Annotated in this window: 29 protein-coding genes (2 of these 29 cut by a window edge); 23 read left to right on the top strand and 6 right to left on the bottom strand. The window is 39.2% G+C overall.

Annotated features, from left to right (window positions below; all coding sequences use genetic code 11):
• Positions 1-885 carry the 5' portion of an MFS transporter gene (locus tag XEN7305_RS25540; RefSeq protein ID WP_006512449.1) on the bottom strand. 438 nt of this gene lie to the left of the window's left edge, so the window shows 885 of its 1,323 coding nt (coding positions 1-885); the start codon lies at positions 883-885; its stop codon lies off the left edge, out of view.
• A gap of 748 nt (positions 886-1,633) precedes the next feature.
• Here XEN7305_RS25540 and XEN7305_RS25535 point away from each other — a divergent pair.
• The 12 genes from XEN7305_RS25535 to XEN7305_RS25480 all read left to right on the top strand — a co-directional run bounded on the left by XEN7305_RS25535 (position 1,634) and on the right by XEN7305_RS25480 (position 42,661).
• Positions 1,634-8,335, top strand: a complete 6,702-nt coding sequence (locus tag XEN7305_RS25535) for a non-ribosomal peptide synthetase (protein ID WP_006512448.1) — start codon at positions 1,634-1,636, stop codon at positions 8,333-8,335.
• A 14-nt stretch (positions 8,336-8,349) separates the two neighbouring features.
• Complete coding sequence (locus XEN7305_RS25530) at positions 8,350-13,038, top strand: type I polyketide synthase (protein ID WP_006512447.1); 4,689 nt, start codon at positions 8,350-8,352, stop codon at positions 13,036-13,038.
• 180 nt (positions 13,039-13,218) lie between these two features.
• Positions 13,219-18,186, top strand: coding sequence for a non-ribosomal peptide synthetase (locus XEN7305_RS29905; RefSeq protein ID WP_006512446.1), 4,968 nt, complete (start codon positions 13,219-13,221; stop codon positions 18,184-18,186).
• Between the two features lie 13 nt (positions 18,187-18,199).
• Positions 18,200-22,783, top strand: a complete 4,584-nt coding sequence (locus XEN7305_RS25520) for a non-ribosomal peptide synthetase (RefSeq protein ID WP_006512445.1) — start codon at positions 18,200-18,202, stop codon at positions 22,781-22,783.
• Between the two features lie 61 nt (positions 22,784-22,844).
• The gene (ectB, locus tag XEN7305_RS25515; RefSeq protein WP_006512444.1) at positions 22,845-24,137 is read left to right on the top strand and encodes a diaminobutyrate--2-oxoglutarate transaminase; all 1,293 of its coding nucleotides are present in this window, start codon (positions 22,845-22,847) and stop codon (positions 24,135-24,137) included.
• A 112-nt stretch (positions 24,138-24,249) separates the two neighbouring features.
• On the top strand, positions 24,250-26,991 hold the full coding sequence (locus XEN7305_RS25510) for a non-ribosomal peptide synthetase (protein ID WP_006512443.1): 2,742 nt from the start codon (positions 24,250-24,252) through the stop codon (positions 26,989-26,991).
• Positions 26,988-32,864: a non-ribosomal peptide synthetase gene (locus XEN7305_RS25505; RefSeq protein ID WP_006512442.1), complete on the top strand. Its 5,877-nt coding sequence runs from the start codon at positions 26,988-26,990 to the stop codon at positions 32,862-32,864. The genes XEN7305_RS25510 and XEN7305_RS25505 overlap by 4 nt, the downstream gene beginning before the upstream one ends.
• Positions 32,865-32,944: 80 nt before the next feature.
• The gene (locus XEN7305_RS25500) at positions 32,945-37,393 is read left to right on the top strand and encodes a non-ribosomal peptide synthetase (protein ID WP_006512441.1); all 4,449 of its coding nucleotides are present in this window, start codon (positions 32,945-32,947) and stop codon (positions 37,391-37,393) included.
• A 17-nt stretch (positions 37,394-37,410) separates the two neighbouring features.
• Positions 37,411-38,859: an aspartate aminotransferase family protein gene (locus XEN7305_RS25495; protein WP_006512440.1), complete on the top strand. Its 1,449-nt coding sequence runs from the start codon at positions 37,411-37,413 to the stop codon at positions 38,857-38,859.
• 236 nt (positions 38,860-39,095) lie between these two features.
• The gene (locus XEN7305_RS25490) at positions 39,096-39,854 is read left to right on the top strand and encodes a thioesterase II family protein (RefSeq protein ID WP_006512439.1); all 759 of its coding nucleotides are present in this window, start codon (positions 39,096-39,098) and stop codon (positions 39,852-39,854) included.
• Positions 39,841-41,982: an acylase gene (locus XEN7305_RS25485; protein WP_006512438.1), complete on the top strand. Its 2,142-nt coding sequence runs from the start codon at positions 39,841-39,843 to the stop codon at positions 41,980-41,982. The genes XEN7305_RS25490 and XEN7305_RS25485 overlap by 14 nt, the downstream gene beginning before the upstream one ends.
• Positions 41,983-42,097: 115 nt before the next feature.
• Positions 42,098-42,661: a transposase gene (locus XEN7305_RS25480; protein ID WP_006512437.1), complete on the top strand. Its 564-nt coding sequence runs from the start codon at positions 42,098-42,100 to the stop codon at positions 42,659-42,661.
• Between the two features lie 232 nt (positions 42,662-42,893).
• On the opposite strand, the gene XEN7305_RS25475 is transcribed toward XEN7305_RS25480, so the two are convergent.
• Both XEN7305_RS25475 and XEN7305_RS25470 read right to left on the bottom strand, forming a co-directional pair.
• Positions 42,894-43,976 (bottom strand): MORN repeat-containing protein, encoded by a 1,083-nt coding sequence (locus XEN7305_RS25475; RefSeq protein WP_006512436.1) that lies wholly within the window; start codon positions 43,974-43,976, stop codon positions 42,894-42,896.
• Positions 43,977-44,011: 35 nt separating this feature from the next.
• Positions 44,012-45,154 carry an energy transducer TonB gene (locus tag XEN7305_RS25470; protein ID WP_006512435.1) on the bottom strand — a complete coding sequence of 381 codons (1,143 nt, stop codon included), beginning with the start codon at positions 45,152-45,154 and terminating at the stop codon, positions 44,012-44,014.
• 314 nt (positions 45,155-45,468) lie between these two features.
• On the opposite strand from XEN7305_RS25470, the gene XEN7305_RS25465 reads away from it, so the two are divergent.
• The 5 genes from XEN7305_RS25465 to XEN7305_RS25445 are packed head-to-tail and all read left to right on the top strand — an operon-like array spanning position 45,469 to position 49,418.
• Positions 45,469-46,134: a MotA/TolQ/ExbB proton channel family protein gene (locus XEN7305_RS25465; protein WP_006512434.1), complete on the top strand. Its 666-nt coding sequence runs from the start codon at positions 45,469-45,471 to the stop codon at positions 46,132-46,134.
• On the top strand, positions 46,118-46,519 hold the full coding sequence (locus XEN7305_RS25460) for a biopolymer transporter ExbD (protein WP_006512433.1): 402 nt from the start codon (positions 46,118-46,120) through the stop codon (positions 46,517-46,519). Before XEN7305_RS25465 ends, XEN7305_RS25460 begins: the two co-directional genes overlap by 17 nt.
• Positions 46,520-46,531: 12 nt before the next feature.
• Positions 46,532-47,551 carry an iron ABC transporter permease gene (locus XEN7305_RS25455; RefSeq protein ID WP_006512432.1) on the top strand — a complete coding sequence of 340 codons (1,020 nt, stop codon included), beginning with the start codon at positions 46,532-46,534 and terminating at the stop codon, positions 47,549-47,551.
• Entirely contained in the window at positions 47,551-48,597 is a 1,047-nt protein-coding gene (locus XEN7305_RS25450) for an iron ABC transporter permease (RefSeq protein ID WP_006512431.1), read from the top strand. Before XEN7305_RS25455 ends, XEN7305_RS25450 begins: the two co-directional genes overlap by 1 nt.
• Positions 48,594-49,418: an ABC transporter ATP-binding protein gene (locus XEN7305_RS25445; protein ID WP_006512430.1), complete on the top strand. Its 825-nt coding sequence runs from the start codon at positions 48,594-48,596 to the stop codon at positions 49,416-49,418. Before XEN7305_RS25450 ends, XEN7305_RS25445 begins: the two co-directional genes overlap by 4 nt.
• Before the next feature lie 77 nt (positions 49,419-49,495).
• Here XEN7305_RS25445 and XEN7305_RS25440 read toward each other — a convergent pair whose 3' ends face one another.
• On the bottom strand, positions 49,496-50,431 hold the full coding sequence (locus tag XEN7305_RS25440; protein WP_006512429.1) for a hypothetical protein: 936 nt from the start codon (positions 50,429-50,431) through the stop codon (positions 49,496-49,498).
• A 285-nt stretch (positions 50,432-50,716) separates the two neighbouring features.
• On the opposite strand from XEN7305_RS25440, the gene XEN7305_RS25435 reads away from it, so the two are divergent.
• The 3 genes from XEN7305_RS25435 to XEN7305_RS25425 all read left to right on the top strand — a co-directional run bounded on the left by XEN7305_RS25435 (position 50,717) and on the right by XEN7305_RS25425 (position 52,032).
• Complete coding sequence (locus tag XEN7305_RS25435) at positions 50,717-51,355, top strand: phosphoribosylanthranilate isomerase (RefSeq protein ID WP_006512428.1); 639 nt, start codon at positions 50,717-50,719, stop codon at positions 51,353-51,355.
• Between the two features lie 125 nt (positions 51,356-51,480).
• Positions 51,481-51,699, top strand: a complete 219-nt coding sequence (locus XEN7305_RS25430) for a hypothetical protein (RefSeq protein WP_006512427.1) — start codon at positions 51,481-51,483, stop codon at positions 51,697-51,699.
• Between the two features lie 12 nt (positions 51,700-51,711).
• Positions 51,712-52,032 (top strand): DUF6544 family protein, encoded by a 321-nt coding sequence (locus XEN7305_RS25425; protein ID WP_006512426.1) that lies wholly within the window; start codon positions 51,712-51,714, stop codon positions 52,030-52,032.
• A 25-nt stretch (positions 52,033-52,057) separates the two neighbouring features.
• Here XEN7305_RS25425 and XEN7305_RS25420 read toward each other — a convergent pair whose 3' ends face one another.
• Positions 52,058-53,008 (bottom strand): outer membrane protein, encoded by a 951-nt coding sequence (locus tag XEN7305_RS25420; protein WP_006512425.1) that lies wholly within the window; start codon positions 53,006-53,008, stop codon positions 52,058-52,060.
• 340 nt (positions 53,009-53,348) lie between these two features.
• On the opposite strand from XEN7305_RS25420, the gene XEN7305_RS25415 reads away from it, so the two are divergent.
• The 3 genes from XEN7305_RS25415 to XEN7305_RS25405 all read left to right on the top strand — a co-directional run bounded on the left by XEN7305_RS25415 (position 53,349) and on the right by XEN7305_RS25405 (position 57,097).
• On the top strand, positions 53,349-55,199 hold the full coding sequence (locus XEN7305_RS25415; protein WP_006512424.1) for a mechanosensitive ion channel family protein: 1,851 nt from the start codon (positions 53,349-53,351) through the stop codon (positions 55,197-55,199).
• Positions 55,200-55,323: 124 nt separating this feature from the next.
• The gene (locus tag XEN7305_RS25410; protein WP_006512423.1) at positions 55,324-56,145 is read left to right on the top strand and encodes a DUF6544 family protein; all 822 of its coding nucleotides are present in this window, start codon (positions 55,324-55,326) and stop codon (positions 56,143-56,145) included.
• Between the two features lie 76 nt (positions 56,146-56,221).
• Positions 56,222-57,097, top strand: coding sequence for an MBL fold metallo-hydrolase (locus XEN7305_RS25405; protein ID WP_006512422.1), 876 nt, complete (start codon positions 56,222-56,224; stop codon positions 57,095-57,097).
• A 20-nt stretch (positions 57,098-57,117) separates the two neighbouring features.
• Here the strand turns inward: XEN7305_RS25405 and amt are convergent, their stop codons facing one another.
• A protein-coding gene (gene amt / locus XEN7305_RS25400; RefSeq protein WP_083889464.1) for an ammonium transporter crosses the window boundary here: on the bottom strand, positions 57,118-57,671 show its 3' portion. The gene runs 1,156 nt beyond the window's last position; only the last 554 of its 1,710 coding nucleotides appear in the window; its start codon lies off the right edge, out of view; its stop codon occupies positions 57,118-57,120.

Below are 57,671 nucleotides of genomic sequence, written 5' to 3'. Positions count from 1 at the left end.
TCCCTTGATTCTTCGTTGGAAACCACCCCATTTAGTGAGCAATAAAGCACTAGCAATACCCCCAATTCCAGCGGCGGAAGCTAAACTACCTAAAATTCTGGGGTCATTATTGGTACGAGTTAAAATCATTGCTGAATATAGAGAATCTCCAATGTCATGAACGAACCAAAATAAAGAAACCCAAATAAGCATGATAAATAAACTTGAATGTTGCAGTAAATAGCGGAAGCCAAAGGTAATTTCTTGACTAATATTGCTTAAGTTTTTCCTGGAGATGGTTTCTGATTTTGTCGATTTTGGCTGGGGGATTTTAACAAAGAGAACTGTAGTAACAGCAATGACGAAAGTGAAAATATCAATCGCCATAATCCCGCCTAGACCAATAGTTATAAAGAGGATGCTTGCTAATGCTGGGCCGATAATATCTGAGCCGTAACTAGCGATAAAACCCATACTACTAGCACGGCCATAATGTTCTTTGGGGACAAGGGTGGCAATGGAAGCCCCGAAGGCTAAGGTTTGTAGCTGCTCAAAAATTCCAGCGATCGCAATTGCAAGATACAAATGCCACAATTGTAAATCGTTAGTTGCATAAAGAATTAAGAGCATAATGGTCAAACAGCCAGTTACTGTATCGCCTAAGACCATGAGGAATTTGCGATTAGCGCGATCGACAATTACCCCAGATACGAGAGAAATAAATATTTGTGGCAATTGGGAAAAAAAACCAAATAAAGCCAAATCGGTCACATGACCAGTAAGCTTCCATACCCAAATAGATAAGGCAAACTGAGTCATCCCAGAACCTATAATAGAAAGTGTTTGTCCCAACCAGATAATCGTAAACTTACGAAGAGTTTGGGGGGTTTGAAATTTGTCTGTCATCTTGAAGCAGCTCTTGCTTTATTGATTCGCATCGAATTAGTTGCTGGTTACGAATATAAAGATTAGTATTTGTTTTACCTAAAATACTAATTGATTTAAATTTTCAATAAGTTTAAATTTATTGTCAACGCCAAATGGAATCCTTGACTAATCTTATAGTAGATTAGATTGTCAATCCAAAGAAAAAAACTTGATAAATACCAGCTAAAACGTATATCCATCAAAGATTTTGTCTAACTACATCTTCATTAATCAAGATTTTCTTCGTCATCTATCCTAGATTTTTATCAAAATCAGCGATCGCAAATAGAAATAATTTGCATTAAAAAGGAAAAACATGTACAGTGAAATTGCGGAATATCTAAGGAAAGTCATTAAGCAGTAAAAACGGATATACTGATTGGTGGTCGCTGTTTTCGGAGCAAATCTACATTCAAGGCAATCCTCTGTCTAAGCATTGTCTAACAAGACTTGGCAATCTATCATCTCTAGTCCCATTTTCATAGTATTACCTTAATTCTTACAAGTCTGATGTCTAACTTTTTTGAGGCGATAAAGTTAAAGCATCTTGCTTAAGTATTTTATTAAAATTTTGATCGGCAAATGGCTTGAGACATTGCGATCGCAGTTACATCATTTAAATTAGTAGTGCAATAATTCCCACTAGATTTTTATATTTCACTATTTATCTTTCACCGAGATTTGAGATTGTTACCTATATTTTTGCCAACATCATAAATCGAGAATTATGAATCACTTTGTCAATAGCCTACAAAAAAATCTGCAAAATTGCGGTACAGTTGTTGAACTTTTAAATTATCAAGCTCGTCAACAACCGAATGCTAATGCTTTTACTTTTCTCGAAGATGGTGAAAGTTTAGAGATAACAATTACGTATCAAGAGTTGACAAGGCGTAGTCAGCAAATTGCGATCGCGCTAAAACATTTAGGATTGCAAGATGAAAGAGCACTCTTACTTTATCCTGCTGGCTTAGATTATTTAGTGGCTTTCTTTGGCTGTTTGTCGGCTGGGGTAATTGCAGTGCCGGCTTATCCACCGCAAAATGCCCGCAAGACTCCTCGGATACAAGCGATTGCTACAGACTCTTCAGCGGAGATCGCATTAACAACTGAGAAACTATTACCCAAAATGCAGTCTTTGTTAGGTAAGAATAAAGATTTAAAGTGGCTAGCGACAGACAATCTAGGCTTAGAGATTGAAGAGAATTGGCAACCAGAAAATTTAAATAAAAATACCATTGCCTTCTTACAATATACATCTGGTTCTACCGGAACCCCGAAAGGCGTAATGGTCAGTCATGGTAATTTACTGCATAATGCGGAGATGACTTATCGTTGGATGGGGCATTCACCCGAGAGTAAGTTTATTTCTTGGCTGCCGATTTATCATGATATGGGATTAATTGGCGGTATTTTACAACCTCTTTATGGTGGGTTTCCCTGCATTTTGATGTCGCCGACTTCTTTTTTACAAAATCCCTATCGTTGGCTAAAAGCTATTTCGAGCTATGGTGGAACTACTAGCGGCGCGCCGAATTTTGCCTATGAACTATGTGCGAAAAAGATTACCGCCAAACAAAAAGAAACTCTAGATCTTAGTAGTTGGCAAGTGGCTTTTAATGGAGCCGAACCAATTCGTCACGAGACTTTAGAATTATTTGCTGCTACTTTTGCTGACTGTGGTTTTCGTCAGGAAGCTTTTTATCCTTGCTATGGAATGGCCGAAGCGACTTTATTGGTTTCTGGCGGCGAGAGGGAGACAAAATATCAAAGTAAATCTGTGGATAAATTGGCTTTGGCCGAAGATCGGATTGTAGAAGTTTCTGGGAAGGAGAATAGTAAAGTTTTAGTCAGCTGTGGCAGAAGTATTCCTGGGCAAGAAATTGTGATAGTCAATCCTGAAACTGAGACAGTTTGTGAGTCTAATTCTGTTGGTGAGATTTGGGTTAGTGGAGATAGTATTGCCAATGGTTATTGGAATCGAGTGGAAGAGACTAAGAAAATATTTCACGCAAAGACGCAAAGGCGCAAAGAAGAGAGAGAAGGGAGAGAAGAGGATTTACAGAAGGAATCTTTTTTGCGCACTGGAGATTTAGGTTTTCTCGATCGCAATGGTGAGCTGTTTATTACTGGGAGACTCAAGGATTTAATTATTATTAGAGGACGTAATCTTTATCCACAAGATATTGAACTAACAGCAGAACAATCTCATGCAGATTTACGTTTGGCGAGTAATGCTGCTTTTACTGTGGAGATTAACCAAGAAGAAAGATTAGTAGTTGTCCAAGAATTGGAATTTCGGGCTAAACCAAATTTGGAATTAGTCATTAATAATATTTGTCAAGCGATTACAGAAGCCCATGAAATAGAAGTTTATGGCGTAGTTTTAATTAAGCCAGGGACTATTCTGAAAACTTCTAGTGGGAAAATTCAACGTCGAGCAACTCGGGATCAGCTTTTAGAGCATAAATTAAATATAATTGCTAGTGATTTTGTTGAAACTAAAGAATCTGTCGAAGTAGCAATACATTTAACTAGAGAAGAACTTTTACAAAAACTGCCTCAAGAATCGCAGTTACTTTTAGAAGAATATGTACAAACCAGTATTGCTCGGATAGTAAAAAGATTACCGCAAGCAATTGCTCTGGATAGTCCTTTGACTAGTTTGGGCTTAGATTCTTTAAAAGTTTTTGAATTAAAAAATCAGATCGAAAATGATTTAGGAGTTAGTGTTGAGATCGCAGATTTATTTTCCGGATTAACTACGCGATCGCTCTGCACAAAAATATTAGCGGCCCTAGAAATATCGAATCCAACTGAATCTATCCCTCTCAAAAAAATCACGACAAATCAGCATAGCTATCCCGTTTCTTTTGCTCAGGCGAGACTTTGGTTTCTCGATCAATTAGAACCAGGAAACCCAGCTTACAATATTTCCTTAGCCCTAGAGCTCAAGGGCGAGCTTAACATTGCCGTATTAGAACAAAGTTTAAACGAAATTGTCAGAAGACATGAAACGCTAAGAACTATTTTCGCGATCGCTGATGGACAACCAGGACAAATTATTGCGCCCAGCCTCAAATTATCTCTATCAGTCGTAGATTATCAAAATAATCTTGCTTCCCAGAGCGATCGCGCAATCCAGGAATTCTTAACCGAACAAGCTCAACAACCTTTTAACCTATCTCAGGGTCCCTTATTCCGAGCTAAACTTTTGCGCCTCGCAGAACAAGAACATGTTTTTGTCCTGGAAATGCACCATATAATTTCCGATGGTTGGTCAACCGAAATTTTATTACAAGAACTTGAAGCGTTATACAAAGCATTCTTAACGGGAGAAACCTCGCCCCTACCAGAAATTACAATTCAGTACAAAGACTTTTCCCAATGGCAAAAACAATGGTTACAAGGAGAAATCCTGGAAAAACAACTTGATTATTGGCAGCAACAACTAAACGGCATCCCCAGAGCATTACATTTACCAACTGATCGCACCAGACCTGCGGTGCAGACTTCCCGAGGCGCTCATCAAGCTTTCGAATTATCAGCAACAATAGTTCAAAGACTAAATGAACTAGCCCATCAAGAGAATGTAACTTTATTCATGTTGCTACTGGCAATATTTCAGACATTTCTTCATCGCTATACAGGACAAGATGATATAGCTGTCGGTTCACCCATCGCCAACCGAAATCAAGATCAAGTCAAAGGCTTAATTGGCTTTTTTGTTAATACCCTAGTACTTCGCACAGACTTAAGTAGTAACCCAACTTTTAGTAACTTACTCCAACGAGTCAAAAACATAGCTTTAGGCGCTTATGCACATCAGGACTTACCATTTGATCAACTAGTAGAAGCCGTCCAACCAGAGCGAGATACCAGTCGGACACCGCTATTTCAAGCTATGTTTGATTTTCGCCATACGCCAACTCCTTTGGAAATACCCAATTTAGCGATTAGCAAATTACAGATAGAAACAAACACAGCGCAGTTTGATTTGAGTTTATCGGTAGAAGTGAATCAAGGTTTGAGATTATCTTTTGAATACAATAGCGATCTCTTTGACGATGCCACGATTACTCGAATGATTGGGCATTTAGAGAACCTACTGCTAAATGTATTAGCTAATCCTGATGCGAAGCTATCGGAATTATCATTATTAACCGCCAAAGAACAACAGCAACTACTGGTTAAATTCAATTCAGAGGAACTATCGAACCAAAACCTCAAATCCCAAATGGGGCAATCTATTCATCAACTGTTTGAAGCCCAGGTAGAGCAAACACCCGATGAAGTTGCTGTCGTATTTGCCCAAAACCAACTGACATACCAAGAATTGAATCAACGTGCCAATCAGTTAGCACATTATTTACAAACAGTTGGAGTCGAACCAGAAACCATGGTGGGGATCTACATGGATCGCTCCGTAGAAATGATAATCGCCGTATTAGGAGTTCTCAAAGCTGGAGGAGCTTATGTCCCACTAGATCCGATCTACTCCTCCGAGCGGCTCGAATTCATCTTGAACAATATGCAACTACCAGTTTTGCTCACACAGCCATGGTTACAAAAAAATCTTCCAGAACATCAAGCGAAGGTTATTTGTCTCGATTCTAGTTGGAAGAATATTGTTCAAGAAAGTCAGTCAAATTTACCTAATAAAGCAACCTCTCAAAACCTAGCCTACGTCATCTACACTTCGGGTTCTACTGGTACTCCCAAAGGCGTGATGGTTAATCATAGTAGTTTAGTCAATGCCTATCTCGGTTGGGAAGATAGATATTTACTGCGTTCTGTTGCTACAAGTCATTTGCAAATGGCAAGTTTTTCCTTTGATGTGTTTACGGGAGACTTAGTTCGAGCATTATGCTCTGGAGGGAAATTAGTACTTTGTCCCAGGGACTATCTATTACAGCCAGATCGACTGTATGGCCTACTTTGTTCTGAACAAATAGACTGTGCAGAATTTGTTCCCGCTGTGCTGATGAACTTAATTCAATATTTAGAGGAAACTCAACAATCTCTCGACTTTATGCGCTTGTTAATCGTCGGTTCTGATAGTTGGTATATGAGTGGATATCAACGAGTCAAAGGTTTTTGTGGTGAGGCAACCAGATTAATCAACTCCTATGGTGTCAGCGAGGCCACGATTGATAGTTCCTATTTTGAGACTACTACTGCCAATTTACAACTTGAGCTACAACTTGAGCGGCCAGTCCCTATTGGTCGTCCTTTCCCCAATACTCAACTATATATACTGGATTCCGAGCTACGACCTGTCCCGCTAGGAGTTGCCGGAGAACTTTATATTGGAGGAATTGGATTAGCTAGAGGTTACTATAATCGTCCAGGATTAACCAAAGAGAAATTTATTCGCGATCCCTTTAGCGATCGCCCAGGAGCACGTTTATACAAGACTGGAGACTTAGCAAGATATCTAGTAGCCCTAAAGGATACCGCTTTATCCGAAGGTGTATCCTTTAGGGCGCATAATAGAAATATTGAATTTCTGGGTCGGATGGACTATCAAGTAAAAATTCGCGGATTTCGGATTGAATTAGGAGAAATTGAAGCAGTATTGAGCCAGCATTCAGAGGTGAAAGAAGCCGTAGTTATTGCTCAAGAAGATGAGCTTGATAACAAACGCTTAGTTGCTTATGTCGTCCAAAATCCTCAACCAGAATTAAGCTCAGAAGAAGAATTAAGCAGTGAACAGTTATCTCAATGGGAAGGAGTATTTGACGATCTTTACCAGAATACTGTTGAGGAACAAGCCTTAAAATCGGATTTCACAGGATGGAACAGTAGTTATACAGGACAAGCAATGCCCGAGGCAGAAGTTGCTCAATGGGTAGAATCGACAGTCGAGCGGATTTTGTCCTTAAAGCCCAGCAAAGTATTAGATCTCGGTTCAGGTAGCGGACTAATGCTATTTCGGATCGCTCCTTATTGTGAGCAATATTGTGCCACCGATGCCTCAGAAAAAGCCTTACTTAATCTCCAGCATCAACTGGAAATGCTAGAAGAATCAATATCTGGAGTTAGCTTGAACCATAGAGATGCCAATAACTTTGAGAATGTCGCAGCCAATAGTTTTGATGCGGTTGTGGTAGTTTCTGTAGCTCAGTATTTTCCCAATGTTGACTATTTAATGCAAGTTTTGACCAAGGCAGTTGCGGCAGTGGAACCAGGAGGTTTTATTTTCCTCGGGGATATTCGTAGTTTGCCTTTACTCGGAACATTTCATAGCTCTGTACAATTTCATCGTGCTCCCGATTCTCTTTCTAAAGAAGAATTAAAACAACGGGCTAACAAACAATTGTTTGAGGAAAAACAACTAGTTATTGATCCAGAATTTTTCACCAATTTACAACAACATTTACCAGAAATTAGCCATGTAGAAATTATTTTGGAGCGAGGCTATCACCAAAATGAACTCAATAAATTCCGCTACGATGTGATTATTCATATTGGAGAAGCAGCGGATATTTCTGGGTTAGATTTACCTTGGTTGGATTGGAAAAAATCAGAATTAAGCATAAATTCAGTCCGTCAAATTCTCAGAGAGAAGATGCCTGATATTGTAGGTATTACTCAGGTTCCCAATGCGAGAGTGACTAAAGATTATCAGATTTGGCAATGGTTGAATTCAACCGAAGGTGCGTCAACTGTGGGAGAAATGAGGCAATTTCTGGATAATAACTTCGAGCAATCAGGAATTGAGCCTGAAAGTTTTTGGAAGTTCAGCCAAGATTTGCCTTATTCGATTGACATTACTTGGTCTGGCAGTGGAGCCAATGAATATTACGATGTGATATTTAAACGGAAGCCGATAAATCAAAAGATGCGATTTGTCACTAATCAAAACAATAATAAAAATACTAAACATCGTCCTTGGCGGGACTATACAAATAATCCTTTACAGGCAAAATTTGCAGTAGAATTAGTGCCTAAGCTGCGAGAGTTTTTAGGCAAAAAGTTACCAGAATATATGGTGCCTACAAATTTTATGCTCCTAGATAGTTTACCTCTATTGCCTAATGGAAAGATTAACCGTCGAGCTTTGCCTAAACCAAATATTGACTCTGTTAGTGATAGTATTTATACACCACCAGATACGGAAGCAGAGAAAATTATTGCTACTATTTGGCAAGATGTTTTGGGTGTTGATCAAGTCGGAATTAATGATAATTTCTTTGACTTAGGAGGACATTCCCTGTTAATTGGTCAAGTACATAGCCAGTTACGAGCTAAGTTAAATCAAGATTTATCAATAGTAGAGTTTTTTCAATATCCAACGATTAGCTTGTTAGCTAAAAAACTCAGTCAAACACCAATAGAAAATCAGCAATTTACCGCGATCGCAGATAGAACCCAAAAGCGTAAATTGGCACTTAAAAAACATAAAAAATCACTTAAATCAAAATAAATAAATTTATAAGTATGTTAGAAAACACAAATTCTTTAGAAGGAATAGCCATTATTGGCATGTCAGGTCGTTTTCCCGGCGCTAAAAATATTAACCAATTTTGGGAAAATTTAAGCTTAGGCAAAGAATCAATTACCACTTTTAGTGATGAAGAACTAATTGCTGCGGGTATCGACACTGAACTAGTTAATAATCCTGAATATGTTAAACGTCTCGGTGTCTTGGAAAATGCCGATTTATTCGCTGCGACCTTCTTTGGTTTTAATCCGAAAGAAGCCGAGTTGACCGACCCACAGCATCGTCTATTTTTAGAATCTGCCTGGTCAGCCTTAGAAAATTCCGGTTATGACCCTCAACGTTGTGAAAGTCGCATTGGAGTTTATGCTGGGGCTAGTTCTAATCATTATTTATCTTTAGACTTAAATCAAAGCGGCGCTGGACTGGCTAGTTTTTTCCAAAAGGGCATTGGCAATGACAACGATTTTTTAGCAACTCGGGTTTCTTATAAATTAAATCTTACTGGCCCCAGTTTATCGGTCCAAACCGCTTGTTCTACTTCTTTAGTCGCGACAACATTAGCTTGTCAAAGTTTGTTGAATTATCAATGCGATATGGCTTTAGCAGGAGGCGTATCGGTTAATATTCTAGAAAAAACGGGATATTTATACCAGGAAGGAGGAATTTTATCTCCTGATGGTCATTGTCGCGCTTTTGATGCTCAGGCCAAGGGCACAATTATCGGCAATGGTGTAGGTATTCTAGTTTTAAAGCGGCTAGAAGAGGCCATCAGCGATCGCGACCATATTTATGCTGTGATTAAAGGAGCAGCAATTAACAATGATGGCGCGGGGAAAGTTGGCTATACGGCTCCTAGTATCAATGGTCAAGCCGAAGTTATTGCCGAAGCCATGATGCTTGCAGATATTGAGCCCGAAACAATTAGTTATATTCAAGCCCATGGTACGGGAACATCTTTAGGTGATCCGATTGAAATTGCTGCACTTGACCAGGTTTTTCGCTCAAGCACTGCTGAAAAGGGTTTTTGTGCTATTGGCTCGGTTAAAACTAATATTGGTCACTTGGATGCAGCAGCAGGAGTTGCTGGGGTTATTCAAACAGCTTTGGCTCTGAAGCATCAGCAAATTCCCCCTAGCTTAAATTTTGAGCAACCTAATCCGGCAATTGATTTTGAGAATAGTCCTTTTTACGTTAATACTCAACTACAGCCATGGGAGACTACAGGTACTCCACGAAGAGCTGGGGTCAGTTCTTTAGGTATTGGCGGGACGAATGCTCATGTGATTTTGGAAGAGAAACCATTAGAAAGTCAAAAGTCAAAAGTCTTAAATAATAACCCTATTCGAGGGCAAGCAGTGAACAGTGAACAGTTATCAGTTATCAGTAAGAGTAGAAAGCATCAGATTTTGGTTATTTCGGCGAAAACTGAATCTGCGTTGGAGACAATGACGGATAATTTGGTTGCACATTTAAACAATCATCCCGAATTAGATTTGGCTGATGTAGCTTACACTCTGCAAATGGGTCGCCAGGAATTTAATTATCGTCGGATGGTAGTCGGTCAAGACCTGCAAGATGTGGCGATCGCACTTCAGTCAAGAGAACCGCAAAGGGTTTTAACGAATGTTATCGAACAAAAAAATAAATCGATTGTCTTTATGTTCCCTGGTCAGGGTTCTCAATATATCAACATGGGCAAAGATCTGTATCAGACTGAACCTGTATTTCGGGAATGGATTGATCGCTGTTCAGAATTATTAGAACCAGAATTGGGGTTAGATTTGCGATCACGCAGTGGCTCAACTTTGTTGAGATCGCTAATTTATCCCGTCGCGGTAGAGACGTTGCATGCAACGTCTCTACAACAAACACGAATAGCCCAACCTGCGATCTTTGCCCTAGAATATGCCTTGGCTCAACTATGGATGTCTTGGGGGATTCAACCACAAGCGGCGATCGGTCACAGTATAGGAGAATATGTGGCTGCCACCATTGCGGGTGTGTTTTCTCTAGAAGATGCACTGCGTTTTGTTGCGATGCGGGGAAAACTAATGCAGCAGATGCCGACTGGTTCGATGCTGGCTGTTTCCTTACCAGTCGCAGAAGTTAAGAAATTACTCAACGAAGAATTATCTCTAGCGGTAATTAATGCTCCTGATTTATCTGTGATTTCCGGTAGTGATCAAGCCATAGCCAAAATAGCTCAAGAACTTCAAGAGAAAAATATTGAATGTCGCCATTTGCACACATCCCATGCCTTTCATTCGACCATGATGGATAACGCGATCGCACCATTACAACAAGCATTATCTAAAATTACTTTAAATTCACCCCAAATTCCTTTTATTTCCAACGTCACAGGAACTTGGATTACCACAGGACAAGCCACTAATCCCAATTATTGGGCTAAACATATGAGGGAAACAGTTTGTTTTGCAGCGGGAATTTCCGAACTATTAAAAGAAGAAAAATATATTTTATTAGAAGTAGGAGCAGGCAGAACTTTATCAACTCTTGTGAAACGAAATTTACCTCCAACATCAGAGCAAAGAGTATTCTCTTCCTTGCCTCATCCTAAAGAAAAAGTTTCTGATTATGCTTTCATACTCAATATGTTAGGCAAAATCTGGCTTGCTGGAGTAGAAATTGATTGGAATAACTTTTCTGCCCACAGACAACCTTATCGAGTTCCACTGCCTACTTATCCCTTTGAACGCCAACGTTATTGGATTGATGCTCCGAAAACGCCCAGAAAAGTTCAACAAGGCAAAAGAAGTAAGATTAGTGATTGGTTTTATGTTCCTTCTTGGAAAAGCTTACCTCTGATTAAAACCAGTAAGTTAGATAAGGGTAGTCGCTATTTAGTGTTTGTTGATGAATTGGGAATTGGCGATCGCATAATTGAAAAATTAAGAGATAATGGGCAAACCGCGATCGCAGTATCTCAGGGAGAAAACTTTAGCCAAAATAAAGATACTTATACTATCAATCCCAATAATCCAGAAGATTATCAAAAGCTAATTCAAGATTTAGTTACATCGGGTAAAATTCCCCAAAAAATAATCCACCTCTGGAATATCCCCCCCCAAATCCCCAACCCCCCAAATCCCCAACTCCCCAATTCTCTAGACTTCTGGAGCTTAATCTACCTCGCTCAAGCAATCGAACAAAATAAATTACCAGACCAGCAAAAAACTCAAATCTTAGTCGGAACCAATAATCTTTACGACATCATTGGCGATGAAACCTTAGCCTATGAACAAGCAGATATCTTAGGTGCGATTAAAGTTATTCCCCAAGAATATTCTGAGATTGATGCTCGTCAAATCGATCTAGCAATTTCGGAGACTGATCATGATTACAACATCGAACAATTAATTACCGAATTTACGACCGATACCAAAGATAAAATTGTGGCTTATCGTCAAAATCGGCGTTGGGTACAAACCTTTGAATCCATTTCCCTCACTAAAAATTCCCCAGAGCAATCAAAATTAAAACCCCAAGGAATTTACCTGATTACAGGAGGCATGGGTGGTATTGGTTTAGCCTTAGCCGAACATCTAGCTCGGACAGTTCAAGCCAAACTTATTTTACTCGGTCGTTCTGAATTCCCTAATCGAGAACATTGGGAACAATGGTTAGCGAGTCATGATGCCCAAGATTTAACTAGCCAAAAGATTTGTCAGCTTAAAAACCTAGAAACATTAGGTGCTGAAGTTTTACCTGTGACAGCGGATGTTTGCGAGCGCGATGCTATGGAACAGGCGATCGCTTTAGCTTGCAACCGCTTTGGCACCATTAACGGAGTCATTCATGGGGCTGGAGTCGCCGGAGGTGGCATTATTCAACTCAAAACTCCTGCGATCGCAGAAACTGTCTTTGCCCCGAAAGTCACTGGGACATTAGTTCTAAATCAAGTTTTACAAACCATAGATCTCGATTTTCTCGTCCTTTGTTCGTCTTTAACCTCTATTGTTGGCGGCTTTGGGCAAGCTGATTATTGTAGCGCAAATGCCTTTCTCGATATCTTGGCCCATCACAACAGAAACAATTGTCCGACAGTAGCAATTAATTGGGATGCCTGGCAAGAAGTCGGAATGGCAAAAAATACCACTGTGCCAGCTCAAGTTAAACAATGGCAAGCTGATAATCTCCAACAGGGAATGCTTTCTGGTGAGGCGATCGAGGTATTTGAGCGTGCTCTAGCAAGTGACTTGTCCCAAGTAATTGTCTCGACTCAGGATCTACCGACAGTGATTGAGCAAAACAATAATTTCTTGACTCAATATATGGCTCAAAAGCCAGAGAATTCTGCCAGTTCTGATTCGAGATCTCTTGAGCGCAAAAACTATGTGGCGCCAAGTAATGAAATCGAAAAAACAATTGCGAAAATATTGCAAGAAGTGATAGGCTTGAAAGGGATTGGAATTCACGATAATTTCTTTGAATTAGGTGGACATTCCCTCCTCGCGGTTCAGGTTACTGCTCAATTGCGAGAAATCTTTCAAGTAGATTTATCCTTACAAACTTTTCTCTTTGAAGCTCCGACTATTGCTCAATTAGCGAATATCATTATCAATCAAAGTCTAGGAATAAGTGAGATGGAAAAAATATTAGCAGAAATAGAAAATCTTTCTCCTGAAGCTCTTCAACAAGAACTAGTGAACAAGTCCTCATACTAAGTCGCATTCTAAAGTGTAATTGTGCATTTCGCGCAAAGACGCAAAGACGCAAAGGGAATTAAAAATGATCTTTAAGTCTATGAACGCAGGTTAGTATCAGGAGCTTAGACAAGACAATCTTTTTAAATTTATTATTAAGACTAATTATCAATAAAATCAACAAGATTATTAATTGAGTAGATGAAAGATTTTTCCCAGAGAATGGCTGCCCTTTCCCCCGCCCAACGGACGTTGCTAGAATATCGTCTCAAGAAGAAAGGTGCTAATAATGTAAAACCACCATTAATTAGTAATTCTCAGTCCAACTCTGGGGAGCAAATACTTTCCTCTGCTCAAGAAAGGCTATGGCTGCTGCATCAATTACAGCCAGAATTGCCTTTGTACAATGAAATTAGTCTTGTCAAATTAACAGGCTCACTCGATATCACATTATTAGAGCAAAGTTTTAACCGAGTTATTGAACGTCATCAAATTTTACGGAGTAAGTTTATTGCCCAAGAGGGAAAACCGATTTGTCAGATTGCTCCTGAGCTTTTGGTCAAAATACCCATTGCAGAAATGCCTCAGCAACCAAACTCGGAAGCCAACGCGATCACCTTAGCAACTCAAGAAGCTCGCAAGCCCTTTGACTTGGAAGCCTCTCCTTTATTTCGACTGCAACTATATCGACTAAATAAAGAGCAATATCTGTGGATGATCGCAGTACATCATATTATCTGTGATGGTTGGTCGATGGCGATCTTTATCCGAGAAATAGCCACAGTTTATGCCGACTTAAAAACAGGAAAAGCACCTTCCTTGCCGAAGTTGTCGATTCAATATCCAGATTTTGCTTTATGGGAAAAACAGCTATCAGATAAGATCTTTGACTCTCAACTCGATTACTGGGAACAGCAACTAAAGGGCAACTTACCGAAACTAGAACTACCAAGTCTTAATCGACAACATCAAACCAATGGAATAAATTCGTGTCGAGGTGCGAGGGAATCAATTTTACTCTCAAGCCAACTCAGCCAAGGATTGAAAGCTCTCAGCCAAAGTAAGCAAGTTACCTTATTTATGTTGCTATTGGCGGCATTTAAACTATTGTTATTTCGCTACACAGAGATTGAAGATATTTTAGTTGGTTCCCCGATCGCGAATCGAAATCGTCCGGAATTGACAGCCATGATCGGCATCTTTCTCAATACTTTAGTGCTCCGCAGTGATCTCTCTGGTGATCCTAGTTTTTCCGAGCTACTGCAACAAGTTAAAAAAGTTGCTCTAGAAGCTTATTCTCATCAGGATTTACCCTTTGAAAAATTAGTTGCCCAACTACATCCAGAAAGAAATACTAGCCAGTCGCCACTGTTTCAGGTGATGTTTATTTTATATAATCTGCCCACTGCCAATTTAGAGCTACCAGGGTTGCAAGTAGAAGATATTCCCATTGATAACGGGATGGCATTATTTGATCTTACTCTAGAGATTAGAGATAGCGATCGCGGATTGGATGTTTGCTTTGAATATAACAGCGATCGCTTCGGGGCTAATGAGATCCAAAGATTGCTGAGACATTACCAAACAATTTTAGAAAACATAGTTATCAATCCCGACTTGCCCTTGTCTGGGATTGAGATGTTGAGATCAGCAGAAAAGCAACAGTTATTAATTGGATTTAATGATAATAGTCAGGACTATCCCGTTACGCAAACGATTAGTCAGTTATTTGAATCTCAAGTCGCTAAAACGCCAAATAAAATTGCCGTAGTTGATAGTGAGAAGAAATTAACTTATCAAGAACTGAATGCGCAAGCCAATCAAATAGCCAGATTACTAACCAGTTTAGGATTACAGCCTGAAGAGTTTGTCAGTATTTGGCAAGAAAGAAATGCTAACTTTGCGATCGCGATATTAGGAATCTTAAAAGCAGGCGGGGTTTATGTTCCCATCGACTCCAGTTATCCCCCAGAAAGAATTGCCTATATATTGGCCAATAGTGAAAGCAAGATTGTGCTCTGCGATCGCTTCTGTCGGGAAAATTCCAACCATATTCTGGAAAATTGTCCTAAGTTAAAACATATTGTCTGTCTAGATGATGAAGATTTAGACTCCAACCAAAGCAGAGAAAATATAGAGTTGGCACTAACGGGAATTGACCCAGCCTATATGATTTATACCTCTGGTTCGACAGGATTACCCAAAGGCACAATTATTCGTCATGGTGGCGCGATTAATCATATCTATGCTGAATACGATGCTTTAGATTTAAATTCAGATTTAACTTTTCTGCAATCTGCCCCGGCTTCTTCTGATATTTCTGTTTGGCAATTTCTCGCCCCGATTCTAATTGGTGGTAGAACAGTAATCATCAATCAAGAAACTCTTTGTAATCCCGAACAATTATTCCAAGTCATTCAACAAAACCAAATTACTCTAGTAGAACTGGTTCCCGTAGTGTTGAGAAGTTTCATCGATTACTTATCTAAGTTAGATACTGAATCTAGAAAATTACCATCTCTGCAATGGATGATGGTTACAGGAGAATCAGTAGCAGTAGATTTAGTTAATCAATGGCTTAAACTATATCCGAATATTGCGATCGTTAATGCCTATGGCCCAAGTGAAGCTAGTGACGATATTACCCAGGAGATCATCACACAGCCTCTGCCAGAAAATAGCAATACAGTTGCGATTGGTAAACCATTAGCTAATCTCAATCTTTATATCCTCAACTCTAACCAGCAATTAGTTCCTGTTGGTGTTCCAGGAGAAATTTGTGTCTCTGGCTATGGAGTTGGTATTGGTTATTGGCACAATCAGGAGAAAACCCAAACGAGTTTTATTGCGAATCCTTTTGCTGAAACAGCTAAACCATTGCCAGGAGTTGAGAGAGATTTACTTTATCGAACAGGAGATTTAGGCCGATGGTTAGATAATGGTTCGATTGAATATTTAGGAAGAATCGACAATCAGGTTAAGATTCGCGGATTTCGGATTGAACTAGGAGAAATTGAGACCATTATCGCTCGACATCCCTTGATTCAAGATGCGGTAGTGAATGCTTGCGTAGATAAAAATGGGGAGAAAAGATTAGTTGCCTATTACATTACGCCACAGTCATTAGACAGTAAACTAAGACAGAAGAATGAAGGCAACCCGAAAAGATCCCACTTTGCACAAGAGGGCTTCTTAAAGGAAGAGATTTTAAACCAAAGTGAGAAGGAAAAAGTAGATTTAAACCTTCTGCCTTCTGCCCTCTCTCTTGGTGAGCGTTCCCTTGCGCCTGACGGCGGCGCGGGGTCTCACCGCTGCCCTCTGCCTTCAAGGGCAAAGCCCGATAAACAATTACGAGAATTTCTTAAGACAAAACTACCCGATTACATGATGCCCTCAGCTTGGGTGGCGTTAGAAGTTTTTCCCTTGACTCCCAATGGAAAATGCGATCGCAAATCTTTACCGATTCCTGATTTTGAGATCTCAACCAGTAAATATATTGCACCACGTAATTCGACAGAAGCAAGCCTGACTAAAATCTGGCAAGAAGTCTTAAATCTAGAACAAATAGGAATCAAGGATAATTTCTTTGAACTAGGAGGACATTCTCTACTAGCGACTCAAGTTGTCTCAAAGATACGTCAAAGTTTAGCGATCGAGTTACCGTTACGTTGTTTATTTGAATATCCGACAATAGCCGAATTAGCTGAGCAACTAGAAAATAGTGTGGCGACAGAAATTCCTCTGATTAGACCTGTAGCCAGAGCAGGAAATTTACCTTTATCCTTTGCCCAACAGAGACTATGGTTTCTCGCTCAATTAGAACCAGAATCCTTTGCCTACAATGGCACCAGCATTTTAGAACTAGAAGGAAAACTCAACTTAGATGCATTGTCTCAAAGCATTAATGAAATCGTCAGAAGACATGAAGTTTTACGGACAAGTTTTACTGTCGTTGATGGTCAACCGAGACAACAAATCGCTGCGGAGTTAAATCTTGATTTAAAGCTTATTGATTTATCAGAATTTTCCTCCCCTGAGCGAGCAACAGAAATTAAAAGATTAGAGCAAGCCCATACCGAGCAGCCATTTGATTTAACTCAGTCGCCGTTATTTAGATTGACACTTTTGCGAGTAGAGACGAATCAACATCTGTTGCTAATGACAATGCATCATATTATCTGTGATGCTTGGTCAACAGGAATCTTTATCCATGAACTATCACAGTTGTATACAGCGTTTGCCAATAATCAATCAAATCCATTACCAGAATTACTAATTCAGTATGCAGATTTTGCGGCTTGGCAACGTCAACTATTACAAGGAGAATTTTTAGAATCTCAGTTAAATTATTGGCAACGACAATTAAATCAACTTCCTCGGTTAAACCTGCCGACTACTGTTCCTCGACAGGAAGTTACGACCAATCCTAGTGCTCAAGAAACCTTTCTAATTCCGGTGGAGCTCTCTCAAGCGGTGGGGCAATTATCTCGTCGCGAAGGCGTGAGCTTGTTTATGACGATGCTAAGCGTTTTACAAATTTTGCTACAACATCATACGAGTCAAGATGACATTGTGGTGGGAACGGATATTGCGAACCGTAATCATGGGGAGATAGAGTCTTTAATCGGCTTTTTTGTCAATTTGTTAGTTTTACGAACCGACTTGAGTGGCAATCCTAGTTTTACTGAATTACTGCAACGAGTACGGCAGATAACTTTAGCAGCTTATGCCCATCAGGATTTACCTTTCGATCGCCTGGTAAAAGCATTACAACCACAAAGATATTTGAGTCATACACCATCTTTGTTTCAGGTTTTATTGGTGTTGCAAAATACTCCTTTGCCAGCTTTTGATTTGCCAGGATTGAGTTTGAAACTAAGAGAAGTCGAAGATGCAACTACAAGATTCGATCTAGCTTTGTTTTTGCAGGAAACAGAAACTGGAATTGTCGGGGAGTGGCAATATAATTCTGATTTATTTACGGCGAAGAAAATTAATCGCTTGTCAAATCACTTCCAGACTTTACTCGGTAGCGTGATAGCAACGCCCGATGCTCGGCTGAATAATCTCCAAATCTTGAGCGATCGCGAAATAGCAGCACAAAATCAAGCCAAACAACAAAAGAAAATTTCTAAATTAGCAAAATTTAAAGCAATTAAGACTAAATAATCAGGATAAATGTATGGCAACTCCAACTCTTACCGGCTTTGGGCTCTCACCACAACAAAAACGACTATGGCGACTTCAGCAAGATGATGCGGCTTACTTGACTCAAGGGGCGATCGCGATCGCGGGGAATTTACAAACCGCAAGATTGAAACAAGTAGTCGAACAAATCGTCGCTCGCCATCAAATATTGAGGACAAATTTTAGTCGTTTACCTGGGGTCAAATTACCAGTAATGACGATAGCTGATCGCAGTGGTTTTTGGTGGCAAGAAATCGACTTTCGAGAGCGCGACCTGGATCTTGAAGAGTTATTTGAGAAAGAGAGTAGACAAGCTTATGATCTCGAAACCGAGGCTAGTTTACGATTAGCTTTATATCAAGTTTCGGCAACTAACTATATTCTCAAAATTACTTTACCTGCTTTGTCTGCCGATTACTGGACATTGAAAAATCTGTTTAATGAGATTGCCGATGGCTATGGTAACTATCAAGCTAGTCAATCAGCAGAAGAAATACAATATGTGCAATTTTCTGAATGGCAAAACCAATTATTAAGCGATGAAGATGCAACAAACGCAGAAAAGTTTTGGCAAGAACAAAGGCTGAACTCTTTTAGATTACCCTTCGAGAACCATTCTGTAGGCGTATCTAGAGTAAAGATGCAAACTTTAGATATCGCGATCGCAGAAGATCTTATAACCCAACTAGAAACGATTGCTCAAAAATATCAAACTAAGGTTTCTTCAATCTTACTCGCCTGTTGGCAAATCCTGATCTGGCGACTAACAGACGAATCTAGTATTGCGATCGGGACTTACTGCGATCGCCGAGAATATGAAGAAATGCACTCAATTATGGGATTGCTAGCTACTTGTTTACCAATTAAAAGTGATTTGACTGGAGATCTGACATTTGCTGAAGTTATCGCAAACCTGGAACAGACTTTAGAATCGGTTCTCGAATGGCAAGATTATTTTTCCTTAAAATCTGATGATGATTTGGTATTCCCCATTGGGTTTGAGTTTCAAGAATTACCTAGTCCTCAAGATTTGGGAGCGCTAACTTTTTCTTTATTAAAACAATCTAGCTCAATTGAAAGACATAAACTTCAACTGTCTGGTATTCGTCGGCAGAATAGTTTATTTATCGAAATTAATTATGATCGAGGTTATTTTTCTCCAGAGACGATTGATAGTCTTGCTCGACAATTGCAAGCTTTGCTAGGAAGTGCCACAACAGATCCAGAATGCAAGATTGAGGAATTATCGATTCTTGATGCACGCGATCGCGAACGAATTTTCCACGAATTTAATCAAACCACCAAAGACTATCCCCAAGGGCAATCGATTCAGCAACTGTTTGCCGAGCAAGCACAAAAAACTCCCCATGAGATAGCGGTGGTTTTTGAAGAGCAGCAGTTAACCTATGCTCAACTTAACTCCCAAGCCAATCAATTGGCTCATTACCTACGAGAGAGAGGAGTAAAACCTGAAGTTTTAGTGGGGTTGTACTTAGAAAAATCCTCTTTATCAATTGTCGGACTATTAGGTATTCTCAAAGCAGGAGGTGCCTATTTACCTCTAGATGCCAATCTACCAAAAGCAGCGTTAGGCGATCGCCTGGATGATGTACAGATAGTCTTAACTCAACAAAAATTAGTCTCGAATTTACCTCAATCGATCGCAGAAATTATTTGTCTAGATCAAGACTGGCAAAAAATTGCGAAGGGCAGCGAGCTTGATCCGAGTCAAGAAACAAGTCCAGAAAATCTAACTTATGTCTTGTTCACTTCGGGTTCGACAGGAAAACCTAAAGGAGTCGCGATCGAGCAGCAACAACTGCTTAATTATTACTATGCCATTTGCGATCGGCTTCATCTCCAAAAGAATAAAAGTTTTGCGCTGGTTTCTTCTTTGGCAGCAGATTTAGGAAATACTGTGATTTTTCCTGCTTTGTTAACTGGTGGTTGTTTACATCTTATTGCGAATGAAAGAGCTAGTAATCCTGAAGCACTAGCAGATTATTGCGATCGCCACACCATAGACTATCTCAAAATCGTACCTTCTCACCTAAATGCGCTCTTGAGTGCAGCTCAACCCGAGAAAATATTACCAAGAAAAGGCTTAATTTTAGGAGGAGAAACTTTAAGTTGGCAATTAGTGACTAAAATCCAACAATATCAACCCCATTGCCAAATTTTCAACCATTATGGGCCAACGGAAACGACAGTGGGAGTCCTCACTTATCAAGTTGAGACAAACACTGATCACCAATCAGATACAGTACCTATTGGCAAACCCTTAGCTAATAACCAAGTTTATATATTAGATAAAAAATTACAACCAGTACCTATCGGTGTACCAGGAGAACTCTATATTGCTGGAGCACAGGTTAGTCGAGGTTATCTAAATCAACCTGAATTGACAGCCAAAAAGTTCATCAAGAATCCTCTGATCAATATCCATCTGCCATCTGCCTTCTGCCATCTGCCTTATCTTTACAAAACAGGCGATCGCGTTCGTTACCTGCCCAATGGCAATATTGAATTTCTCGGAAGAATCGATCATCAGGTTAAAATTCGCGGGTATCGGATTGAATTAGGCGAAATAGAATTTGCACTACAACAACATCCTCAGATTAAAGAAGCGATCGCGATCGCCAGAACAGATAAAACTGGAAAAAAACGGCTAGTAGCTTATCTTGTGTTTGAACAACAGCAAAGTTTAAACGATCAAGATTTAGCCAATTTTCTGCAACAGAAATTACCTAACTATATGATTCCGGCTGTCTGGATACCATTAAAAGCCTTACCCCTCACTGCCAATGGCAAAGTAGATCGACTCGCATTACCCGCACCAGAGCAAGCTAAATCCCAAACCGAGAAAGTTTTTGTTGCACCGCGTAATCCTACAGAGGCAATCTTAGCGGATATTTGGGCACAGGTATTAGAGGTTACCCAAGTCAGTATCGATGATAATTTCTTTGAGTTAGGGGGAGACTCAATTTTAAGTATTCAAATTATTGCGAAAGTTAATCAAGCAGGCTTTAAAGCCACTCCCAAACAGATATTTGAATATCCCACAGTGGCAGGCTTAGCTGCTAAGATCACGCCTCAAGATAATAACTTGAATATCGAGATAACTTCCTCAGCTCATGACTACAAAAAGTTTTTACCAGAATTACAAGCTAAAATTGCCCCCGAACTTCTAAAATCCCTTGAAGATATCTATGAACTAACCCCAATCCAAAAAGGTATCTTGTTTCATAGTTTGTATGATTCGACCAATGGACTGTATTTATTCCAAGACACATTTACAATCAAAGCATCACTAAATATTGAAACTTTTGTCGCAGCTTGGCAGCAAGTAGTACAAAGACACACTATTTTACGCACAGGATTTTATTGGGAAGATCTAGAACAACCGCTACAAGTTGTTTATCAACAGGTAAAATTACCCTTTGACTATCAAGATTGGCAAAACATTGAAACTGAGAAGCAGCAAGAGCAATTGCAATCTTTTTTGAAACGCGATCGCTCTCGTAATTTTGATTTAGCTCAACCCTGTCCGATGCGGTTAACTTTTTTCCGCTTGGCTGACGATATTTATGAACTGGTTTGGACTAGACATTTTATTGTGGCAGATGGTTGGTCAGTGCCACTATTGCTTAATGAAGTCGTGCAAATTTATCAGTCTATCGAGGAAAAACGAGAATTCTCTTTAGCACCTAGCACGCCATTCCGTAGTTATATTACATGGCTAAACCAACAAGATCCATCCCAAGCAAAGCAATTTTGGCAACAGATGCTGGCAGGGATTAAACGCCCGACTCCGATTAATAATTTGTATATCGAGGGGAATAGCGATCGCCAAGAACAATATGATGATCGGCAAATTGCTTTATCGCCAACTATGAGTCGCCAACTTAATACTTTTGTCAAACAACATCATTTGACTTTAAATACTCTTATTCAAGGTGTTTGGGCGATCTTACTTAGCCATTACAGCAATCAAACAGAAGTCTTATACGGCTGTACAGTTTCTGGTCGTCCACCTGAGTTGGAAGGAGTTGAATCCATTGCGGGAATGTTGCTTAATACTTTGCCTGTCAGAGTGAAGGTCGAACCAGAAAAAGCTATTTTGCCTTGGCTAAAACAACTACAAAAGCTATTAGTCGAAATTCGGCAATACGAATATAGTCCTTTAGTAGAAGTCAAAGCCTGGAGTGAAATTCCGCCGGGATTACCTTTATTTGAAAGTATTGTAGTCTTTGAGAATTTACCCCAACCCGAAAGCTTGCGAGATGAGAAAAGAGCTTTAGAAATTATTGACTTCAACACTTTTTACAAGATCAATTATCCAATTACGGTAGTTGTCGTGCCGAGTTTTCCTTTATTAGTCGGGGTTAATTACAATTTCAATCTAGTTGATGCGGGAACAATTGATGGGATTTTAACTCATTTCAAAATGCTATTGAATTTCATTATGGATAATCCCGATCGCTGTTTACAAGATATTTCCCTAGTAACAAAAGAGCAGCAAAAAATTATTGCCATGCTAGAGCAACAAGTAACTTTTAATTTTGATAATTCTGCTTAAAAAAATGTACGAAGCGAATGGATAACAGGTCAAATAATAACCAATAAACCAATAACTAATCATGAAAGTTTTTGAACAATACGAATCAAATGCAAGAAGCTATTGCCGCAGTTTTCCTACTGTATTCAATAAGGCAAAAAAATCAATTATCTATGGCAGCGATCGCGAATATATTGACTTTTTAGCAGGAGCAGGAGCACTCAATTATGGTCATAATAATGATTATATTAAACAAAAAGTTATCGAATATTTAGATACTGACGCGATCGCCCATGGTTTAGACTTTCACACTTCTGCTAAGGAGCAGTTTATTACTAAATTTTGCAATGCAATTCTGACACCAAAAAACCTAGAATATCGATTGCAATTTTGTGGCCCAACAGGCACAAATGCTGTTGAAGCAGCCTTAAAGTTAGCCAGAAAAGTTACACAGAGAACGGGGATCTTTTCCTTTATGGGAGCATTTCATGGCATGACTTCTGGTAGCTTATCGGTTACTGGCAATAAAGAAATCCGAGCTGGAATTTCTGGGATTGCTAATGATGTTACTTTTATGCCTTATCCTGACGGAAAACGGACAAATTTTGATACCTTGGCCTATTTAGAATCTATACTGGATGATTCTCATTCAGGGATTGCCAAACCAGCCGCAATTATTTTTGAAACCGTTCAAGCAGAAGGAGGAATTACGGTTGCGCCGATCAAATGGATGCAAGAATTACGAGCCTTATGCGATCGCCATGATATTTTATTAATCTGTGATGATATTCAAGTTGGTTGTGGTCGCACGGGGTCTTTTTTCTCCTTTGAAAGAGCGGGGATTGTTCCCGATTTAGTGATTCTTTCTAAATCAATTAGTGGCTATGGTTTTCCAATGTCATTATTATTAATTAAGCCAGAATTGGATATTTGGAAGGCAGGAGAACATACTGGAACTTTTCGAGGCAATCAAATAGCTTTTGTCGGAGCAACGGCCGCACTTGAATACCGAGAAAAGACTTTACTAGAGAAAGAAGTTAAACTCAAAGAATTTTTCTTGAAAAAGTTTTTAAATGAAAAAATAAAACCAATCAATGACAAAATAGAAATACGGGGAATCGGGATGATTTGGGGTATTGATCTTGGCGAGTTTAACAATCCAGAGCTAGCCAAAAAAATTAGTACTCTTTGCTTTGAGCGTGGTCTCATTATTGAGCGAGTTGGGAGAGGAGATAATGTTCTTAAAATCTTACCACCTTTAAATATTGAAATGCAGATTTTACAACAAGGTTGTTCCATAATCCAAGAAGCTTTAACTGATTGTTTAACGACAAGTATCTATAACGATTATGAATTAGAAAAAGTTAGTGCTTAAGTTTCTTGGGAGTTAGTCATCTCAAAATTATTATCATTTGGCAATATCTCCCATTTATCAAAAACCTTGATATTGCCAAGCCCAATTTAATCAATCAACTTAAAATAAGGAAATGGTTGTCACTAATCCTCGTAAAAATATAATTACGCCCGAAGAATTATTTTTTAATAAAATTTATTGGTCAAATCAATTAGCTGGAGAATTACCAGAAACAAATTGTCTGACTGATTACCTTAGAACTCAAGATACTATCAGAATAGATCAAGAATTTTCTTTTAAGATTCATCCGAGTTTATCGAAAAATATTATTAAAATAGCCCAAGGCTCTGATTTTTCTATCTATTTGCTACTGTTAACTAGCTTAGTTATTTTTCTGCATAAATATCTCGATCGCGAGCAACTAGTGATCGGCTCACCCAGTTATCAAGCGACGACTAATAATATTGTTCCTCTAAGATTTAAGCTAGATCCCCAACTTACGTTTCAAGAGATCTTAGAACAAGTTAAAGATATTACGATCAAGTCCTACAGCTATCAGGATTATCAATTTCCCCAACTAGTTGAGCAACTAGAAATATCTCAGCAAGCGAATAGATGTCCGATCTTTGATCTGTTAATTGCTTTAGAAAATATCCATAACCTCGATAGCTTAGAAGCGATTAATAACGACCTTACAATTGTTTTTGCTGTTGAGCACGATCTTATTAAAGGAAAAATATTATACAAAAGCAGATTATTTAATAAACAAACTATCGAATTATTTAGTAAATATTATCTTAATGCGTTAGTTGCTAATCTCAACAATATTAGTAATGCTAAGATCTCTGAACTTAGTTTAATTACGAAACGCGATCGCGACCAAATATTACAAGAATTCAATCACAACCAACAAGAATATCCAGTCACGAAAACAATCGATTATTTGTTTGAATCACAAGTAACCAAAACACCAGATCGCATTGCAGCAATTCATGGCAATAATCATTTAACCTATCAAGAACTGAACCAAAAAGCGAATCAATTAGCCAAATTACTTCAACAACTAACAATTCAGCCAGGAGAATTTATTGCGGTTGTTAAAGAAAGAGATCTTAATTTTTTAATCTCAATTCTGGCAATTTTAAAAATTGGAGGAGTTTATATTCCCATTGATAGTAGCTATCCAACCGAAAGAATCAAATATATGGTGACCAATAGTCAAGTAAAGACTATTTTAACCGATCCCCTCACCCTCAAAACTTTACCAGAATCAATCGCCGATTGTCCGCAACTCAAGAATTTAGTTTGCTTAGACAAGAAACAAAATGTAGGGGCGCAGGGTCTGCGCCCAATAAACAAGGGAATAAATATTAATTATTTGGGATTGGATTCAGAAATAGGTAATTTTGATAATCTTAATTTAAAAAGAGCAGGAACAGATTTAGCCTATACCATCTATACCTCTGGTTCTACGGGATTACCCAAAGGAGCAATGATTCGACATGGTGGGGCGATTAATCATATCTATGCTCAATTTGATGCTTTGTCCCTGACAGAAAATCTCACCTTTCTGCAAACAGCGCCCGCTTCCTCTGATATTTCCGTCTGGCAATTTCTCGCACCAATCCTGATCGGCGGCAAAACAGTCATTGTGGATACCGAAACAATCTGCGATCCGCCCCAGCTTTGGCAAACCATTCAACAATCACAAGCTACTTTAGTCGAATTAGTACCAGTAGTACTCCAAGGTTTATTAGAATATCTTGCCAAGTTAAGTCCTGAAGCTAGAAAATTGCCATCTCTGCAATGGATGATGGTTACAGGAGAAACGGTAGCAGTCAATTTAGTCAATGATTGGCTCAAATTATATCCCAATATTCCCGTTGTCAATGCCTATGGCCCTAGTGAGGCTAGTGATGATATTACCCAAGCAATTATCGATCGCCCATTACCAGAGAATCAACGCCTCGTTCCCATTGGCAAACCTTTAGCTAACTTGAATCTTCATATTCTAGATAGCAATCTCAAATTATTACCCATCGGTGTTCCAGGAGAAATTTGTGTCTCCGGTTATGGAGTCGGTGTTGGCTATTGGGACAATCAGGAGAAAACCCAAGGGAGCTTTGTCCCCAATCCCTTTCCTGAAATTGCTAAACCCTTACCAGGAGTGACGGCAGATTTACTTTATAAAACAGGAGATCAGGGACGCTGGTTAAGTGATGGCTCGATTGAATATCTTGGGAGAATTGATAATCAAGTAAAAATTCGGGGTTTTCGGATCGAATTAGGAGAAATCGAAACAGTTTTAACTCAACATCAAGAGATTGAAATGGCAGTCGCGATCGCCCGATCAGACGATTCAGGAACTAAAACTTTAGTTGCTTATGTCGTCCCAAAAGATTCTAGCTTAGTAAATAATCGCGAACTCATTCTAGAACTTCGCCAGTTCCTCGAAACCAGATTACCAAAGCAGATGATCCCCTCAGCTTTGATGTCTTTAACCGCCTTACCACTCACTCCTAGCGGCAAAATCGATAAACGAGCCTTGCCAGAAATTCAAGATGCCCCCAGAGAATTTATCGCCCCCCAGACAGAGACAGAAAAGACTGTAGCTGCTATTTGGGGAGAAGTCTTAAAGCGATCACAGATTAGTATTGACGATGATTTTTTCGAGCTAGGAGGACATTCTCTGTTGGCAACTCAAGTTATTTCCCGCTTAAGAGAGCAGTATCAACAGGAAATAGCTTTACGTAGTTTATTTGAAAATCCGACCCTCGGGAAATTAGCAAGCTATCTAGACAAGATACAAAGCTTACAACAATTACAAACCATGCCCGTAGAGACAACAAGCGATCGCGAGGAATTTGAGCTATGAAAACCATTAACGATTTTTTATCCCAGCTTAATAGTTTAGATATCAAACTTTGGACTGAGACTATCCCAGAAAATAGCTCAGAAGTTCGCTTGCGTTGTAATGCGCCCAAAGATGTCTTAACATCAGAAATCAAAACTGAACTCACCCAACGTAAAGCAGAAATTTTAGAGTTTTTGCTTCAGCTTAACCACACCACAACTGAGATTAAACCTGTTCCTCGCACTGAGAATCTACCCTTATCCTTTGCCCAACAACGTCTATGGTTTCTCGATCGCCTAGAGCCAGGAAATCCCTTTTACAATCAACCCGCTGCTTTGCGTTTAACTGGGAAACTGCAAGTTGAAATTCTCGAACAAAGTTTTCAAGAGATTATTAGACGACATGAAATTTTAAGAACCAATTTTACTAATATCGCAGCACAAACCGTTCAAGTTATTAAGTCAGAAGTCGACTTTCAACTACCACTGATTGACCTCAGTGATCTATTGCCCAAAGAAAAACCAGCCAAAATCAGACAAATAGCAGAACAAGAAGCCGAATATTCATTTGACTTAGAACGAGATTTATTACTGCGAGTTACCCTACTAAAATGCGATCGCCAAGAACATATAATTTTATTTACTACCCACCATATTGTTTCCGATGATTGGTCAACAGGAATTTTAATTCAAGAAATCGCGACTCTCTATCAAGCTTTTATCGAGGGAAAACCATCTTCCTTGCCAGAATTATCAATTCAATATGCAGATTATGCTGTCTGGCAACGTCAATGGTTAGCGGGCAAAGCCCAGTCAATCCAGGTCAATTATTGGCAACAGCAACTCGGGAATAACCTCTCAATCTTGAATTTACCGACAGACTATCCTCGACCAACTAAGCTGACTTATCAAGGTGCCAATCAATCTTTTACCCTTTCACCAGCTTTAACCCAGGCACTAAAAACGCTTTGCCAGAAAGAAGGTGTGACCCTCTTTATGCTGTTGCTGGCAGCTTGGAACGTTCTTTTACATCGTTATAGTCAGCAAACAGATATTGTGGTCGGGACGCCCATCGCCAACCGTAACCGAGAAGAAATTGAGAATTTAATTGGTTTCTTTGTCAATACCTTAGTCTTGCGAACTGATTTAGAGGGTAATCCTAGTTTTCAAGAATTATTGCAAAGAGTCAAAAAAGTTACGCTAGGAGCCTATAGTCATCAGGATTTACCCTTCGAGCAACTAGTAGAAGAATTAAAGCCAGAACGTCATCTCAATCGCAATCCTTTGTTTGATGTTATGTTTTCGCTCCAAAATGCACCCGAAGCGGAACTAACATTGCCAGGATTAACTTTAAGTTCTTTTGAAGAATCAGGTAACACAGCCAAATTCGATCTCAGCTTGGATATGTTTGAGTCGGCCGCTGGATTATCAGGGGTTTTTGAATATAGTACTGATTTATTTGCATCTAACACGATCGCCAGAATGATCGGCAATTTTCAGGTTTTATTAGAGGCGATCGCGACTCAACCAGAAACAGCGATCGCACAATTACCGTTATTAACCAAAGAAGCAAGACAACAACTTCTCTTCAACTGGAATGACAATCTAGCTGAATATCCCGTAGCTCAATCTATTCATATCTTATTTGAACAACAAGTAGCACAAACACCAGATGCGATCGCTCTAGTCTTTCAAAAGCAATCTCTAACTTATAGGCAATTAAACGAGCAAGCTAACCAACTGGCAAGATGCTTGCGAGATCTTGGGTTAGAAGCAGGAGAATTTATTGGTATTTACCAAGAGCGATCGCCTAACTTCTTAATTTCGATTTTGGCAATCTTGAAAGCAGGTGCGGCCTATATCCCAATGGATCATAGTTATCCCTCAGCCAGAATTGAGTATATGTTATCCAACAGCCAAGTTAGATTTTTATTGGTAGATTCTGGATGCATCAAGGCTATTCTTAATTCAACTCAAGATTATGCTGATCTCCAATATTTAATTAACCTAGATAGTGAATCAGAAAGCAAGTTAAAAGAATTGACCATTCTCGGTAGTCGGTCATGGCGGCATTTAGCCGCAGATAATTTAGGGATCTCTGTGACGGGAATTGAACCCGCCTATATGATTTATACCTCTGGTTCCACGGGATTACCCAAAGGCACAATTATTCGTCATGGTGGGGCAATTAATCATATCTATGCTGAATACGATGCCCTCAGTCTCAGCTCAGATTTGACTTTCCTCCAATCGGCCCCGGCTTCTTCTGATATTTCCGTTTGGCAATTCCTGGCACCTCTGTTAATCGGTGGCAAAACAGTCATTATTAACCAAGAAACTCTTTGTAATCCCCAACAATTATTCCAAGTAATCCAACAAAACCAAATTACCCTGGTGGAATTAGTTCCAGTAGTTTTGAGGAGTTTCGTCAATCATCTTTCTCAAGTAGCTCCTGAAGCTAGAACATTGCCATCTCTGCAATGGATGATGGTAACAGGGGAATCAGTTTCTGTTGATTTAGTTAATCAATGGCTTAAACTATATCCGAATATTGCGATCGTAAATGCTTATGGGCCAAGCGAAGCGAGTGATGATATTACCCAGGAGATTATCACACAGCCTCTCCCAGAAAATAGCAATACAGTTGCAATTGGTAAACCATTAGCGAATCTCAATCTTTATCTCCTCGACTCTAACCAGCAATTGGTTCCTGTCGGTGTGCCAGGGGAAATTTGTGTTTCGGGTTATGGTGTGGGTCTTGGTTATTGGCGTAATGAGGAGAAAACCCAAGCTAATTTTATTGCTAATCCTTTCCCAGAAACAGCTAAACCATTGCCAGGAGTGACGACAGATTTACTTTATAAAACAGGAGATTTAGGTCGATGGTTAGATAATGGTTCGATTGAATATTTAGGGAGAATCGATAATCAGGTTAAGATTCGCGGATTTCGGATTGAATTAGGAGAAATCGAAACTGCGATCGCCAAATATCCTGGAGTTAAAGATGCGGTAGTGAATGCTTGCACAGATAAAAATGGAGAAAACAGATTAGTTGCCTATTACATTGCGCCACAGTCATTAGACAGTAAACAATTACGGGAATGTCTCAAGGCAAAACTACCCGATTACATGATGCCCTCAGCTTGGGTGCAGTTAGAAGTTTTTCCCTTGACTCCCAATGGAAAATGCGATCTTAAATCCTTACCGATTCCTGATTTTGAGAGTTCCACCAGTAAATATATTGCCCCACGTAATTCAACAGAAACAAGTTTGACTAAAATCTGGCAGGAAGTTTTAAATTTAGAGCAAATAGGAATCAATGATAACTTCTTTGAATTAGGAGGACATTCTCTACTGGCGACTCAAATCAGTTCTAAAATCCGTCACAGTTTAGCGATCGAGTTACCGTTACGTTGTCTATTTGAATATCCGACAATAGCAGAATTAGCGCCACAACTAAAAAGTCATAATTTAACAGAAAAACCACCGATTAAACCGATAGCTAGAGAAAGAGATTTACCTTTATCCTTTGCCCAAGCCAGACTTTGGTTTCTCGCCCAATTAGAACCAGATAACCCAGCTTATAATATTCCCGAAGCTATTCGCTTGCAAGGAGAGTTAGATCTAGAGATTTTAACCAAAACAATCGCCGCAATTATTCAGCGACATGAAACCCTTCGTACCAACTTTAAAATAATTGCCGATGAACCAGTACAGATAATTCATTCCGAGATTGATTTTCAACTATCGACAATAGATTTAAGTACTGTACCTCAAATTTCACGAGAACAAGAAGTTAGGAAACTCACAGAAACCGAAGCCTTAAAACCATTTGATCTCGCAAAAGATTCCTTACTACGGGTCACCTTAATTAGACTACATGAAGTAGAACATATCGTCCTATTTACCATGCACCATATCATCTCTGATGGTTGGTCAACGGGAATTTTAGTTCAAGAAGTTGCCACGCTTTACCCAGCTTTTTTAGTAGGAAAACCATCGCCTCTCCCAGAATTACCAATCCAATATGCAGACTATGCGGTTTGGCAACGGGAATGGTTGCAAGGAGAAGTTTTAGACCGACAACTAAGTTACTGGAAACAAAAACTCGGTGGTCAATTACCTGTGCTTAAATTGCCATATCGAGAGCAAAAACCAATCGTAAAAACTAATCGCAGTCAAAATCATAGTTTTACGCTGTCTCAAGATTTAACTTCTGGTCTAGAACAACTATCTCGACAGACTGAGACAAGTTTGTTTATGGTGGTCTTGGCGACCCTGAAGACTTTACTATATCGCTACACCCAGCAGGATGATATTGTCGTTGGCGCAGATATTGCCAATCGCAATCAGTCAGAAACCGAGGGATTAATCGGCTTTTTCGTTAATTTGCTGGTGTTACGCACAGATTTATCTGGTTACCCCAGTTTTCGAGATTTATTAACCAGAGTAAGGAAGGTTACCCTCTCCGCTTATGCCCATCAGGATTTACCTTTCGATCGCCTGGCTCAAGAGTTGCAACCATCCAGGCAACTAAATCAAGGCAATTTATTTCAAGTGTTATTGGTAATGGATAATCTGCCGATCACAGAATTAGAGCTTCCTGGTTTAACTATTTCATCTCTCGCCGAAGTTGATAGTCGAGCCAAATTCGATTTGGTTTTATTTATCTCGGAAACGACCCAGGGAATGGTGGGTAATTGGCAGTATAACGATGATCTTTTTGAGCATAATGCGATCGCAAAATTATCTGCTCATTATGTAACTTTACTCGAAAATATTGTTTCCCAGCCAGATCAGCGAATTAACAAATTAGAAATGATTACTCAATCAGAAAAGGAGGTCCAAACAATGGCAGAAGTCACCCAAGAAAAAAGTAAATTTAATAAGTTTCTTAATATCAAACCCAAAGCCGTTAGCTTACCATCATCAGAAGAGTTAATCAAAGTAGATTTCTTACCATCTGCAAGTTCTATCCCGTTAGTAATTACTCCTGGAGTTAAAGATTTAGATATATTTGATTGGGTGAAAAATGAAAGAAAGTTTTTAGAAGATAAGTTACTAAAACACGGGGCAATTCTTTTTCGTAATTGTCAGCTAAACTCTATTGCCGATTTTGAAAAGTTGGCACAAGCTATTTGTCCTAATTTATTTAGTAATTATGGAGATTTGCCGCGTACAGGAGTTAGCGACAAAGTTTATGGCTCGACTCCCTATCCTAATGATAAAACAATCTTTTTTCACAATGAAAGTTCTCATTTACATTGTTATCCACAAAAGATTTGGTTTTTCTGCGTAGAACCAGCCGCAGAAGGAGGAGAAACTCCTATTGCAGATTGTCGTCAGGTTTACAAATTTCTAGATGCACAATTGCGAGAAAAATTAGAAGATAAACAATTAATGTATGTGCGGAACTATATAGAAGGTCTTGATGTAAGTTGGCAAGATTTTTTCCATACTCAAGATAAATCTCTAGTGGAAAGCCAGTGTCGTAAATCGAAAATGGAGTTTGAATGGTTATCGAATAATGGATTGAGAACTAGGAAGATTAGACCTGCGATCTCACAACATCCAATAACCCAAGAAAAAACCTTTTTTAATCAAGTTCAACTACATCATATTTCCTATCTCGATGCTCAGGTGAGAGAATCTTTACTCTCATTATTTGGAGAAGATAGTTTACCTCGTAATGTTTATTATGGTGATGGTACTGCTTTAGAACCAGAAGATATTCAAGCAATTAATCAAGCTTATCAACAAGCTACTATTAGTTTCCCTTGGCAAAAAGGCGATGTCTTAATGCTAGATAATTTATTGACTGCCCATAGCCGTAATCCCTATAAAGGTAAGCGAAAAATTGTAGTTTCAATGGGAGAAATCATCAGCAATGAATAATGAATCTGTAGAGACGTAGCATGCTACGTCTCTACGGGATTTTGGCAACACGTTTGTACGAGGGTAATGAAGAATAAAAAATGAAAGCAGAAACTTTACAAGGATTTAGATTGTCTCCTCAACAAAAACATCTTTGGCAATCACAACAAAATAATAGGATTCGTTTTGCTCAGGCTGCAATTAAGATTGCAGGAGCAGTTGACTTACAAATTTTACAAACAGCAATTCAGAAAGTTGTTGATCGCCAAGAAATTTTGCGAACTAATTTTAATCAGCGATCGGGAATTTCAATTCCTTTACAAGTTATAGCTGAAAGCAATAAGATTTCTTGGCACACTATTGATTTTTTTGAACCCAACCCAGAAAATATAGAACAAAAGCTCGGAGAATTATGTTGCTCAGAGAAAGTAACTGATTTTAATTACGAATGCAATTCACCATTACGTCTATTACTCGTAACTTTAAATCACGATCTTCATTATTTAATTATTACTTTACCTTCTTTATATGCAGATAGTCAGACGATTAATAATTTAGTACAAGAAATTAGTCAAAGCTATGATTTATGTTTACAAGGAAAAGACTTTAGTGAAGAACCTATACAATATATTCAATTTTCAGAATGGCAAAATGAATTATCAACAGAAGGTTCACCAGTAGGACAAGATTATTGGCAAAAGCAATCACAAGATAAAAACTCTTTATTCCTTCCTGGCGAGCTGAATTCTAATCAAAACCAGAGAATAGAATCAAGCATATATTCTTTAGTTATAAGCCCTGAATTGACAGATAAAGTTATCACTAAATATCAGAGTAATTTATCTAACTTTCTGAGAGTTTGTTGGTATATCCTGCTCTCAAAGTTAACTAATGAGTCAGAAATTTTGGTCTCGAATCTCTTTGCTGGTAGAAAATATACAGAATTAGCCAATACTTTGGGATTGCTAGCCCAATTCTTACCTGTAAGTTGCACAGTCTCTAAACAATTTACGGTACAAGAAATTTTATCTAACCTAGAACATAATTTAATCCAAGCAGAAAAATATCAAGAATATTATCTTGGAATAGGGGCGATTCGCGAATCGCCCCTACTAATTGGGTTTGAATTCGATAAATTACCTAGTCAATATAATGTTAATAATGTATCTTTCTCTATATCTCAAAAAGATATTCATCTAGAAAACTTTAAACTTAAACTTACTTGTAAACAACAACAAGATTGTTTAATTACAGAATTTCACTATGATGCTCAGAACTTTGCCGCTGAAACCATTGCTCTTCTGGCTCAACAATTTCACACTTTAGTGGCAAGCGCGATCGCGAATCCAGAAGCGACAGTAGAGGAATTAAACATTCTTGATTCCCAACAACGCCATCAGTTATTAGTCGAATTCAACAACAACAAATCTAACTATCCTCAAGATAAATCTATTCATCAGTTGTTTGAATCTCAAGTAAGCAAAACACCAAATAGCATTGCGGTTATCTATAACTCAGAACAACTAACTTATAGTGAATTAAATCAAAAAGCCAATCAATTAGCTAATTACTTAAGACAAAAAGGAGTCACCCCCCAATCCCTAGTTGGTTTATATTTAGAGCGATCGCATTTCTCGATTATTGGTTTACTCGCTATCCTCAAAGCCGGTGCAGCGTATTTACCTTTAGATGCAGCTTTGCCCACAGAAGGATTAACTTTTCGGTTGCAAGATGCAGAAGTATCGATACTATTAACTCAGCGATCGCTCATAACCAGAATTCCGAAAACTATTCCAGAAACAATTTCCCTAGATTCAGATTGGGAAACGATCGCCAAAGAAGATCACAATAATCCTCAGCATCAAACAAAACCAGAAAATTTAGCCTATGCCATTTATACCTCTGGTTCTACTGGTACGCCCAAAGCTGTCGCGATCGCTCATAAACAATTAGTCAATTATGTATACGCAATCAGAGAAAGATTCAATCTATCTTCAGGCGCTAGCTTTGCGACCGTATCTACTTTTGCCGCCGATTTAGGCAATACAATGTTATTTCCCGCCTTATGCACTGGTGGATGTCTGCATATTATTCCTCAAGAAATAGCCTCCGATCCTCAAGCATTTAACAATTATTGTCAAAGCCATCCCATCGACTATCTCAAAATTGTTCCGTCCCATTTATCAGCATTATTAGCCTCTTCTGCAACAGCAGAATTTTTACCCCGAAAGCAACTAATTTTAGGTGGAGAAGCCAGTAATTGGCAGTTAATAACTAAAATCCAACAGCACAAACCGAATTGTCAGATTTTCAATCATTATGGGCCGACAGAGACCACGGTGGGAGTACTCACTTATCAAGTTGAAACACGGGGAAATGGGGAAATGGGGAGTTGGGGAAATGGGGAGTTGGGGAATCGATTATCCAGCACCGTACCAGTAGGTAAGCCTTTAGCTAATAACCAAGTTTATATATTAGATGAACAATTACAGCCAGTCCCTTTAGGTGTGCCAGGAGAACTCTATATCGGTGGAGCACAGGTTAGTCAAGGCTATCTCAACCGCCTTGAATTGACTCAAGAAAAATTTATTAACAATCCTTTTTCCGTCCCCAAATCCCTAAATCCCCCAATCCCCCAAAACCCCAACCCCCTAATGTACAGAACAGGAGATCGCGTCCGTTACTTACCAGCCCTAAAGGATACCGCTTCGCATAATGGCAATATTGAATTCCTCGGGAGAATCGATCGCCAAGTAAAAATTAGGGGTTTCCGCATTGAATTAGGCGAAATTGAAAATAAATTACAACAGCATCCAGGGATTGAATCAGCCGTAGTTATTGCCAGTAGGGATGAACGGCTATTTGACCTTGAGAACAAACGCTTAATCGCCTATGTAGTTACAAATCATCAGTTTCGGCTCCTCCATCAAAATCAAAATCAGGTAATAGCCAGTGAATTACGTAGTTTTTGTATTGCTCAATTTCCTGAATATATGATCCCATCAGCCTTTGTTGTCCTCAAGACAATGCCCTTAACGGCTAATGGAAAGATTGACTATCAAGCATTACCGACGACCGAACAAACTCGTCCAGAATTAGAACAGCTCTATATTGAACCGCGATCGCCTTTGGAGAAGCAACTAGCTGAAATTTGGACAGAAGTATTAGGTTTAGAAAAAATCGGCATTAATGATGATTTCTTTGAGTTGGGCGGCCATTCACTTTTAATCACTCAACTACTAGCCAAAGTTAGAAATACTTTCCAAGTTGAATTACCCCTCAAAGATTTATTTAATGCTCCGACTATTGCTGATTTAGCTAAGAGACTGGGAGATGGGGAGACAAGGGAGATAAGGAGAGAGACTACTATTGATCTCAATTCTGAAGCAGTGTTAGATCCTCAGATTGTTCCTGGTGACAATTCTTTCGACATTACTACTACACCTAAGAATATTCTGATAACTGGCGCAACTGGCTTTTTAGGGGCTTTTCTCCTCAATGAATTATTACAAAAAACTACCGCAAAGATTTATTGTTTAATTCGTGCTAAAAGTATTACTCATGGGCAACAGCGGATTGCCAAGAAACTAAAATCCTATTTACTTTGGAATGAAAGTTTCCGCGATCGCATTATGCCTATCGTCGGTGATTTATCACAACCATTTCTCGGACTTTCAACAGATCGCTTTAGCAGGCTAGCTGAGACTATTGATGTCATTTACCATAACGGTGCCTGGGTTAATTTCACCTATCCTTATTCCCAACTAAAAGCAGCTAATGTCTTGGGAACCGAGGAAATTTTAAGACTAGCTATTCACAGTAAAGTTAAACCAGTCCATTTTATCTCTACCATTGGTGTGGTTACCGCTGCCGATCGCCAATTAGAAATTATCTCAGAAGACACACCCATCGAGCATTGTGAACAAATCCCTGGGGGTTATACCCAAAGTAAATGGGTAGCAGAAAAGTTAATTGCTATTGCTCGCGATCGCGGAATTCCCACAACCATCTATCGACCAGGACGAATCTCAGGACATAGTCAAACAGGAGCTTGTAACCCCGATGATCATACCTTCAGAATGATTCGAGGCTGTATTCAAATGGGGACAGTGCCTCAAGATGATTCGATGATCAATTTAACGCCTGTCGATTATGCCGTCAGCGCGATCGCTCATTTATCAAACCAACCAGAATCCTTAGGCAAAACATTCCATCTGGTTAACCCTCAACCTACTCCCTGGAATGAAGTTGTTAACTCCGTGATTGATTTGGGTTACCCCCTCAGACAAATTGAATATACAAAATGGCGTGAGAAATTACTAGAAATTACCGAGCGATCGCCAAATCATCCCTTATCCCCATTAATTAGTACTTTTGCCGCCAGTGCAACATCGCAAAAAAATACAGAAGAAGCGATCAGCCAGGAACTAGTCGCCATTAATACCAATTCTGGATTAACAGGAACTGAGATTGTTTGTCCCCAATGCGATCGCAATTTATTAAGCACCTATTTTTCCTATCTTTCAAACAAAGGTTTATTAACCAAATAATTAACAGAGGTAACAAGATGACTGCAACTACAATTCCCGCAAATCTAGCCAATTTAGAACCAATTTTTTCAGGAATAAATTTAACTTCTCGCCAACAAGAATATTTAACTGAATTTATTATTAAATATAATCAAAAAACTAAAAAATCAAAAAAGTTTGCGATGACTCATAGTTTGGGCTTGGCAGACAATAAAAGTTTTGTTGATTTTCAATTACCTCTCAAAGAAATCAACTATTCCATTGTTACTCAAAAATCTTATGGTTCAACAATAGAAGACATTGATGGCAATAAATATATCGATTTAGTAATGGGATATGGAGTTAATCTTTTTGGTCATAATCCTGATTTTGTTAAGCAGGAAATATTAGGGCAATTAAATAAAGGAATCCAACTCGGTTCTCAGCCAGAATTAATTGGAGAAGTTACTGATTTAATTAAAGAATTAACAGGAGTAGCTAGAGTCGCTTTTAGTAATACAGGCACAGAAGCTGTAATGACAGCAATTCGTTTAGCCAGAACCGTAACAGGACGCAATAAAATTGTCATGTTTAGCAATTCCTATCACGGTCATTTTGATGGAACTCTGGGCAAGGCAAAAATAATAGATAATCAACTCCAAACTATTGGGATTTCTTCAGGAATTCTGACGAACTATATCAAGGATCTGATCGTTTTAAAATACGGCGACCAAGCATCTTTAGACTATATCAAAGAGCATCGTCAAGAATTAGCTGCTGTTTTGGTTGAACCAGTACAATCAAGTCATCTGGATTTACAACCTAAAGCCTTTCTGCAAGAGCTCAGACAGATTACTCAAGATGCAGACATTGCTTTAATTTTTGATGAAATGGTAACAGGTTTTCGCATTCACCCAGGTGGTGCTCAAGCTTGGTTTGAAATTGCAGCCGATATCGTTACCTATGGCAAAATTGTTGGCGGTGGTTTACCGATTGGGATTATTGCCGGCAAAGCCAAATATTTAGACGCGATCGATGGTGGGACATGGCGTTATGGAGATTTATCTTCACCTCAAATAAAGACCACAGTTTTTGCGGGGACTTATTGCAAACATCCTTTAGCGATCGCATCAGCTAAAGCAGTATTAGAACATTTAAAAACTCAAGGTTTTGCTTTGCAACAAACATTAAATACTCGCACAGCTAAATTTGTTCAAACTCTCAATGATTATTTTGAGCAAGAAGAGCTACCAATTTACATGAGTAATTTCGCTTCAATTTTTGGCACTGCTGACTCAGAGGAAGACACTGAAGAATCAGCGGAAGAAAATGGAGCATTATCATTAGTTTTTGACTTGCTTTACTATCACCTATTAGCCAAAGGAATTATGCTCAGAGGCAATGGCGGATTTTTATCAACAGCTCATACAGAAGAGGATCTCAATAATATTTTTCAAGCCGTTAAAGATAGTATTGCAGACTTAAGATCTGGAGAATTCTTACCTTAAATTTACTATTTTGAAATCTTGTTTTGGTGAAATATAGCAATACAAAGTTAGCTTAGGACAAATGAGGATCACACTGTAATGCTTCAAACACTCTGTATGTTCTAGATTTTTCTCTTCCTGTTCCCTGTTCCCTGTTCCCTATTCCCTATTCCCTATTCCCTATTCCCTGTTCCCTATTCCCTGTTCCCTATTCCCTATTCCCTATTCCCTATTCCTCAGCGCGTAGCGCTATATTTATGTCACTTACGCCAATTTTTAATCATCGAGTTAATTGCGATAACAAAAATAATTCCCCTGCTCTACGCTTATTTTGCTTTCCCCATGCGGGAGGAAGCTCTTACTCTTTCCGTTCCTGGAGTAATTATTTGCCACCAACGATAGAAATTATTGCCCTAGAAATTCCAGGAAGAGGAGTCAAGATCCAGGAGAAACCTTACCAAAATATTGAGCCATTGGTAAATGCGATCGCGCTAGAAATTGTGCCTTATCTAGACAAGCCTTTCGCTTTCTTTGGTCATAGTATGGGAGGTTTAGTAAGTTTTGAGCTAGCCCGTTTAATTCGTCGCCAATATAATTTAGAACCAGTGCATTTATTTATCTCTGGTCGTTGTGCGCCCCAAATTAATAATTCAAAACCCATTATCAACAATCTCCCTAAAGCAGATTTTATCCAAGAATTACGACAACTCAACGGAACACCCGAAGCTGTATTGAATAATAGTGAATTAATGAAAATACTAATTCCTATATTACGAGCGGATTTTGCCGTTTTAGAAAATTATATTTATATTCCTGAATCTCCTTTCAATTGTCCAATTTCTGTGTTTGGTGGCCTACAAGATCGAGAAGTTTTATTAGAAGAGCTAGAAGCTTGGCGCAAACAAACTCTAGGTTCTTTTTCCTTGAAAATGCTGAGGGGAGATCATTTTTTTATTGATTCATCTCGGTCTTTTTTACTTCAAGAATTAATCCAACAATTAAATGTTTATCAATAATTGGCAATTAGGTAATTTAAATTCTCAAAAATATCATCTTAAAAAATATTTCAAGTTAGTTTTTTTCCTAATTGGTCTCTTGGGAGTTTTATTAATAGGACAACCTAACTTTTTCGGAAATACTAAAAGCACAGAAATTCTCTGGGATAGTTATGGTATTCCTCATGTTTATGGCGTAGATATTCAAGGTGCATTTAAAGCTTTCGGTTGGGCGCAAATGGAGAGTCACGGCGATTTGCTGCTGCGTCTTTATGGTCAAGCTAGAGGTCGTGGGGCTGAATATTGGGGAGAGGATTATCTCGAATCAGACCAATGGGTTATCTCAATGGGTGTGCCCGATCGCGCAACAATTTGGTATCAAGAACAAAACCCAACTTTTCGCAGCTATTTAGATGCTTTTGCTGCCGGAATTAATGCTTATGCCCAGGAAAATCCTCAATTAATTGCTGATGAAGTGGAAGTTGTTTTACCCGTTACAGGGGAAGATGTTCTGGCTCATGTTCAACGAGTGCTCAACTTTACTTTTATTGTCGATCCGCAAACAATTACGGAAATCATTAACGAACAACCACAATCTAGGAAATCCAAAGGTTCCAATGGTTGGGCGATCGCACCTGAACGTTCAGCTAGTGGTAATGCCATGTTACTAGCTAATCCCCATCTCCCTTGGGCTGATTTATTTCTCTGGTATGAAGCCCAAATTACGGCTCCCGGGATTGATGCCTATGGCGCTACTTTAGTGGGGATTCCTGTTTTAGCGATCGCATTTAATGACAACCTCGGTTGGACTCATACTGTCAACACTTTCGATGGTTGGGATCTCTATGAATTAACCCTCTCTGGGGATGGATATCTATTTGATGAGCAGGTTCGTAATTTCACAACCAAAACTACTGAGATTAAAGTAAAACAAGAAGATGGCAGTTTAATTTACCAAGAATTTACAGTACAAATTTCGGTTCATGGCCCTGTAATTGAACAGAAATCAGGAAAAGCTCTAGCTTTAAGGGTTGTCGGGTTAGATCGGCCTGGAGTGTTAGAACAATGGTGGGATATGGCAAGGGCTGAAAATTTTCAGGAGTTTCAAGCTGTACTGCAACGCCTCCAATTACCGATGTTTACGGTTATGTATGCGGATCGCCAAGGGCATATTATGCATCTATTTAACGCTCAAGTACCGATTCGCTCTCAAGGAGATTTTGCTCATTGGCAAGGTATTATTCCTGGTGATACCTCGGATACTCTATGGACCCAAATTCATCCCTATGAGGATTTGCCGCGAATTGTTGATCCCACTAGTGGCTGGTTGCAAAATGCCAATGATCCGCCGTGGACAACGACCTTTCCTGATGCGATCGCCGCAGCAGATTATCCAGCTTATATCGCCCCGCAAGAAATGGATTTTCGTGCTCAGCGTTCTGCCCGCATGTTAGTAGCAGATTCTAAAATTTCTTTTGAGGAAATGATTGCCTATAAACATTCAACCCATATAGAAATGGCAGATCGTCTTCTCGATGATCTAATCCCTGCATTAAGACAAGAAGCTAGTCCTTTGGCTTTAAAAATAGCTAATGTCTTGGAAAAATGGGATCGTCAAACTAATGCGAATAGTCAAGGCGCTGTCTTATTTGCTGCTTGGTTAGAAGAAATTGATTTTGATACTTTGTTTAGTCAACCTTGGGACGCTAATCATCCTCTTACTACTCCCGATGGGTTAGCAAATCCCCAACAAGCAGTAGCTATTTTTCTAGATGTAGCGAGACAAATTGAGCAAGATTATGGTGCATTAAATGTAACCTGGGGAGAGGTTTTTCGTTTGCAACATGGCGATGTAGATTTACCAGCAAATGGCGGGCCAGGAGATTTTGGCATCTTTAGAGTGGTTAATTTTTACAAGACTCCAGAATCGAAAAATTTTCAAGCTTTTGAAGGGGATTCTTTTGTGGCTGCGATCGAGTTTTCTGAGCCGGTAAGGGCTATGGCACTCACTACCTATGGCAATGCTACGCAAGCAAACTCGAACCATATTGATGATCAATTAAAGTTATTTTCCCAAAAAGAATTGCGCCCAATCTGGCATTTACGTCAAGAAGTGGAAGATCATTTATTTAAGCATGAAACTTTTTAAAGTTATACCAAATTTACGCTTACGACAGACCATGTTAATAAAGTCGCTTGGTCAATTGATATTTGAATAATCTGGGCAAATTAAGAATGTCGCTCGTATTTGTAGTTGAGATACCATGACATTGTATAAAAACAAATATCGTATAGAATCCACGAGATTGTCCAATTACGATTATTCTGCCAACGGTTATTATTTTGTAACTATTTGTACTCATCAAAAATACTGTTATTTCGGCAATATTATTAATGCTCAAATGCAATTGTCTCAGCTAGGAAAAATTGCCCAAAAACATTGGCAGGACATCCCCAATCATTTTAATGATGTTTACATTGATGAATATGTAATTATGCCAAACCACGTTCATGGAATTGTTGTAATTAACAAACCCGATAAACACCGTAGAGACGTAGCATGCTACGTCTCTACCGCGACCAATGATGATGATATAAATCAAACAATGTCAAAATTATCGCCTGAACCTGGTTCATTAGGGGTAATTATTCGTTCCTATAAATCATCCGTTACCAGATGGTGTCGTCAGAATGATGATGATATTTTTCGCTGGCAACCAAGATTCTACGAGAACATTATTCGTGATCAAAAATCTTTAAATAATATTCGTCGATATATTATTAATAATCCTGCTAAATGGTTAGAAGATCAGAATCATGTAGATTAAAAATAGCACATTCAATTCTAGCAAAGACATTAATTAATTAAAAAATATCATATCTTTTTCGATTCACCCCATGAGGTACCAGCGAAACGTTCAGAATCTTTAATGTATAAAGATAGCTTTGATTTATATTTCTTTCCTTCTAGATCTTTATAGTTAATCGTAATTGAATCATGTTATTTAGCTATTGTACGATAGGTTAAAATCATATGAGTTTCTCAACTAGAGTATTAAGTTACTCTAGATATTGATTATTTGCCCAAATTCCTTCAACCCTTATCCCATCGGCAAAAGTATAAACACCATCTCCATGTTTTTCCCCGTTTCTAAACTGTCCTTGATAGGTATCCCCATTCTCATAATCACAAATAGCTTCTCCGCTTAACTGACCATCTTGAAATTTTCCTTCACAGCGATCGCCGTTGCTAAAAACATAACTCCCCTGACCATTAAACCTACCCTGACTAAACTGTCCTTCATAACGCTCTCCCGAAGCTGCAATAAAGACACCTTGTCCCGAAAACTCGCCCTTAATCATTTGACCTTGATAACTACTACCATCTGGAAAACTATACTTTCCAGTTCCTTCTGGTTGTCCATTAACAAATTTTCCTTCGTAAATATTTCCATTGGCATATTTTCTTACGCCCTGACCACTAAATTGCCCATTAACAAATTCACCCTCATAACTTCCGCCATCAGCAAAACTATATATCCCCTTTCCTGATAGCTGACCCTTTGCTAATTGACCCTGATAGCGATCGCCATTGTTATAGCTGCATTCCCCTTGTCCATTAAGTTGACCATTGCTCACTATCCCTGAACAACTAACAAGTCCCCCAGGCTGTTGTTGAATCGTTTTGGCATAAATAAAAGTCCCTTGACCGCTCGGCTCACCCTTAGTAAATTCACCTTCATAACGTCCGCCATCAGCACTGAGATAAATACCCTGACCGTTGGCTTCTCCATTAATAAATTCGCCTTCATAGCGATCGCCATTAGGATAGCTTCTAACTCCTTTTCCATCAATATTGTCATTGGCAAAACTGCCTTGATATTTTCCTCCCGAAGCAAAAATATAAATTCCCTGACCTTGCTTTTGACCATCTACAAACAACCCTTCATAGCGATCGCCGTTACTATAGTTGCAAATAACTTGACCGTTAAGATTGCTAACAGTAATATCTCCTTCGCAAGTACCTCCGCCATTAACTTTTACTTTTTCTGCTAAAGCGAGAGGACTCACTACTAATCCAATACCAAAACCCAAAGCGGTGACAGCGATCAGCTTATTAATAAAATTAGATTTTCTGTTCATCTTGCTTTTGTAACTCTTTATCTTTGTCGTAATTTTTAATTCTGCTGCTGTCGTTCAATGCGCTCTCTAAACTGACGCAACACCTCATCATCAACTTCGGTTTCTAAAAGAACAGGTTCATCATTGGTCAAGGGTTCGAGACTTGGTGACGCTTCTACTTGTTGTTCTTCTAATTGTTGTTGACGAGCTTGTCTTTCTCTTTCTAGCCTTTCCTGTTCTAATTGTTGCTGACGAGCCTGTCTTTCCTGCTCTAATTGCCGTTGACGAGCCAATTGCTCCTGTTCTTGTTGGGCTTTTTGAGCTTGTTCCCGTTTTTTTTGGGCTTCCCGAGCCAGGCGATCATATTCCGAGCCAGCGACGGTAAATTCAATATTGACTTGAACCGAGGCATTATTTCCACTAGGAGGAGTACTAAACTGCATTCTTCTAGCAGCCAATAAAGCTTGGCGATTAACCTGACTGTTACTATTAGGAGAAGCTAATTCGGCACTAATCACATTACCGCTAGAATCAATCGTTAATTGAACACCAGCACTACCTTCTGCTCCTTCTAAAACAGCAGGATATTCAGGTTTGCAACGGTCAATACAGCTAATACTCTTTTTTGTCTCCGGTTTGGTTTTTGGGCGAGGTGGCGCATTATTAACCGTAGTTACAGCTTCTGGCAGATTTGGATTAATACTTCCTTCTGAATTAACCGCAATTGAGCTATTGGTTCTCGCTAAACTACTACGGACAGAAGGGGTTTGAGTTGTATTGGCGATTGGTGCCGAAACAATTGATGATGGAGCTGTTGGAGTAGTCGCAAAAATTTTCTTAGGTACTGGTTTCGGTGGCGTGTTATGGGTTTTTACTGGTTCAGGGGTTTTCACGGGAGGAGGCGGAGTTTTTGCCTGAATTGGCTTGGGTTTCGGTATTGATTTTGGCTTGGGCTGAACTATTGGTTTGGATTCAATAATTTTTGGTTCAGGCTTTGGGATTGGCTCAGGTTTCGGCTTATCGACAAGAATCAACTCTAATGGTTTGGCAATTTCTGGCGATTTAATAGACCATTGAGGGATAGCCAAGGCTAGTATTCCATGTAACAATGCTGAACTGGTTAAACCCAAGATCAGCAGTCTTTTAATTTTCTGTTGTTCCTGCTGACGTTGTTGAATACAGAACTGAGAAGTAGACATGGGCGATGATTTTAAGACTGGCAAAAAAAGTTTAGTTTAGAGCCTAGTTATTGATAATTAGTTTTACTTAAGAAATATATCATGAAAAATATGATTTCTAGTTTATTGACAGTAATTATTATTTATTTAATTCGCTCTTGTAAAGTTAATGAGATCCATTAGGCTTACAGCCCATCAGGTAAACATTGCTCTTGATCAATTTTTGCATATTTTAATCATCAAAAAATAATTGATGAGAATTACTAATAAGCATGATAAAATTCTGAATCAGTAAGATGATAATAATTTTCAATTAATTATTTTGGTTAAAGTCTATGTCAATCGACAATATTTGGACAGCTGGGGGAATTGTCAGTATTCCTTTGCTGATATTTTCCTTGCTTGCAGTGACTCTAATTGTGGAACGGGTTATTTTTTGGCTGAAGATTAAGCGTAAACAACGAAGGATCGCCAAAAAGGCCCTATCTTTATATTCTAGCGATGCTTATGGTGTAATCGATTTTCTCAAAAAGAATGCCCAACTACCGATCGCGCGGATTTTTTTGGAAGCTTTGGAGTTAGAACAGCCGACTTCTGATGAGTTTCGGTTGGCTCTCGATAGTGCAACTCAAGCAGAAATCCCGATTTTAAGACAATTTGGGACTTGGTTTCAAACGATTATTACAGCTTCACCATTGCTCGGACTATTGGGCACGATTCTTGGTTTGATTCAATCTTTTGCCGCGATGGATTTAGGTAATGCGACAGGAACTAATTCGGCCGCAGTTACTGGCGGTCTGAGTGAGGCTTTAGTTTCTACGGTGATGGGGTTAGTGGTCGCAATCGTGACTTTATTATTTGCCAATACCTTTCGTGGTTTATATCTAAGAGAATTAGCTTTTATTCAAGAATATGGCGGTCAGTTGGAATTACTAAATCGTCGTTTTCACCAAGGAGCCAGAGACTATCAAGGAGCTAAAGACTATGCGACCCATAAATGAGGCGGAAGAGCAGTTTGAGATTAATCTTTTGCCGATGATTGACATTATTTTCTCGATTTTGGCTTTTTTTATTATCTCCACGCTATTTTTAACGCGATCGCAAGGTTTACCTGTAGATCTTCCTTCCGCCCAAACTGTTGAGCCAAAACAGTCAGTGCAGCTGAATATTACGATTAAATCTGATGGCAAGATGTTTCTCGATCGCCAGCCCATTGAGTTGGGCAAATTAAAAGCTGTTTTAGTAGAAAAAGTTGACCCAAATTCCGAATCGGTAGTAATTATCAATGCTGATGAAAAAGTTGAACATGGAACTGTGGTTAAGGTCATGGATCGCTTGCGTCAGGTTCCAGGAGTCAAAATGGCGATCGCAGCTGAGCAAGAGTAAATAGTTTAAGAGATGAGAATTACGAAGAAATTTTACTCGGATAGAACTAAACTACTTGTTGCAGGGTTAATTTTAGGATTTTTTGTTCTCTGGTTAAGTTTGATTGCTAGCATTCGCTGGGGTGCTGCGGATATTTCTTGCCAAGATATATATCAAGCTTTTACTGCTTTTGATGGTTCTAGCAATCATCTGATTATTCGCACAGTTCGGCTACCGCGATCGCTAATTGCCATCTTTGTTGGTGCCGCATTAGCCGTAGCTGGAGCCATTATGCAGGGACTAACTCGTAATCCCTTAGCTTCTCCTGGTATCTTAGGCGTTAATGCCGGAGCAGCTTTTGCGGTGGTCGTCGGAACATTTCTTCTGGGTAATGTTGGTTTGAATGTCTATGCCTGGTTTGCTTTTGCCGGGGCGGCGCTGAGTGCCGTAACAGTATATTTTCTCGGTTCCTTGGGTCGAGCCGGTCTAACGACCTTTAATCTAACGATCTCTGGGGCAGCCCTGACTGCTTTTATTTCTGCGATTACTAGCGGGATTTTAATCGTAAGCCAAAGAACTCTAGAAGAAATTCGATTTTGGTTAGCTGGTTCTGTAGCAGGTAGAGATATGAACCTAGTTTTACAGGTTTTACCTTATATCTGTATCGGATTGGTTTTAGGGTTAGCTCTGAGTAAACAGATTACTCTGCTCAGTTTGGGGGAAGATACGGCGAGAAGTTTAGGCCAGTCTACAGGGTTCATAAAAATTTTGGCAGCTATCAGTGTTGTGTTACTGGCAGGTTCGAGTGTGGCGATCGCAGGTCCGATTGGCTTTGTGGGTTTAGTGATACCTCATTTAGTTCGTTTCTTGGTGGGAGTCGATTATCAATGGATTCTGCCCTATTCGGCGATCTTTGGCGCGATCTTGGTGGTAATTGCCGACATTTGTGCTCGTTTGGTAGTTCAACCTAGTGAATTACCTGTCGGTTTGATGATGCCTTTGATTGGCGCGCCGTTTTTTATTTATTTAATTAGGCATCAAGTAAAGAACTAATGACAAAAGAATGGTTCATAATTCGACCTGCGGGTTTACCAATTTCTTTCAAGAGCGATCTCAGAGTACCGAAAGTACTGCTCGTTCTGATCGCAATTACTCTTATGGCAATGGTAATTAGTGTGGGTTATGGAGAATATTACATTGCACCTCTAGATGTCGTTAAAACCTTGTTAGGGTTGCCCACAGCAAATGAAGATTATGGCTTTATTATCAATACGCTGCGCTTACCGCGAACCATTGTGGCCTTTTTAGTGGGAGTAGGACTCGCGATCGCAGGAACCATAACTCAAGGGATTACTCGCAATCGGTTAGCAGCACCAGATATTATCGGAATTAACGCTGGCGCGGCTTTAGCAGCTGTAACACTAATTGTTTTATTCCCCAATATCTCTGTATCTTTGATTCCTCTTGTCGCATTTGCCGGTGCGCTGACAGTTGCGATCATAATTTATCTATTGGCTTGGCAGGAAGGAAGTTCCCCCGTGAAATTAATTTTAGTTGGGATTGGAGTTAGTCTCATTGCCAATGCCTTGAGCAATTTAATGATTACTTTTGGAGATATTAATACAGTTTCCCAAGCTCTAGTTTGGTTAGCAGGGAGCGTTTATGGGCGTAGTTGGTCACAAGTTTGGGCATTAATTCCCTGGATTGTCGTATTTGGCTTGGTTGCCTTAATTTTGAGCAGAGAGTTAAATACTCTAAATTTAGGAGATGAAGTCGCTCAGGTTTTGGGTAGTCGGGTTGAGTGGCAACGTGGTTTCTTACTATTAACCAGTGTCGCCCTAGCCGGAGCATCAGTTGCTACAGCAGGCGCAGTCGGATTTGTCGGTTTAATGGCACCTCATTTAGGAAGACAATTGGTAGGCGCATCTCATGAAGGACTATTACCTGTCGCTGCGGTCATGGGAGGAATGTTAGTCGTTATTGCCGATTTACTGGGAAGGGTTCTATTTGCACCTCTAGAACTGCCCTGTGGAATTATTACTGCGGCTGTTGGTGCCCCTTATTTTGTTTATCTGTTAGTCAAAAACCGTCAACTATGAACCAGGATTATCTTAATAGCCTAGAAACCAAAGAGCTTACGCTTGCTTATGAAGGGGTGCCCATAGTTCGGAATTTAAATTTAACAATTCCCCAAGGCAAAATTACTGTATTTGTCGGTGCGAATGGTTGTGGGAAGTCTACTTTGCTCCGGGGTTTAGCCCGCTTATTGAAGCCCAAAAGAGGAGCTGTTTATTTAAATGGCAAAATAATTTCTCAACTTTCGAGTAAAACCGTGGCGAAAAAATTAGGAATGCTTCCTCAACGGCCTAAGAGTCCAGAAGGATTAACAGTCAGAGATTTAGTAGCAATGGGTCGTTATCCCTATCAAAATTGGGTACAGCAATGGTCAATCGAAGATGAAAAAAAGGTTGAAGAAGCCTTAGCGATTACTGCGATGAGCGAACTGGCAAATAAAGCCTTGGATAATCTTTCAGGAGGACAGGGACAACGAGCTTGGATTGCGATGATTCTGGCTCAGGATACAGAGATTTTATTGTTAGATGAACCGACAACTTTTCTTGATTTAGCTCACCAAATAGAATTATTAGATTTACTCTACGAGCTTAATCAGGATCAAGGTAAAACTATTGTGATGGTTTTGCACGATCTCAATCTAGCTTGTCGTTATGCGGATTATATTGTCGCAATACAACAGGGAAAAGTTTATGCAACTGGAAATCCAGAACAAGTAATGACCGAAGAGATGGTACGAGAGGTATTTGGCCTAGAATGTCGTATTATTTGCGATCCTCTAGCAAATACTCCGATGTGTATTCCAATAGGTAGGAAAGTTAAATTGAAAACTTTTAATAATAGTTAAGCGATCTAATATGAGTTAGAATTCGTCCGAAATTAACTCAAAACTAACTTTGAATACTAAAATACTGAATCGGTGTTCTAGTCAGCATAAACAATCTTATCTGGAGTAGTAGGATCTTCAACATCTACAGGTTCATCATTAGGAAAATTCGAAGCTTGACCACACCAGGACAAATTGGAAATATAGGTGTATTTATTGGTAGTGTCATCACTAGAAGTAGTGGGCGTATTCATAAGTTGATAAGTTAGTGACAATTTATGAGTGTTTCCTTTGACCACAGGAGCAATATTTCCTGTGCTATCAGTGATTTCTTGTGCTACTCCTGTAACTGTTTTGTTGCCAATATTGATTAAACTATCATCAATTAAACTATTGAGTGGTTTGTCGAAATAAAGCGTGGGCTCATTACCAGTGCTATCTTCAACTGCAACGATGATTTGCTCTGTATTGGTCGCCCCAGAATCTAAATCTGTAGCTACAAAATTTAGAGATTCAACTTCTGCTTTCTGAGTTAAAGATGCATCTTGGAAAAATTCAATTTCTAGTTTATTGGTGGCATCCGTAACACTTAGATCATGATTCGTGGTGTTTAGTCCGATCGCAAATAGGTGTTCCCCTAAGCCATAACCACCAGTTCCATAATGAGAATAGTCAGTAATTTTGGGGACAAAAGGGTTATTATCTGTCAACGCTGGTTGACCTAAACTCGGTGCGGCTTTTTTGCCATTCCAATTCCATCTTTGGGCAACGGAAATTCTGAGATATAAACCTGATGGCGAATGATAATAAACTCTCGCTAAATCAGTGCGATCGCCGAGGTTTCCGGTAAAGTCCCAGGCTGTGGCATCTGCTTTATTGACTTCACTCCAATCTAACTGACAAGCATTGTCTCCTCCTACAGGGATAGCGGCTGCTTGAGCCTCATTAAAACTAGATTGAACAAATGCTAGAGAAACAGCTAAAGTACCTAAACAAGAGCAAGTAATTCTTTGTAGTAGTTGAGCGTAGTTCATGGTGTTTACTTAAGTATTGATTAGTAGTTTTATGTATTTCTTGTTTGTTTCTTATCTATAAATATAAAATGTATTCTTATTGTCAACAATAGTAATTTTTCGTAAATTTCAGACAAAATACCGATAAATTCATAACACCTTTACAATTAAAATAATTATTACCGACTAGCAGGATTTAAAAGCGTCAGTAATTCACCCAATCTTTATGTTTTTTGTGTATAGTCATCGTATTAATAACGAATAAATAAGAATAAGCGCGAGTTACCAAGTTGTGAAAGTATCATTATGCGAATTAAAATATGTGGCATTACAAAGCCCGAACAAGGTCAAAAGATTGCTCGAATGGGTGCAACCGCCTTGGGCTTTATCTGTGTGGAGAGATCGCCAAGATATGTTACGCCATCACAAATCAAGGAAATTATTCAGCACTTATCAATCTCGGTAGACACTATTGGTGTTTTTGCTAATGTAGAGATCAGCGAAATCACTCAAATTGTCACTGAGACAGGCTTAAGTGGAGTGCAACTGCATGGTTCAGAATCAACAGAGTTTTGCCAACAACTACGCTCGAAACTACCAGGCAAAACTGAAATTATCAAAGCTTTTCGCATCAGAACCGCAGAATGCCTAAGCGAAACGGAGCTTTACACAGATTATGTTGATACTTTGCTTTTAGATGCTTATCATCCCCAAATGCTAGGTGGCACAGGTCAGACTATAAATTGGGCAGACCTACGGCAATTCAGCCCCACTTTGCCTTGGATGCTTGCAGGGGGATTAAATCCCGACAATATATTGGCGGCTTTAATCAAAGTTAAACCTAATGGCATTGATTTATCTAGTGGCGTAGAAAAATCCCCTGGAGATAAGGATTTGGATTTGGTAGCACAATTGTTTGCTAATCTAAGTTCGCGATCGCTCTGATCTCATTGGTTCATAATGAGATCGCCTCTTCCGACTGCAAAACAGTATGAATTATTAGAATGATTAATAGCTGTTGAGAGAAAAATTATGTCAACATAAACCGTGTCTACTATCACCTAAGTCAAATGGACTACTATGCTACATCAGTTGAACATCTTTTAGCTGAGCTAGAACGCATTGACTTACTAGTTCGAGTTCAAGTTTGGCAGGCACGGCAACAGCAAGCAAGCGATCCTCAATTCCAGGGACTGTACATTTCTGAGCAAGAACTAGAAACACTGCTACAACAACCAATTGGTTTGCCTAGTTGGGCAAATAAACCCTCTCCTCTGGCTCACAGTTGAGTGTACTGAATCATGACGCAAATTTGGATAATTTTCTTGGTGATCGCGACTCTGGGCATGCTAATTTTAATCCGACTCAGATCGGATCGCATTATTAGGCAAATTTGGCGATCGCTAAAATACCCAGCAACCAATCTTGCATTTAATCCCGAAATGATTGCCGATTTAGAAGAACCTGTTCAAAGGTACTTTTTACATGCGATCGCTTCGGGAACAGCTTTAGCGACCTCTGTAGAATTAGCAAAGAGCGGCAGTTTCCAGTTAAAACCAACAACTGCCTGGCCACCGATGCAAATCTCCGAAATCATTTCTTTAGCTACAGATTTTGTCTAGCAAGCAAATGTCGGTGAAAAACTAGTCAAAGCCTGAAACTGACTCCCAACCAAAGGCCTTGCTCTTCAAAATTAATTGTATAGTTGTCTTCTAGAAGCTTGCTATTGCGATCAAAATCAATTTCATAAAACCGATACTTTAATCGAAATGCGACAAGTTTTGACACACTCCACTCTGCTCCCGCAACTACTGTAACCGTACTGTCTGTACTGTCACCGATTCCAAAACCGGAGTAATCTGCCCTAACTCCAAAATTCCACCTTTGAGATACCTGAAAATCGAGGTGTGCTCCGACCATTAAATCGAAGAAAGAGTCATCAATATCTATATCTGGTATACCCTCAAAATCAGCGGAGATATCAATAAAAGTAAATCGCGTTCCCAAAAATGGCCTGAATCTTAGAATCGGATATCCAGGCCGGTCGGGGGATTTTCTGCGGCCAAGCTCTGACTCAATTACTTCATAACCTGCTGCCAAGACAAAGATACCCTGCTGGACGAGTATCTCAGTCGGGACTTCAATACGAAAGAAGGGATCGCTCTCTATTAATTCAATGTCCGCAGCAACAAAACCACTTTCTCCATAGCGAGTATAGGTACCGTCAAAAATAATACCAAGTCCTTTTCTGTGCCAAGCTTCGATCCGACCAGATAGTCTTAGTGCTTCGTCAAAGTTAAATTCGGAATCTCCTTTTACAGCGATAGGAATCTCAATTACACCACTACTATTACCTTCATCACTGCCATCTCCATCTTCATCTCCATCAATCTCAACACCAACGCCCCCATCAAGATTAAGAGGAACTAACAAGGTTGGCTCAATGTCGACTTCCCATTTCGGCTCTTTGGACTGTTCAGTGGCGATTTTAGTTGACGGCTCAGAAATTTCAGACTCGGGACTTTCTTGAGCTAGTAATGATGTTGCAGTGAATAGGACGCCTATAATGCTAAAAGAAACACTTAAAATTTTGTTCATTTTTTATTAACCTGACAAGACTAATTTAGTCAAAGAGTGGGTGACCCTTTGAATTAGTTTGCACTTGCCCCCTGAATGGGTTGAATATTATGCATTAACTGTGCAATAGGGGGCAGATTAAATGAATTTAATCGAGATTATGGAACTAGTCGCAAGTCTTAGAAAAAATCTATCCTGCAATTATGAGAAAGCTCAGGAAACTCACGGAAAATATTAGGAAAAAATTCGGTGCTTTTCTCTGAATCCGATATAATGCCCGTAATTGCTGGTTTTTGAGTTTGAAAGCTTATAGATTAGCTTCTTTCCTTAACTCAGCTTTAATCGAAACCGCCTATTAATAATGAGTCTTACAAAAATAACACAAAAGCTAATAGGATTACTAATAATTTTTCTGTTGAGCTCTTTTATTATTGGACAATATGGGTCGATAACATTTTCTTGGGCACAGGATGGATGGGCAAGCGATAGACAAATATATTTAGCTAACTTTCAAGATAAATACTATTACCCCAGTGCTGTAAATATCATTGCCCAAGATATAAATGACACCGAACCAAAGCCTCTTGATAAAGAATTAAAGCCAGAAAGAGATATCTCCCAGGGGAAAACAACTGAATTTCCCGTTCTTCTAGATGGCAAAACCCTATTTACGATTAAAGTTGATGGCCGGACGACAACTGCTGAGCAGCGGGCAGACATAGTCACTAAACAGATTGAAACAATTGCTAAAAACTATTCTATATCTGTTGATTCTATCGAGCTTCAAGATCTTGAAGAAGTAATTCTTATTACAGCAGAAGATGACGGGCAGGAGAAGATACTTATCTTCGGGATCACGAATGACGATGCAAAAGAGGCTAATCAGTCTTTGAATAAATTAGCTAATCAATATGCTCAAGCTATCGCAAATGCCATTGTTGAATATAGAAAAGTACGAAGTAGTGAGGGCCTATTTGAGAATATTATTTTAAGCGTAGCTTTGACTCTTGGGCTAGTTATCGTAATCCGCTTAATTTTTAAATTGGTATCCATTACTCAGAACTTTATTGAAGCCAGGCGTTCAAATAATAGAGGCTTAAGAATTCAAGGACTGGAACTATTTTCTGTCGAAAATGAATCCAAGTTTTTATCTAGTTTAATTAAATTTAGCAGGCTAATAATTGTACTTCTTCTTCTGTCATTCTATTTTGACCTTATTTTTCGCATTTTTCCTCAAACTAGAAGATTTGGAGTGCAATTTCGCCGACCAATTTACGGAGCCTTAAAGTTAGCTTTTAACGGTTTTGCAAATTTTTTACCCAACTTATTCGTTATTATACTAGCGGTTATTATTACCTATTACTTGATAAGATTTTGTAACCTATTTTTTAAAGCGATAGAGCAAGAGATAATTAGCCTACCAGGATTTGATCAAGATTGGGCTGAACCTACAAAAAAAATAGTAGTTATTCTCATTATTGCTAGTGCTTTGGCTATCATTTTCCCTTATCTCCCAATGTATAATTCTCCTGCTTTTCAAGGTATTTCATTGCTAGTTGGTGCTCTGATTACCTTTGGTGGAGCTGCTACAGTTTCTAACCTAGTAGGAGGTACTGTGATTATTTACACCCGAGCCTTTCGTCTTGGTGATCTGATTAAAACTGAAGATCACTTTGGTTTTGTCCATGAAAAAACTATTCTTTCGACCCGTATTCGTACAATCACTGGTGAAATTGTTACTATCCCTAATGCTAATTTAATGTCTTCTAGTATTATTAATTACAATGCGCTGGAGCGAGAGCTTAAACAACCACTGATGATTCGCACCACCGTGACTCTTGGTTATGATGTGCCTTGGCGGAAAGTACATCAGGTTTTGCTTGATGCGGCGCATGCTACAGAAAATGTTCTAGAAAAGCCTGCTCCCAGTGTTTTCCAGACTAGTCTAGATGATTTTTATGTTAGCTATGAATTGAGAGCTCACATACCAACTGTAAAAACCAAACTTTTAACTACTTCTCAACTCCATCAAAATATTCAGGATAAGTGCAATGAGGCTGATATCGAAATTCTGTCGCCGCAATATTCTGCCATTAGAGATGGTAATCAAAATACAATACCTGAAAATTACTTACCGAGTGACTATGTACCGCCAGGCTTTAAAATTAATGGCATCGGTAAATTATTTAATAATTCTCAAGATAATGGTTAAGGTAAATGTTCTGTTGAGAATATCAAGTAGCCTCTCACTAAAGTACATGAAGTAGAGCGATCGCACAAAGCCCACAAGTCTAGAATTGGAGAATACTAAAGCTTATTCTTGAGTGTTATCGATCATGAGGCAAATTTGGATAATTTTCTTGGCGATCGCGACTCTGGGCATGCTAATTTTAATCCGACTCAGATCGGATCGCATTATTAGGCAAATTTGGCGATCTCTTAACTCTCCAGCAACCAATCTCGCGTTTAATCTCGCAATGATTGCCGATTTAGAAGAACCTGTTCAAAGGTATTTTTTACATGCGATCGCCCCGGAAACAGTCTTAGCGACCTCTGTAGAATTATCAATGAGCGGCAGTTTCCAGTTAAAACCAACAACTGCCTGGCTACCAATGCAAGCTTCTGAAATCATTTCTGTTGCGCCAGGCTTTGTCTGGCAAGCAAATATCGGTGAAAAATTAGCAAGATTTCGAGGGGCAGATTATTTTTATCGAGGCCAAGGTAGAACATGCTTTTCATTTTGGGGTTTGCTTCCTTTCATGGATGCTCAAAATAAGCAGATCACGCGTTCTAGTATTGGTAGGCTGGTAGCTGCATATATTTGGTTGCCCTCGGCATTGTTACCGCATAATCAAGTAACCTGGCAGGCGATCGCAAATAACACTATCCAAGCCAGTTTACACATAGCCCGTGAATCAACCACTTTAACCCTCACCATAGATTCTGACGGCAAACTCCGCAAAATTTCTTTACCTCGTTGGAGCAATCAAACTGAAGATGGCAGCTGGCAATATCTGCTCTTTGAAGCAGAAGTGATATCGGAAGAGACTTTTGGCGGATATACAATTCCTTCGGTAGTCAAAGCTGGTTGGTGCTTGGAACAAAATAACCATTGGAGTTTTTTCCGGTCAATCATAGAAAACGCAAAATTTGGCTAATACCCAATCTATTCTTCAGAATCAAATAAATAATTGCTAAAATAAAGTCGTAATGATTATGACTTGTTGAAAAATCATGGCAACACTTAAACAGAGAAGAAGCGAGAATGCGATCGGTGATTTTTATGTCGATTCTAGTTGTATAGATTGCGATACCTGTCGGTGGATGGCACCAGAAATATTTAATCGCCAAGGAACCCAATCGGCTGTGTATCAGCAACCCCAGGAATCTGCTTCGAGATTACAAGCAATCCAAGCATTATTATCTTGTCCCACGGCATCTATTGGGACCGTTGAAAAACCGCGAGACATCAAATCTGTCCAGCAAACCTTTCCTTTATTAATCACAGATAATGTCTATCATTGCGGTTATCATTCCGAGAAATCCTTTGGTGCGACTACTTATTTTATTCAAAGACCTGATGGTAATGTTTTAATCGATTCGCCGCGTTTCACACCACCTTTAGTCAAAAGGTTCGAAGAGTTGGGCGGTATTCGATATCTATATCTGACTCATCAAGATGACGTTGCCGATCACGAAAAATTCCAGCAGCATTTTGGTTGTGAGCGGATTCTCCATGAAGATGATATTCGTGAGGGAACAAAAAATGTAGAAATTATTGTATCGGGAACTGAGCCGATCGCATTAGCCGATGATTTATTAATTATTCCTGTCCCAGGACATACCAAGGGTCATACAGTTTTGCTTTATCAGCAGAAATTTCTGTTTACAGGAGATCATTTAGCCTGGTCGTCTCATTTGCAACATTTGAATGCCTTCCCCCGTTACTGTTTCTATTCTTGGTCAGAACAAATCAAATCGATGGCAAAACTGACTGAATATTCTTTTGAATGGGTCTTACCTGGTCATGGTCGTCGTTATCATAGCGATCGCCACGCTATGCAGCAACAGCTTACTGAATGCATTGCCTGGATGAAAGAAATTTCCTAGGGGCGAATGGCCGTTGGCCTCTACTGAGGGGTAAATTCTTCTAAATTGGGAATTGCGATCGCCTTCTGCATAAATGAGGACAATTGATCTAAATCTTGATTAGATTGAACCTGATTAATAATCGACTCGGGAATATCATCAAAACGACCTTTTAAAATCTCGATGATTAAATTTTGCTGTTGGACGACAGATGTTTGCAATGCTCCTTGAATTTTCCCCAGCTCCTGCTGTTGAGCATTGATCATCTCCACCATTTGTTGTAGAACTCGTGCCAGAATGCCCAATTCATCAGAACGAGAGGCAAAAGCAGCAAAATCCTCAGGGGAGAACTTTTTGTTTTCCACTGCGGAAATTACTGTTGCGGTTACAGCATAGAGTTCTTCTAATGACTCGGCACTTTGTTGATGATTTTTCTGGAGTGAATCCATAACCTGATTGTAGCGAGTCGCAATATGTCCAATCTCGGTAAAAGATTCTACAGGAACTCTTAAACTCAAATCATTAGTTCTAGCTTGGAGATCCATAACCTGAAACAACTCGTAGGTGTCGGTTTTTGCTTGATGTTCGGAGACAT

It is taken from the genome of Xenococcus sp. PCC 7305 (assembly GCF_000332055.1).
Taxonomy (GTDB): domain Bacteria; phylum Cyanobacteriota; class Cyanobacteriia; order Cyanobacteriales; family Xenococcaceae; genus Xenococcus.
Note: the sequence above shows the minus strand (reverse complement) of the source record. Positions and strands in the feature narration are given on the sequence as shown.

Coding starts and splice junctions, on each gene's coding strand:
- XEN7305_RS25535 (WP_006512448.1), top strand. CDS start 1,634: ATGAATCACTTTGTCAATAGCCTACAAAAAAATCTGCAAAATTGCGGT.
- XEN7305_RS25530 (WP_006512447.1), top strand. CDS start 8,350: ATGTTAGAAAACACAAATTCTTTAGAAGGAATAGCCATTATTGGCATG.
- XEN7305_RS29905 (WP_006512446.1), top strand. CDS start 13,219: ATGAAAGATTTTTCCCAGAGAATGGCTGCCCTTTCCCCCGCCCAACGG.
- XEN7305_RS25520 (WP_006512445.1), top strand. CDS start 18,200: ATGGCAACTCCAACTCTTACCGGCTTTGGGCTCTCACCACAACAAAAA.
- ectB (WP_006512444.1), top strand. CDS start 22,845: ATGAAAGTTTTTGAACAATACGAATCAAATGCAAGAAGCTATTGCCGC.
- XEN7305_RS25510 (WP_006512443.1), top strand. CDS start 24,250: ATGGTTGTCACTAATCCTCGTAAAAATATAATTACGCCCGAAGAATTA.
- XEN7305_RS25505 (WP_006512442.1), top strand. CDS start 26,988: ATGAAAACCATTAACGATTTTTTATCCCAGCTTAATAGTTTAGATATC.
- XEN7305_RS25500 (WP_006512441.1), top strand. CDS start 32,945: ATGAAAGCAGAAACTTTACAAGGATTTAGATTGTCTCCTCAACAAAAA.
- XEN7305_RS25495 (WP_006512440.1), top strand. CDS start 37,411: ATGACTGCAACTACAATTCCCGCAAATCTAGCCAATTTAGAACCAATT.
- XEN7305_RS25490 (WP_006512439.1), top strand. CDS start 39,096: ATGTCACTTACGCCAATTTTTAATCATCGAGTTAATTGCGATAACAAA.
- XEN7305_RS25485 (WP_006512438.1), top strand. CDS start 39,841: ATGTTTATCAATAATTGGCAATTAGGTAATTTAAATTCTCAAAAATAT.
- XEN7305_RS25480 (WP_006512437.1), top strand. CDS start 42,098: ATGACATTGTATAAAAACAAATATCGTATAGAATCCACGAGATTGTCC.
- XEN7305_RS25475 (WP_006512436.1), bottom strand. CDS start 43,976: ATGAACAGAAAATCTAATTTTATTAATAAGCTGATCGCTGTCACCGCT.
- XEN7305_RS25470 (WP_006512435.1), bottom strand. CDS start 45,154: ATGTCTACTTCTCAGTTCTGTATTCAACAACGTCAGCAGGAACAACAG.
- XEN7305_RS25465 (WP_006512434.1), top strand. CDS start 45,469: ATGTCAATCGACAATATTTGGACAGCTGGGGGAATTGTCAGTATTCCT.
- XEN7305_RS25460 (WP_006512433.1), top strand. CDS start 46,118: ATGCGACCCATAAATGAGGCGGAAGAGCAGTTTGAGATTAATCTTTTG.
- XEN7305_RS25455 (WP_006512432.1), top strand. CDS start 46,532: ATGAGAATTACGAAGAAATTTTACTCGGATAGAACTAAACTACTTGTT.
- XEN7305_RS25450 (WP_006512431.1), top strand. CDS start 47,551: ATGACAAAAGAATGGTTCATAATTCGACCTGCGGGTTTACCAATTTCT.
- XEN7305_RS25445 (WP_006512430.1), top strand. CDS start 48,594: ATGAACCAGGATTATCTTAATAGCCTAGAAACCAAAGAGCTTACGCTT.
- XEN7305_RS25440 (WP_006512429.1), bottom strand. CDS start 50,431: ATGAACTACGCTCAACTACTACAAAGAATTACTTGCTCTTGTTTAGGT.
- XEN7305_RS25435 (WP_006512428.1), top strand. CDS start 50,717: ATGCGAATTAAAATATGTGGCATTACAAAGCCCGAACAAGGTCAAAAG.
- XEN7305_RS25430 (WP_006512427.1), top strand. CDS start 51,481: ATGGACTACTATGCTACATCAGTTGAACATCTTTTAGCTGAGCTAGAA.
- XEN7305_RS25425 (WP_006512426.1), top strand. CDS start 51,712: ATGACGCAAATTTGGATAATTTTCTTGGTGATCGCGACTCTGGGCATG.
- XEN7305_RS25420 (WP_006512425.1), bottom strand. CDS start 53,008: ATGAACAAAATTTTAAGTGTTTCTTTTAGCATTATAGGCGTCCTATTC.
- XEN7305_RS25415 (WP_006512424.1), top strand. CDS start 53,349: ATGAGTCTTACAAAAATAACACAAAAGCTAATAGGATTACTAATAATT.
- XEN7305_RS25410 (WP_006512423.1), top strand. CDS start 55,324: ATGAGGCAAATTTGGATAATTTTCTTGGCGATCGCGACTCTGGGCATG.
- XEN7305_RS25405 (WP_006512422.1), top strand. CDS start 56,222: ATGGCAACACTTAAACAGAGAAGAAGCGAGAATGCGATCGGTGATTTT.